Origin of the sequence: Empedobacter stercoris, from assembly GCF_020281205.1 — a bacterium.
GTDB lineage: Bacteria > Bacteroidota > Bacteroidia > Flavobacteriales > Weeksellaceae > Empedobacter > Empedobacter stercoris.
Genome location: NZ_JACXZC010000012.1, coordinates 1 through 57,671, shown reverse-complemented (window position 1 = coordinate 57,671; position 57,671 = coordinate 1). Strand labels below are relative to the sequence as shown.

The window sequence follows — 57,671 nt, the reverse complement described above, 5'->3', positions numbered from 1 at the left end:
CTTCGAAGGATCGATGGAAGCATTAGGTTCTGCAATCAATGAAGTTTCTGCATCTGGAGCCAATCAAGCTTCTTTCTTAGTAGATTATATGAATAGAATGGCTGGTGTAGCCAGTCAAGCAAAAATATCTGCCTCAGATAATATCGGTTATGCTGCAACATTTGATGAAATAGGACAATCTGCCGAAGTTTCTTCAACAGCAATGAATAAAGTCTTGTTGGATATGTTTCATGATCCGACAGAATATGCAAAGATTGCAAAAATGTCACTGCAAGATTTCAATAAATTATTGAATACTGATTCTAATGAAGCAATGATTAAATTCTTAGAAGGATTAAATGGTTCAGAAGCTGGATTGCAAGCCATGACACAAAAAATGGATGAATTAGATGCTGGAGGAACACGTGGAGTTGCTGCCTTATCTGCATTAGCTTCTAATTTGGATATTCTAAAAGTACGTCAATTAACTTCTAATATAGCAATGCAAGAAGCGACATCTTTAACAGATGAGTTCACTATAAAAAATAACAATCTTGCAGCAGTATTAGATAAAATAAAAAATAAAGTTCAAAACTGGTTTACTTCTGACACCTTAGTTTCTTGGTTAACAACTTGTGTAACTTGGTTTGCAAAATTTATTGGTGCTGTAGAAGATACAGATCATAAAACCACAGCCTGGCGTAATAATATTATTTTACTAACAAAATTATTATTAATTCTTACAGTAGGATTAGTATCATATAACGCTGCATTAAAATTATATGCAATTTGGACAGCAAGGGCACAATCTGGTACTGCATTATATAATTTACAATTAAAAATTCAAAATGCGTTAGCAGCAATCGCAATTATTAGAACGGAAGGTTTGGCAATAGCCAAAATGTTGTTAACAGGTAATATTAAAGCTGCAATTGTTCAATTAAGATTATTAAATGCAACATTAGGTTTATCTCCTATTGGTGCTGTTACAGCTTTAGTAATGGCATTAGCAACAGCTTATGTTTTATTAAAAAATAATACAGAAGAAGCTAATGATGTCATGAACGCTTCTGTAAGAATCCAAAATGATATTGCAGAATCAACATCAGAACAAAAAAATAGAATTCAAAATTTACTTTCAGTTTTAAAAGACGAAAATGCTTCTATAGAACAAAAACAGCGTGCATTAGAATTATTAAAGAAAATTACCAATGGTTATTTAGATACTTTAACCTTAGAAAATGCGACGACAAAAGAAGGAATTTCTTTAATAAAAAGTTATATCAAACATATTGATGATTTAGCAAAGGCAAAGGCTATTGTGGCTTATAAAGCTGAGTTATATACTACTCAACTAAAAAACAATACAAAAATCACAGCCTTAGAAACTGAAAAGAAAAATACAAAGGACACTGGTTCTGGTTACGGTTCTGATGGAAAATTCTTTGGATTTGATGTTGGACGAAATCAAAAAGTAATTCAATCAGAAATTGATGAAGCGAAGAAAAGTAATCAACAAGTTACTAATCAAATTAATGTATTGAATTCTGATCAAGAAAAACAAATTGAAACTGTACGAAAAAGGTTATCTAAATCATCAAGTTTATTAAAAAAACTCAATAAAAATTCTAAAGAATATAAACAAGAATTAGCAAAACAAAAAGCAGATAATGATATTCTAAATTCATTAATTGGAATAGATGATTCTGCAACAACAACTTCTACATCAACAGATTTCAATCATCCTAATGATAAAAAAGGTGATAAAGAAGTAGAAAAAGCTCGTAAAAAAAGAGAACGAGACGCTGAAAAAGCAAAAAATGATGCAGAAAAATCACGTGAAAAAGAAAAAGCAAATCGTGATAAATATTTCGAAGAATTAAAAAAAGATACTATAAAAAATCAAGAAGAAATCTTAAAAATTCAACGTGAATATGAAGATTTAGATTTGGCAAGTATTGAAGATAAATTTGAACGTGAGCGAGCAATTCTTAGCGTTGAAAATCAACGTAAAATGAATGATTTACGTAAACAATTAATCGATGAAGAAACTTTAAAAACATTAGATAATCAAAAAGCTTCTGCAACTAATAAAGGCGATACAGAATTGGTTAAAAGTATCGAAACTATGAAGCAGACGTATTTGATTAAAAATCAAGAAATCAATAATTTATTAACTCAACAACAATTAAAATATTCTGAAGAGTTGTTAAAAATTGGTAGAGAATATCAACTTTCTGAAATAGATCTTTTAATCAAATCTTCTAATGACAAAATAACAGAACAAAAGCGTTTACAAACAGCTGAATTGGCAACTATATCATCTGTAGAAGATGCCAAAGAAATTCTGAAACGTTCGCTGAACGACAAAGAATTAAAGAATATTAAAACGTGGCAAGATGCAAAAACAGCCTTAGATAAACAATATGAAGCTGAAACATTAGCGGCACAACAAAAATTCTTAGAAGAACAATTAAGTCAATTACAAGCCATTTCACAAGGTTCGACAGATGCTGGAATAGATTTTAATTTACTTACTCCAGAACAACAAGAAGTTATTTCGCAACAAGTTGAAGATTTAAAAAATAAAATCAATGAATTAATCATTGCAAAAAATCAACTGAAAGGCGAACAAACAGATAAAGAAAATCCGAACGGTGATAAAAGTGAAGGTTTACAAAAAGCTTCTGGAGGATCTACAGATATTTTTGGAATGAATGCCAATGATTGGCAAACGTTATTTGATAACCTTGACGAAGGTAAATTAAAATTTGAAGATGTCGCAAATGTAATTGGCTTAATGGTTAATATGTATTCGCAATATGCTCAAATGGTTGCTGCATCTGAAAATAAATCATTACAAAAATTTGAAGAAAACAACAACAAACGAAAAGATTCCTTACAAAAACAATTAGATCAAGGTTTTATTTCACAAGCAACTTATAATGCAGAAGTTCAGAAATTAGACGATGCATACAATAAGAGAAAAGCTGAAATAGAATATAAGCAAGCAAAACGCGAAAAACAAATGGCATTAGTTTCTGCGATAATGAATACAGCAGCAGCAGTAACAGAAGCTTTGCCAAACTGGGTTTTAGCTGGTATCGTTGGTGCTTTGGGAGCGATACAAGTCGGTATGATTTTAAAACAGCCATTACCATCAAAAGGTTTTGAAGATGGTTACATCAACATTCAAAGAGAACAAGATGGTAAGAATTTCAGAGCCAAAAAAGGAGGTGTAGCAAAGTCTGGTTTAGTATCAAAACCTACTCATTTCTTAGCTGGTGAACAAGGTCAGTTTTTCCCTGAGATGATAATTTCGGGACCACAATGGAAAGGATTTTCACCAGCTTTAAAAACTGCAGTTTTAAATGAAGTAAATGGAATCAAATCACCAGGATATGAAGGTGGAACTATGCCCGATATTGCGTCAATGCAAAATCCTGAAATCATTGCGTTATTGTCTGCAAATTTTGAATTGTTAAGTGATTTAAAAACAAACGGAATTCAAGCCCATTTAGTGAACGACATGCGTTTTCAACAAAAAATGAGCGATGGAAATAAAAAATACCAACAATTCATTTCAAAAACTAAAATGTAATGGCAGTTATAATTGACGGTGGCGAAGTAACATATTACATCAACATTACACCTTCTAATCTCAGTTTTCATCAAGCAAATAATGTACCTACAAGTAAAACTGTAAGTGTAGCAACTTCACAATCGGCATTAGAGCAAGATTTCTATAATTATAGAATTTCGTTAGAATGTTCAACCAATCAATATGGTTTTGATTTATTTGAAATTGATGGTGAAAAAACGATTGAAAACGGTGGAGGAAGCGGTTGGGCTGATAATGTAACGATTAAAATAAAAGATTTAACTAATGTTCCAAATGGATATTACACAGGTCTTTTTTATGTTTCAATTTCAAGACAAAAAGATGCTGAACCTTGGACAATTGTTCAAACTCAACAAATAAACTTATCGTTATCTGTAGCTTTACCAACTTCCTATAATTTCTCAATTAATAAGGAATCAGATGCTATTCATTACGTTCGACAAAACAATTCATCTACAAAAAGTACTGTAGCAATTGTAAGTGATACAGACTATGTGGTGAATGGACCAGCATACATAGAGGTAAATGGTGAAAAATTACCAAAAACATTTCCTGCAGGAAATAGACAGTTGGTATTTTCAGCAGCAGATTCCAATCAATTGGAATATGGATTAAATGTAGCTTCAATTTCGTTTCAGAAAGTAAATCTAAATTTAGCAACATTTGTACTAAATGTTCTTCAAACAAATACCAACGATTTAGAAATTAGTACTAATCACTTAGAATTTTCACATTTAGAATCTGAACAAAAAAGTGATTGGCAAAAGTTTGTCGTTTATACACCAAATCCAACGGCAATTTCAAAACCAGAATGGATAGAATTACAATTAGTCACAGAACAAAATAATGTAAAAACATATCAAGTAAGATCAATTTCAGATAGTACGATTTCTGTTGGTAATTATACCGGGCAAATCAAATTTAATGATACATCAAAAGAAGCAACGATTAATGTTGATTTTGAGTTGTACAGTTATTGGAATTCTAATTACAACAAAGACATTCATTTTTCATTAGATAACGAATCGTTAACATTTTCAGCCTATAAAAGAGATGAAAATAATTATATCAATATTATTCTTAAAGCTTCTATTTTCAATAACAAAGGAAAGGTAATTACGATTGAAGAATCTTTGAATTTCTATTTTAATAACAATAAAACGACATTTGATTTAGGGCAATATATCCATGATTATTTTCTATTATATGAGGATCAGATTTCTGATTTAGAAGTTACAAAATCAAGATTTCAGAAAAAACGTATGTATGATTTTGCACGTGTTGATTTAAAAATTACGGAGAAAAATTACACTACAAAAGAAGATGTTTTTTGGTACGACATTCCAACGCAAATTTTTATGAAAGGACATCGACCAAAAACATTGACAAATCAAAATATAGGTTTTTTAGGAAATCACATCAACAAAACTTTACGTGCAACAAAAAATGGAAAAACGGTATTAAATTATTTGTATCACAAAACAGATGCAATTAAAATTTATATCAATTCAGTTGTTCAAAGTCTACCAATTCCAATTATTCAGAATGCAAAGCTTTCTATTTTTAGTTTGTATGTTGATTTTCATACTCTCAATTGTGAAGTTGGTGACATGGTCGAATTTCAATTAGGTAATCAAGTGGTTCGATACCAAATTTTTCCTGAACAAAATCAATCTAATTTTATTGCTTTCATTGATTATTGGGGATTATTGAAAATTTTTGAAGCAACAGGCGAATATACTTTTCCAATTGCTATGGATTACACAACTTATTCTCCAGCAAAAGGAAAATTAAAAAATGTTGCTGTAACACGTTCCAATACTCTAACGGTAAATACAGGATTAATTACACATGATGACATCGAGGTGATAAATGAAATATTAGCATCGCCAAAATGTTGGTTTATTCAAGGTGAAGAAATCACCGAAATAATTCCAAAAACAGAAAAATTAGAGTTGTACGATAGCGAAAACGAATTGTTTGGCTATGATATAGAATTTCATATTAATCCAGAAAGTTATGATAAGAGTTACAGAAGTTGAGGGTGATTTTTTTATTGATTTAACGAAACGTAAAATTCAATTTACAGAAGAAAACAACTGGTTTACGTCTAATCTTGTTTCAGCTTACACATTACCAGAAAAATTACCTTATGATATTCATCCGTTTTTTTTGAAATATAAATCAAACAATGCAGAAGAATATCAAGTTAGATATGATGTAATTGTAAATTTGAACAATGATATATTCCCAGCACGATTCGAAATATTGTCGTTGGATAATAATTTCTTTTCGTTTTCTATTTTCTATGGTCAAGAAAATTTTCCTAACTGGGATAAAAAACTCAGCGATTTAAAATTTGATACAATTACAGTTGATAACATTAGAAATCATGCAACAGAAATCAATGCTAAATTTTATCCAGAAGCAAAATATTATTTTCCATTGATTCATTCGGACCAATACAAATCATCTGATATTAATTTTGCTAACTTTTCAGGATCAACCAATTTAAGATTAGACGGTTCATGGGTAGAAAATGAAATTGACGATGTAAATAATATTGTATATAACCGAACGATTATTCGCCCTTACTTATATTGGCTTTTTGTTTTAGAAGAAATTATAAAACAAGCTGGCTATCGATTAGAAGGTGATATTTACAACCTCGAAAAACTTCAAAAATTAATTTTAATCACAGGGAAAAAATTCGAGTTAAAAGATCGTCCAGAAACAATTGATTGGAATGTAGGGATTGAAAGTTACATTCGTGAAGGTTTTCGACATCGGTTGGGAAAAGGTTGGCAATACGGAAGATGGGATGCAGAACAAGAAATCAATTTTTTTGGGCAATTTAGATTAAATGGTATAATTCATAATTGGGGCAGAAAACATCATCATACAAGTGCATTTATTTATTTAGACGATCAATTGATTTGGTCAAAATCTGGTCGTAATAGTTACAATGTAGATTTTGTTTTTAAGACAAAAAAAGAAGGTTCTAAACTAAGAATATTAGCGTATGATTATCAACGCGATTCGGAGAAAACAGAAATAAAAATCACACCTATTGAGATATACGATGAAAATGGTGAAGTAATCAATTATTCAGTAGATTCAAATGTTATTGATTTAAAAAATGCGTTGCCAGATACAACGCAAGGTGCTTTTATTACAACGACAATAAATTGGTTCAATGTAGATTTTACTGTTAGAAATGACGGTGTAGTCACAATGAATTTAAAAGAGAAATATTTACGCTCAAAAAAAGATCCTGACGATTGGACATTTACCGAAGTTGATGAAATTGAACGAACAACCAATTTGGGGGATACTTTCTTAATTAAATTCAAAAATTCAGATGATGAAACATATCCATTACTCCAGACATTTGTTACACAAGATGGATATTACACCGAAAATTTCATTGTTAATGATAATACGACAACAATTGATATAGATGTAACTCCATTACCATTAATTATGCGTAATAATCAAATGTCAAGTTTTATTTACAAAGATGATGATAGTAATATTTATGCTGCAATTAGAAGTAATGATCCTACTAATAATCAAACATTAGAAATGATTGATTTTCTAACGCCAGCAATTACAGAAGAATTTTATAAAACCTGGTTAAGATTCAGAATTCAAACAGTGGAATACAATTGGGATTTTCAGACAAGAACACGATATCTTAATCCATTCGATATTAAGCGTGAAAAATATTGTTATGGAAATTATCATTTCATCAAAAAAATTCAACGTGATATCGAAAATGGTGTAGAAGAAATCAATGTTGAATCATTAATCCTGAGATAAAAAAGTGGGCTTATTGCCCACTTCCTACTGAATATAAATTTGATAATTTATGTATATGATCATCATTTTCCATATTCGTCATATGTACATAAATTTGAGTTGTTGAAATTTCTTTATGACCTAATAAAAGCATCAATCGCATTACATTACCATTTGTTCGCATATAATTTGTCGCAAAAGTATGTCGCCCTATATGAAAAGAAATTCTTTTATTAAATTCTAATATTTTAGCAGCTTCTTTCAAATACTTCAACCAACTTTGATAAGCAATTTTTCTATCCCAATTAATAGATCGTGCTAAATCTTCGGCTTCAACAGTCAATGGTATTCGCAATGGATTCTCTGTTTTTTCTTGAAAAATAACAATATATTTTTTATAGATTTTATTCAAATTAAATTCGTTCAATTCGGACCATCTCAAGCCTGTAAAGCAACTGAATAAAAATAAACCTAAACTTTGTTGTGCTGGATAAGGAAGCTTATTTTTATAATATTCGTTCAATAAAAATCTAACTTCCGAAATACTTAAATCACTTCGAGTACTTTTCAAACGTTTAGTTTTTACATCTTCTAAATCGATATTTATTTTAATACCTTTTTTAGTAGCTTTCTTTAAATACTTTTTAATTCCACGAATATTCCTTGAAATAGTATTGGTATGATTTCCTAAAGATTTACAATAGCGCGTATAATCTTCAAAGAAAACATCATTTACATCTTTGAAATAAATAACTTTTCTCCAACGTTTTAATTTTTGCAGAACATTGTAATAATAGGTATGTGTGGATTTTTTCAGCATATCTTTTTCCCGCTGAATTTGTACATCCATAAAAATAAGAAAATCAAAATTTGCATTAAAGTTAACATATTCTTCAACAAATTTTTTAGCTGTCAAAGTTTCATTATGTCCTGCATATTTATTTTTAATCTGCAATACTTTTTCCTCAATTTGATCTAATGCCTTATTTATTCCAGCATCTTCCGATGTACGAGAATTAAGCCGCTGTTTTTTCTTATTCCATTTAGTAGGATTTATAAGAATGTTAGCAATAGAAATTGTTTCTGATTTTCCAGAATGTGTGACGAATAAGTTCAATTTAACTTTTCCATCAGTCTTTCTGATGTGATTGTGAAGTTTAAAACGATAATTCATTGGACGGATTTTTTTTCGTGCCAAATCCGTTCCAATAGAATCAAATCGTTCTTGTATTTTTATGTTTCGTTCCATTTTATTTATATGTTAATCAACTGGCAATTAACAACATATAAAAATATTGAAACTCATTTGTAGACCCACAGGGATTCGAACCCCAACTAGCGGCACCAAAAACCGATGTGCTACCGTTACACCATGGGTCTGTCCATGATTATTATATAAAATTGAAAAAATTGTAGACCCACAGGGATTCGAACCCCAACTAGCGGCACCAAAAACCGATGTGCTACCGTTACACCATGGGTCTGACTACATTTTATTTCAATTTTCGCAACTTTTATTAGATAAAAAAATCTCAACAATTTTTTTATTGAGATTTAAGACATTTTGTAGACCCACAGGGATTCGAACCCCAACTAGCGGCACCAAAAACCGATGTGCTACCGTTACACCATGGGTCTATGTCTTAATTGCTGTGCAAATATAGAAAGGTTTTTTAATTCTCCAAAACTAATTTTACATGTTTTTAGCTAAAACAGACGATTGTTTTGATAATCCATTGAAAATGAATTTTAAAAAAATGTTATTTTTTTTTCTTTTTTGAAAATTATTGAAAACATTCATTTTTTAGATTCTATTTTCGAATAAATAAGTACTTAAAATTGCTTTCTTTTACATTTTTTCTTCAACAAATTCAATCGAGTTTTCTCCTAACCAATCAATTCTAACCAACGATTCAACCCTAATTCCTTGATCTATTAATCGATTTCGCCCTTCTTGAAAAGATTTTTCGATGATAAATCCCATTCCCAAAAGATTTGCTCCAGATTGTTTGATTAAATCTTTTACACCTAATGCTGCATTTCCATTTGCTAAAAAATCATCAATAAAAACGACATTATCATTTTCGTTCAGAAACTGATTGCTTACACAAACATCGTATGTTCTGTCTTTTGTAAACGAATATACTTGCGATGCATAAAAATCAGTCATCGTTTTTGGCTTTGCCTTCTTTACGAAAACAACAGGTAAATTTAGCTCTAACCCTAGCATAATAGCAGGTGCAATTCCACTTGCTTCAATTGTAATAATTTTATTAATATTTAAATCCGAAAAACGTTTTACAAATTCGTCTGCAATGTTTTTCATTAAAATAGGATCCATCTGATGATTAATAAAACTATCTACTTTTAAAATTCCACCATCGAAACTCTTTCCATCTTTTAATATTCTCTCTTTTAAAAGTTCCATTTTAATATTAGTTTTTATAGTTTACTAAAAAGTCAGCACTATGGCTGACTTTATATAATAATTCGTTTATTCCCACTCAATAGTTGCTGGTGGTTTTGAACTGATGTCGTAAGCTACACGGTTAATTCCTTTCACCTCGTTGATGATTCTATTCGAAACGATTTCTAAGAATTCGTAAGGTAATTTTGACCATGTTGCTGTCATAAAATCGATTGTATTAGCTGAACGAACAACTGCTGTATATTCGTACGTACGCTCATCTCCCATTACACCAACCGATTTCACAGGCAATAATACAACGAAAGCTTGAGAAACTTCGTCGTATAAATTATGTGCATAAAGCTCATCAATAAAAATTTGATCAGCTTCTTGTAAAATACGTACTTTCTCTTCATCTACTTCACCTAAAACACGGATACCTAAACCTGGTCCTGGGAAAGGATGACGGTAAACTAATTCGCGAGGAATACCTAATTCTACTCCAACTTTACGCACCTCATCTTTAAATAATTCACGTAATGGTTCTAATAATTGAAGTTTCATATCTTCTGGTAAACCACCTACATTGTGGTGTGATTTAATCGTTGCAGAAGGACCTTTTACAGATTGTGATTCGATTACATCAGGATAGATAGTTCCTTGCGCTAAGAAAGAAGCATCATCAAATTTCTTCGATTCTTCATCAAAAACGGCAATAAAATCGTGTCCAATCGATTTACGTTTTGCTTCTGGTTCTTCAATTCCTTTCAAGTTAGATAAAAAGCGATCCGCAGCATCTACCATTTTGATGTTCATGTTGAAGTGTTTTCCGTAATTTTCCATTACTTTTTTCCCTTCATCTTTACGTAATAAACCTGTATCAACAAAAATACAAGTTAATTGATCACCAATTGCACGATGAATTAAAACCGCAGCTACAGAAGAATCTACTCCTCCCGAAAGACCTAAAATCACTTTTTTATCACCAACTACTTCTTTTATACGAGCAATTTCTGTTTCGATAAAATCTTTCAAAACCCAATTCTTTTCAGCCTGACAAATATTGAAAACAAAGTTTTCTAACATTGTTGAACCATATTCTGAATGTGTAACTTCTGGGTGAAATTGTACCGCAAAAATCTGACGTTCTTCATTAGCAATTGCTGCTATATCGATGTTTGATTTTCCTGAAACTGTAAATCCAATTGGCGCATTTATGACTTCGTCAAAGTGGCTCATCCAAACTGTAGATTGTTCTGGAACTCCTGTAAATAAGCTGTTTTGAGCTAAAACAGTTAATTCAGACTTTCCATATTCTCCTTTTTCTCCTTTTTTAACTTCACCTCCTAATAAGTGAGAAATCAATTGCATTCCATAGCAAATTCCTAATACAGGAACGCCTAATTCGAATAATTCTTTTTCTACCAAAGCAGCTTCATCTCCAAAAACTGAAGAAGGACCTCCTGATAAAATAATTCCTTTTGGATTGTGTTTTTTGATTTCTTCGATTGAAGTGTTGTAGGGAATAATTTCTGTGTAAACTCCAAATTCTCGAATTCGGCGCGCGATTAATTGATTGTATTGCGAGCCAAAATCTAAAATAATAATTCCTTGCGTCATTGTGTTTGTCTTTGTGCAAAATTAAGCGAATTTCGGTTGAATCCCAATTTTATTCGATTCATTTTTTCTGCTTTTCGATAGATTTTGAAAGTTTAATTTTAACTTAATATGATCCTAACTTTAAAATCAATTTATCGAAATATTTTTGTTGAGAGAAATAATTCATCATGAAAAAAATTATATTTACTGCCTTAACAACCTTTATGTTCGCAAATATGGTAAATGCGCAAAAAATAATCGCTCATCGTGGTTATTGGGATACTGAAAACAATGCAAAAAATTCAATTCAATCTTTAAAATCTGCACAAGAAATTAATGTTTACGGTTCTGAATTTGACGTGTTGATTAGTGCCGATGATGTTTTGATGGTAAATCACGATGATCATTACCAAGGCTATACAATTGAGACGACAAACTCTACTGTTTTAAAAACGTTGAAATTGGCTAACAGCGAAAATATGCCAACTTTGGAAGAATATATTGAACAAGGAAAAAAGAATAAAAATGTTAAATTAATTTTCGAATTAAAACCTCATTCATCCAAAGAAAATGAAAATCGTGCTGTAAAAAAAGCAGTTGAATTGATCAAAAAACATCAAATTGAAGACCAAATTGAAATCATTTCTTTTAGTCAAAATATTTGTGATGAATTTAAACGTTTAGCGCCTGAACATCATGTTTCTTACCTAAATGGTGATTTAACTCCTAAAGAAATAAAAGAAAAAGGTTGGAATGGAATTGATTACAATTACAAGGTTTTTCAGAAAAATCCGAATTGGGTAAAAGAAGCACAAGCATTGGGATTATTGGTGAATGTTTGGACAGTTAACCAACCCAAAGTCATGCAAGAAATGATTGATTTGAAAGTAGATTATATCACTACTGACAAACCGTTGATTTTAAAAGAGCTTTTGACGAAATAATTTAAATTCTTTAAAATCACTAAGAATTAGAAAAAATTTCTGCTGTTAAAATTTATTGGAAACAAAAAAGAGAAGTTAATTAACTTCTCTTTTTTATTATTCTCCTAAAACTTTTTCTAAATCAGCACTTCCTTGTATATTTCGCATCTGACGCTCGATATGACTGGCGCGTCTACTAATAAAAGACGAAGGCGGATTGACATTATATTTTCGTGGTAATGGCAAAGCTGCTGCAATACGAGCTGCTTCGTTCTTCGTTAAATCTTTCGCAGGTTTATTAAAATAATATTCTGATGCAGCTTCAACTCCAAAAACGCCTATTCCCATTTCAGAAGTATTCAAATACATTTCTAAAATACGTTGTTTACCCCAAATTTTTTCAATCATAAATGTAAAATACACTTCCAATCCTTTTCTCAACCAAGAACGACCTTGCCACAAGAAAACATTCTTTGCAACTTGTTGAGAAATCGTAGAACCTCCACGAAGTTTTTTGCCTTCTTTGTTTTTTTCGATTGCTTTTTGTATTCCGTCTATATCAAATCCATTGTGAACAGGAAATTTTTGATCTTCAGAACCAATTACTGCTAATTTAATATTACGTCCCATTTCGTTGTACGAAATATAATCGCGCTTAAATTTTCCTTGTTCTATTCCTTGTTGAACTTGTGTGATGGTAAAAGGAGGGTTAATCCATTTTAAAACAACGATGTAAACAAGATGTATTACAAAAAGATAAAGTATAACTTTACGTATAAATTTGAACATGTTTTTACCTTAAATTACAAAAGCAAAGTTATAGGATTTATTGAATTTTGGAAAAATTTTTCTATCGAATTCGTCTGTCATCTTTTTTAACTTTACTCACTTTGTAAATCGATTTATTAATGAGAATAATGCTATCTTCATTAAAGAATTTAAGCCTTTACTAAAACTTTATAAAATAACAAAAAGCAAACAAACATTTACCTTTTGTTTTATTGTGAATGTTAAGTTGAATTAATGCTTAATAATTTTCCTCTAAATATTTGATAACATCACTATCTGTAACATTATTCATAGGTGGTTTACTCCATCCGTTATACGGTTCTTTTATTGAATCATCAATAAAATATGGAAGTAAATATTTTATATTTGTATTAGGATTATAAACAACTAAAGCTCTATCTCCAATGGCAAATACATTAATATCTCTCGGCGCTTTACCTTCAAAAGATTTACCATTATATGAATAAATATAATTAACGAACTCCATAGATCTACTTTTTGAAAAACCAGAAATTATACCAACGGTGTATAATCTTTTTTCTTTAATATCTTTTAAAGCGTTTTTATTATTAAAATAAATAATAGCAGATAAAAAAAACATAATTAAAAAAATTCCAACCCATTTTAGTATTTCATTTTTAGTGTTTCCATTCTCATTTTTAGGTAAAAAATTATTCATTATTTATATTTATCTATTTCATTACTTGTTTGACTTGATATAATAGCTCCTCCTATATCTCCTGCTGTAGAACTGCTTGTTATTTTTTGTATTGAACTTCCTCCGACAGTGCCAAGAGGTCCAGATACAGCTGCTTTAACTCCTGAAGTAATAAATGAATTAAAAACTGATTCATTTGTTAGCTGATTATTATTTAAGTTCCCCATAGTTGTATTAACTTGCTCACTTACCATTCCAGACCCTATAACAGATTTCAGAGAATTTCCTGGAACTGCTGCGCCAGCAAGAGCAGCTATACCGTTGATTTCACCAGTCGTAACTCCTTGCACTGCCATATCAATAGTAGTTTTCATTAAAATCTGACCAGAAGCAGATGCCATTACACTTTTTAAAGCTGTATTACCATATAAAGTAATCAATTCTATTTCTGAAGCAACAGCCAAAGAGCCGTATTCAACAACGACAGCAGAAGCCATTGGTAGTGCTAATAATCCCATATAGCCTAACGCTACATTATCCATTTGTTTTGATAATTTACTATTATGTAGGTTATTATAATAAGTTCTACCATTTTCGGTACTCATCATGTTTTGATAACTTCTTAAAGCTGTATTGGTAAAACTATATTTATTATATCTAGCACTATTTTGTAAGAACCATAAACCTGATAAATCTATTCCTCCACTTCTTCCATATACTGTAACACCAGCGACAACTCCATCTAATTGGTCTGTTTCTGGAGAATGAACAGTACCGTTTTCATTGTTTTTAATAGATTGCATCCCATCAGGATCAATAAAAAAAACAGGATTATTCATTGTATAGTTGTAAGGAGAATTCGTAAAATACTTTGGAGCCAGCGGGTCTATGTTAAACCAACGACCAATAGCAGGGTCATAATTTCTTGCTTCAAAATCATAAAGATTAAGCCCTAATTCCTCTTGAAACTCTTGCCCATTGTATTTGTATTTATAACAATTCATCATCATAAATATAAAAAAATACTAAATACAAAAAAAGCTCAATCGAAATTGAGCTTTAAAAATATTTTTTTGAGTTTGATTAATTCACCTTGCTCATTGTACGAACTCTAATTTCTTGTAAAACGTCTTCTACAGACATGCCAACATATGCACCTTCTTCTACAATTGGGTATAATTGGTCATAAGACATAATACGTGTATTGTCGATACGTAAATTAACATGAGAACGGTTAAAATCTCTGTGCGATTTAACACCTGTTGCAGAAATTAATTCAGATAAAATATGCATTGTTTTCTTGTGGAAATTATACATACGCGTTGCTTTATCTTCTACATCTAATCCCTTCATCAATTCACGATCTTGTGTTGCCACACCAACAGGACAAGTATTTGTGTTACATTGTAACGCTTGAATACAACCTACAGCCATCATCATGGCACGAGCAGAATAAACCAAATCAGCACCAATCGCCATAGCGCGTGCAATATGGAAAGAAGAAATTATTTTTCCTGAAGCGACCACACGAATATCTTTTTTAAGACCATAACCACGTAATGTATCAACCGCAAAAGCTAAACCATCTAATAATGGCATACCCAAAGAGTTAGAAAACTCTACAGGCGCAGCTCCTGTTCCTCCTTCTCCACCATCAATTGCGATATAATCTGGTTTAATACCTGTTTTGATCATTGCTTCACAAATCTCGATAAATTCACGTTTGATTCCAATGCATAATTTGAAACCAACTGGTTTTCCTCCAGATAAATCTCTCAATTGTTTGATGAAATGTAACATCCCTTCAGCATCAGAGAAAGCCGAGTGAGATGGAGGTGAATCTACAGTTGTATAAGGTTCTACAGCACGAATTGCTGCAATTTCTGGTGTATTTTTATTTGCTGGTAAAATTCCTCCGTGCCCTGGTTTAGCACCTTGAGAAATTTTCAATTCAATCATTTTTACATTTGGTAAACTTGCGCGCTCTACATATTTATCAGGGTCAAATCCTCCATCTTTTGCACGACATCCAAAATATCCTGTACCAATTTGCCAAATTAAATCTCCACCTGGTTGTAAGTGATAAGGAGAAATTCCTCCTTCACCTGTATTGTGAGCAAAGTTTCCTAATTTTGCACCTTTGTTCATTGCTAACACAGCATTTTCACTTAATGATCCGAAAGACATGGCAGAAATATTCAATAAACTTGCTAAATAAGGCTGCTTACATTCACTTCCTCCAACTTTAACACGTGGATCATCTGCATGTTTAATTTTACCTGCATACATCGAATGGTTTAACCATTCATATCCTGGTTCGTAAACATCTAATTGCGTTCCGAAAGGCACCGTATCAATTACATTTTTTGCACGACGATAAACCATACTACGCATCAAACGGTCGATCGGTTTTCCTTCTGTATCCGTTTCTACAAAATATTGCATGATTTCTGGACGAATACTTTCCAATAAATAACGGCCATGTCCTACAATAGGAAAGTTTCTTCTAATAGCATGTTTTGTTTGCGTAATATCGGCAATTCCTAAAGCAATTAAAGGAAAAATAATTATTAAAGACCAAAGAATTCCTGGCCAAAAATAAGAGATTACTCCAATTGCAACAAGAGTAATGATAGATCCTACTACGAAAAGTTGTCTTACTTTCATAAGTAAAAATTTAAATGATTTTGATTAAAAATTTGCTGTCAAATATATCTAAAAAAACTCGGTTTTATCGCTTAAATTCTGAAATAATTTGTTTTAAAATATTGATTTCAAACGTTAGAGAAAATTGCTTATTTCAAATAAGCTAACAATTATCGAATGTCGTGAAATAAAATGAAATATTATTCAATTTTTATTAAAAGATATTCAATCTTTCTATGAAAAGTTAAACGAATTATTCTTTGTATACTCGTGTTAAATCTAATAATTTGATTGGTCCCATTGAAAAATTCTTCACTTTTTTATTTAAAAACAACGTTGTCTGATCATAGAATAATGGTAGAATTGGCGCATTTTGCATCATCAATGCATCCATTTTTTGATATTTTTTTGCACGTTCCTCTGGATTATTGATTAAAAAAGCTTCTTCATACAATTTGTCGAATTCTACATTTTTGTAATGTGAATAATTTGGTCCTTCTGGTGCGAAATTTTTCGAATAATATAAGGACAAAAAGTTTTCAGCATCTGGATAATCTGCACCCCAATTTGCTCTAAAAAGTGTAAATTTCCCTGTCGATTTTCCATCGCGCATAGTAGGTCCAGGTACTACATTTACTTTTATTGGTAAACCAAGTTTAGCCATTTCAGCCGCAATATATTCACAAACATCTACGTATTCTTGCACAGTTGTCAACTCTATAGGCTCTATCTTGCCTATTGTTTTTTTATAACCATTGATTAATTCACGCGCTTTTTCAGGATTATATACATAACCGCTTTCAGCAGAATATCCAGGTAAACCTTTTGGTATGAAACCTCCATCAGCTTCAAAGGCTTGACCTTTCATCATGTATTTGATGATTTTATCTTTGTTCACTCCATAATTTAAGGCTTGACGCAATTTCAAATCAACTGCATTTGGTGCATCAAGATAAAAACACAAATAAACTGTACTTAAATAAGGAACTTTTTGAATTGTTAATAGATGCGCATATTTTGGATTCAAATCACCTATTGGATTCAGAATTTCATCTTTATAAGACGGATCCAAATCTGCCATCATATCTAAATTACCTTTGATTAATTCTAAAAATTCAGAATTTTTCTCTGGTAAAAAAGATAAATTAACCGCTTCTAAATATGGTAAACGTTGCCCTTTTTCATCAAATTCAAAATAAATTGGATTTTTTCTAAATACCATTTTCACGTTATCTTCCCAAATTTTAAACTGAAAAGGACCTGTACCGATAGGATGTTTGATGAAATCTTCGTTTCCATTTCTAAACATTTCTTTTGGAACAACAGAAGCATACTTCATCGATATTAAACCAAGAAAAGCAGGATACGCTTCTTTCAATTTAATCTCGAAAACTGTATCATTAATTGCTTTATACGAATCAATATTATTCATTATCCAACCACCAGAACCTCCAACTTTAGGATCTTTTAATCGATTAAAACTATATTCGAAGTCTGAAGCTGTCACAATTCTTGTAGAATCTTTACCAAACACTTCGTGCTTGTGGAAGTAAACATCGTTACGTAAATGAAAAACATAAGATTTACCATCTTCTGAAATCGACCAAGATTTCGCAATATCTGGTTGAATTTCCAATTGGTTATCAATCTTTACCAAACTATTGTATATCAAGTTACATGCCCAGTTATTGGCTTGTGTGCGTGCATTAATCGGATCTAAAGAAGAAATATTATCGTAACGATTAAGCTTAAATACTTTGTTTTCATCGATTTCTATTTTCTTGGAACACGAAAATACTGAAACGAATAACATAATGTAGATAAAGTATTTAGTCATCATAAAAAGGTGATTTTTTTATGTTTCAAAACTATGGATAATTTCTTAAATTTGCAGCTATGAATAATCAAACTAAAACAGTTGCATTTCATACATTGGGATGTAAGCTTAATTTTTCTGAAACTTCAACGATCGCGAGAAACTTGAAAGATAATGGTTATCAGAAAGTTGAGTTTACAGATTCTGCGAATGTGTACGTGATAAACACATGTTCGGTAACCGCAAATGCAGACAAAGAGTGCAGAACGATTGTGAAAAATGCAATGAAAGCAAATCCAGAAGGTTTTGTTGTCATTGTAGGTTGTTATGCGCAATTGAAACCGCAAGAAATTGCGGAAATGGAAGGTGTTGATTTGGTTTTAGGAGCTGCAGAAAAATTCAATATTGCTGAATATTTAGACGATATCAATAAAAAAGAAGAAACGATTGTACATTCTTGTGAAATTGAAGAGGCCGATTTTTACGTTGGTTCATACTCAATTGGTGACCGTACACGTGCATTCTTGAAAGTACAAGATGGTTGCGATTATAAATGTACCTATTGTACGATTCCTTTGGCACGTGGAATTTCACGTTCAGATACTGTAGAAAATGTGATCAAAAATGCGAATGAAATTGCACAAAAAGGAATCAAAGAAATTGTATTGACTGGTGTAAATATTGGTGATTATGGGAAAGGTGAATTCGGAAATAAAAAACACGAACATACTTTCTTAGAATTGGTGCAAGAATTGGATCAAGTTGAAGCAATTGAACGTATTAGAATTTCATCTATTGAACCAAATTTATTGAAAAATGAAACAATTGATTTTGTATCTAAAAGCAATCGATTTGTTCCACATTTTCATATCCCATTGCAATCAGGTAATGATGAAATTTTGAAAAAAATGAAACGTCGTTATTTATCAAATCTTTATTTAGATCGTGTAACGAAGATTCGAGAAGTAATGCCAAATGCTTGTATTGGCGTAGATGTGATTGTTGGTTTTCCTGGTGAAACTGAAGAATTATTTATGGATACCTATAATTTCTTGAACGAATTACCTATTAGCTATTTACATGTATTTACTTATTCTGAAAGAGATAATACAGAAGCTATCGAATATGATGGTGTTGTAGATCAAGGAGAGCGTAAACGTCGCAATAAAATGTTGCGTATACTATCGGAGAAAAAACGCCAAGCTTTTTACCAATCTCAATTAGGATCAACTCAAAAAGTGCTTTGGGAACATGACAACAAAGATGGAAAAATGTTCGGATTTACAGAAAATTATGTAAAAGTTCAGACGGATTTTAATCTTGAATTAGTCAATCAAACACAACTTGTAGATTTAGTAAGAATCAATCACAATGGTATTGTTGAAGTAAAAATTAACGAGTTAGAATTAGCCTAATAAATTTTGTAAATATTAGTTAAAAAGAAGTTCAATTGTTTTGAGCTTCTTTTTTTTAATTTAACTTTACATTTAGGAATAATAATTGTAGTTTTAATAAAAAATTAAGGTCATGAAAATTATACATTTTACTTTTATAATTTTGTTGTCTTTATTTGTAACGAGCTGTGGTACAGTTCAGGTAAGTACAGATTATGATAGATCAGCAAATTTCGCAACGTATAAAACTTATTCTTTCCATCAAAAAGGCTTGGATAAGCTGAAGGTGAACGATTTAGATAAAAACAGATTAATTGCCGCAATTGATGCACAAATGGCAGCAAAAGGTTTTACAAAAGTAAATACTGATGCCGATTTGGTAGTTAATTTATTAACAAGTTCAAAAGAACAAATTTCTGTAAACAATAACAATTGGGGGTATGGTCCTTACGGATACTACGCCGGTTATTATGGAAATAGTGTTTCATCTTATCAAGCAGGCACAATTGTTCTTGACATTGTAGATGACAAAAGAAATGTATTGGTATGGCAAGGTGTAGGATCTGATCTGAACTTGAGTAATATTAGTGCAAAAGCGGAAAGAATACCGAAAGCTATTGAAGAAATATTAGCTAAATTTCCACCACAACCAAAACAATAATTTTAAACTATTTTATCATATTAGCTCTTCCAGAGAAGAGCTTTTTTTGTGGAATGAAAATTGTATTAAAAAAAACTTTAATTTTGTTAAAAAATATACAATAACTTATGAAAAATTTAAAAACCAATCTATTAAGCTTAATCTTATTAAGTTTATCTACTTTGTCTTTTGCTCAAATGGAATATGGAGTAAAAGGTGGTGTAGGACTTAGTAATACAACTATTGTTCATGGAGTTTCTAAAGAGAGAGTTGGATTTTTAGCTGGAGGTGTAGCGAAATATCAATTAACAACACGAAATGAAAACCACTATTTACAAGCCGAAGTTTTATATACTACTCAAGGAGAATATTCATTATATAAAGAAGGGGGCGATAAATATAAAGCGTTCTTGAACTATATCAATATTCCAATTATGTATAAATACTATTTTGATGATCAAGGAAAAGATTTCTTTGTTGAAGGAGGACCACAATTAGGTTTCAAAGTATCAGAAAAATTTGATGTAGGAGAACCAGAAAGTGAAAATAATATCCCAAAATCGTTTGATTTGGCTTTTAATATTGGGGGTGGTTATTCTATTGATAGAAAATATGAAATCAATTTACGCTATCAGTATGGATTAATTGACACCTATGACTATACTCGTTGGGACAATGGAACGAATCGTTCTTCTTTCTTAACATTAGGACTTACTTATTTTTTTAAATAAAATTTAAAAAGTCGCTCATATTCAACTATAGAGCGACTTTTTTTTGTGTTAATCTGAATGAATTATTTTTTGATAAATTTAATTGATTCTTTTGATGTATCTGTTTCAACTTTGATGATATAAATTCCTTTCGTTAAGAAATTCAAATCAACTTTATTATTCATTACTTTATCTGAACTCCACACTTTTTGCCCAGCTAAATTGTACACTTCTACAGCATTTACTTTTGCTTTTGTATTAATCGATAGTTCATCAATCACTGGATTAGGAGAAATAGTGGTAGTATTTTTCTCTAACACATTTTCGTTTGTAGCTAATTTTTTTTTTCAATTTAATGACAAAACCTTTCAAATCCATTCTTCCCAATTGATTCCAATTCCTCCAATATATTAACCATTAGGTGACATACCAGTTGGTAAAACAAACGTAAATCCTTTATCTTCTAAACCAACTTCTTTTACATAATCGTCTACTTTTATCATCCCTTTATCCTTGAACCAAATAAAACCTTCACCATCTGTTTTTGTAGCATACCATGGTTTGGCATATCCAATTGCAGTATTCCCATCATCAGAAATAGCTACAATAGAAGTGCTAAATTCTGGATCTGGATGAACAATTTTTGTATAAGCATTTGTAGTTACATTAAAGATATAAGCTTCTGGATCATTGAAACCTGCAATAATATTTCCGTCTGCAGAAACAGACAACGCTTCACCGACAAGATTTCCTTCTGCATCAGTAATATGTGTTTGAACACCATTTTTCCAATATACACCTTTTCTCCATCCATTTTCATTATCTTGCCAACCAACTACAACAGATCCATCTGCATTCACCGAATTTGCTCTTGCACTTCTACCTGCAACTGTTGTATCAAATTCTTTTATTCCGTTTTTCTTATCCCATACAATAGGAATTGCCAATGCAGCTGTTTTAAATTTTAATCCTACAACGGTTTCACCAGTACTTGACATACCCTAAGATGAAGTATCTTTTCCTCCCAAAAATTCCCATTTTTCCTCAGAAGGATAATAAATAGCCATTTCATCATTCCCTGTTTCAGGATTTGTCATAGTTCCTGAAATCAAAGTTCCATCAGCAGAAATAGTTGTATTTCCAGAAATGTAATCTTCTGTACCTCCGATTTCTCCAATAATTTTTGGTCCCTCCTCTTTTGTCCACTTAAAATGTACGACACCAGCCGCATTTCCTACAGCTTCACCATTATTTGATATATCTGTAACCTGTGCCACGTACCCACATCATAAACCTGTGCGTTCGAATTTAAAAGCATTAATAAAGTAAATGCTGATAAGTAAATTTTCTTCATAATTATTAAAGTGTTAATTCAATACTTTAAAATTAAACTATTTTATCAACAGATGGATAGAAGGAAAAGCAAATAGATTTATTTTCCTAAAAATTAAAGAATAATTTATTGATTAACAATTAATTATTTAAAAAATTTACTCTGTTTAAAAAGAAGAAATTCTTGAAATTCATTTATTAAAAAACAGAATACAATAATATTAATTAGAAAATATCATAAATCAAAAAAGCCATTCTTTCGAATGGCTTTCAATTTATGGATTGTTAGAATGTTCTTGTATTACAATTCTAAAGCTCTTTTAGCATCACCTCCCATTAATACATTTAATGGATCTTCTACCGCTTCTTTAACTGCAACTAAGAATCCAACAGATTCGCGTCCGTCAATAATACGGTGGTCATAAGATAAAGCAACATACATCATTGGAGCAATAACAATTTGTCCGTTTTTAACAACTGGACGCTCAACAATATTGTGCATTCCTAAGATACCAGATTGAGGTGGGTTGATAATTGGAGTAGACATCATTGATCCAAATACACCACCATTTGTGATTGTAAATGTACCTCCTGTCATTTCATCAACTGAAATTTTTCCGTCACGTACTTTGATTGCTAAATCTTTGATAGATTGCTCAACACCACGGAAAGTTAAGTTTTCTGCATTACGAACTACTGGTACCATCAAACCTTTTGGTCCTGATACTGCAACAGAAACGTCTGCAAAATCAAATTTAACTTGGTAGTCACCGTCGATCATAGAGTTTACATCTGGGTACATCTCTAATGCGCGAGTAACTGCTTTTGTAAAGAATGACATAAATCCTAAACCAACACCATGTTTCGCTTTGAATTCGTCTTTATATTGATTACGTAAAGCAAAAATTGCTGACATATCAACTTCGTTGAATGTTGTTAACATTGCAGTTTCATTTTTAACAGAAACTAAACGTTGTGCAATTTTACGACGTAATGATGATAATTTTTTCTCTGATTGAGCACGTGTTCCTTGAGTAGAAGTCCCCATTGCTGGAGTAAAACGAACTGCGTCATCTTGAGTGATACGACCGTCACGTCCTGATCCTTTTACTTGAGAAGCGTCAATACCTTTCTCATCTAAAACTTTTTTAGCAGCTGGAGATGGAGTTCCAGTAGCATATGTTGTAGCTGGAGCAGCAGGTGCTGGTGTTGCAACTGGAGCTGGAGCAGCTTTCACTTCTTCTTTTACTTCAGCTTTAGGAGCTTCAGCGCTTCCTCCTGCTGGTTTAGCAGCTGATGTATCAATAAGACAAACAACTTGTCCTACTTCTACAACATCACCTTCTTCAGCTTTCAAAGTGATAATTCCACTTTCTTCTGCTGGTAATTCTAATGTTGCTTTATCTGAATCAACCTCTGCAATTGCTTGGTCTTTTTCTACGTAATCACCGTCTTTTACTAACCACGTAGCGATTTCTACTTCTGTTATTGATTCCCCTGGTGATGGGACTTTCATTTCTAACATATCTATTAGCTTTATTTTTTAATTGAATACTTTATTAATTACCTCTTCGTAAATTGCAGCCCAACGTTTGCTTGAACCTGGTGCTGTTGCTGCACTTTCTGCTGGTGAAACTACGTCGAATGGATATTTTCTTAATTTACGTAAGATATACATCCAAGCTCCCATGTTTTCTGGCTCTTCTTGTGCCCAAACCAATTTAGCATCACCAAATTTAGAGATGATAGTATCTACTTTTTCTTCGTTTAATGGATATAATTGTTCTAAACGAATAATTGCAGTTTCTTTATCTCCTAATTCTTGGCGTTTTTTGTCTAAGTCATAGTAGATTTTACCTGAACAGAAAACTACTTTTTTCACTTTCTTAGCATCTACTGTTACATCTTCGATGATTTCTTGGAAACCTCCATTTGTGAAATCTGCTAATGATGATACAGCTGACGGATGACGTAATAAAGATTTTGGAGACATGACAACCAATGGTTTACGGTAATCAGTAACGACTTGTCTTCTTAATGCATGGAAGAAGTTCGCTGGAGTTGTGATGTTTGCAACAAACATATTGTTACCAGCACACATTTGTAAGAAACGCTCTAAACGTGCTGAAGAGTGCTCTGCTCCTTGTCCTTCATATCCATGAGGCAATAACATCACTAAACCGTTTTGTAATTTCCATTTATCTTCAGCTGCAGAAATGTATTGATCGATTACAATTTGTGCTCCATTCACGAAATCTCCAAACTGAGCTTCCCAAATTGTTAATGCTTTTGGATTAGCCATTGCATATCCATAATCAAAACCTAAAACTGCATACTCAGATAATAATGAATTATAGATTCTTAATTGACCTTGCTCATCATTAATATGGTTTAATAAAATAATTTCTTCTTCTGTGTCTTCAGTTTTCACAACTGCATGACGGTGAGAGAATGTTCCACGCTCTACATCTTCTCCAGAAACACGTACATTACGTCCGTCTGTTAAGATAGAACCGAAAGCTAAAGCTTCTCCTAATCCCCAGTCAATTTTATCTTCTTCAATCATTTTTCCACGTCCTTCAATTAAACGAGAAACTTTTTTGATTAATTTTTTACCTTCTGGAACTGTAGAAACAGCTTTTGCAATTTCTTTTAATTTTGCTTCATCGTAAGCAGTATTTGCTTGTTCAAAAACTTTTGCATCATCAGCAATTTCAAATCCTTCCCACTCTTCTGGCATAAAAGGGAAGATATGGTTACGTTCGATTTCTTTAGAAGCTTCGAAGTTTTTTTCTAATAACGCTTTAAATTCAGCTTCTTTTTGTTTTACAATTTCTTCTCCAATTACACCCTCTTTTAATAATTGTTCCTTGTAAATTTCACGAGGATTTGGGTGTTTAGAGATTACATTATATAATTTAGGTTGAGTGAATTTTGGTTCATCCCCTTCGTTATGTCCATATTTACGGTATCCTAATAAATCGATGAATACATCAGATCCGAATTCTGCACGATAATCTGCTGCAAAACGGAAAGCATGAACTACCGCCTCTACATCATCAGAATTTACATGCATTACAGGAGACAATGTTACTTTCGCAACATCTGTACAATAAGTAGATGTACGGGCATCTAAATAATTTGTTGTAAATCCGATTTGGTTATTTACAACAACGTGTACTGTACCACCTGTTTTATATCCGTCTAATCCTGCCATTTGAACAACTTCGTAAACGATTCCTTGTCCAGCTACAGCAGCATCACCATGAATTAAGATTGGAATAATTTTAGAATAATCATCTTTATAATCTTCCTCAGCTTTTGCACGTGTAATCCCCTCAACAACTGCATCTACAGTCTCTAAGTGAGATGGATTTGGTGCTAAATTGATTTTGATTTCTTTTCCATTCAATGCTTTGATTTGATTAGATGATCCCATGTGATATTTAACATCACCAGCCATCAAATCTGTATCAAACGCTTTTCCTTCGAATTCTGAGAAGATTTGAGAATATGATTTTCCAAAAATGTTAGCCAAAACATTCAAACGTCCACGGTGAGCCATCCCTACGATAACCTCTTGTACACCGTGATCTGCAGAACGATTAATCAATGTATCCAAAGCAGGAATCAATGATTCATTTCCTTCTACTGAGAAACGCTTTTGTCCAACATATTTAGTGTGCATAAAGTTCTCAAAAGCAGTAGCTTCATTCAACTTTTCTAATACACGCTCTTTCTCCTCTTTCGATAATTTTGGTTGATTCAAGTTTTGGTTTAACCAATTCTGAATCCAATTAATTCTTTGAGGTTCTCTAACATACATATACTCGATTCCGATAGATTCGCAGTACATGTTTTCTAAGTGTCCAATGATTTCACGTAAAGTGATTGGCCCACCGATTCCCAAAATTTCACCAGCGTTGAATGTTAACCCTAAATCAGCATCAGTCAAACCGAAGTTTTTGATATCTAATGAAGGTTCAAAAGTTCTACGCGCTCTAACAGGGTTAGTTTTTGTAAACAAATGTCCACGAGTACGATAAGCATCAATTAAGTTGATCACTTTAAACTCCTTTTGTACATTGTCTGGAACTTGAGAAACAACGGCAGGATTCACCCTTGCTTGCGTTGTTTGATTACCTTTGTTAGGTGCTGGTGCAAATAATGGCTCTCCATCATATGTTGCATTTGCAAAGTCATACCCTTGGAAAAAAGCTTTCCAACTTGGTTCAATACTATCCGGATATTGGACGTATTGATCATATAAGTCGCCTATAAACTCTAAATGAGCGGCATTTAAAAACGAAAAACGATCCATAAATTTTACTCTCTATGAGATTTAGCTACAAAAATAAACTATTTAAGGCTTTAAAAAAAATTACTTTCATCATATTTATCTTATTGCGCCATAAAAATATATTATAATCAAATAATGATTACATTTGATATAAATTTAAGAAAGATTTTACATTTAGATGAGAAATTTTCTAACAAAAAAAATAAACAAACGTTGGATTGGCTTCTTTATAATAATTGTTATTTTTTCCATTACCATTTGGTCAAGTAACAAAATTGTAGAAGAATTAAAACTTGAAGAACATAATCGTGTAGAAAATTATGCCCGATCGTTAGAGTTAATTAGCTCATCAGAATTTTTAGATTCTAAAACGCAAGATTTTTTATTTAAATTAATAAAAGACAACAAATCTATTCCGGTTGCACTTGTAGATGAAAAAGGAATTATTGTAGATACTAAAAACATTGATGAATCAATTGTAAAAGATTCTGTAAAATTAGAGAGGTATGTACAAAAAATGAAATCAATTAACCAAACTATTGAAATCGAATTAATTGGTTCTAAAAATTTTGTTTACTTTAAAAACTCCAAACTTTTAAGTCAATTACAATACTATCCACTTATCATTATTTTATTGATTTTAATCTTTTTTGGTTTTTCGTATTGGTATTTCAAAACTATTCGCGAAACCGAAAAAAGTTATTTATGGGCTGGAATGGCAAAGGAAACTGCGCATCAAATTGGAACACCACTTTCTTCTCTGATGGGTTGGGTCGAACTTTTAAAATTAGAAGATATTGATCAGATATCCGTTGTGGAAATTGAAAAAGATGTTGATCGTCTAAAACATATTGCTGAACGTTTTTCTAAAATAGGTTCGACTTCTGAGTTGAAACCAATCGATTTAATCTCGACCTCTAAACAAACGGTTGATTATATTTCGCAACGTATATCAAAAGGTATTGAAATTAATTTCAGAACAGATGTGAAAGAGTTTAAGATCAACCTCAATACTTCCTTATACAGTTGGGTAATCGAAAATTTGATGAAAAATGCAGCTGATGCCATGCAAAATAAAGGCGTATTGGATATTACCATTACGACAACCAATAAATTTGTGGAAATTACTATTGCTGATACTGGATCTGGCATTCCAACAAAATTACAAAGAAAGATTTTCGAGCCTGGATTTACAACCAAAAAACGTGGATGGGGATTGGGTTTATCGTTAGCAAAACGAATTATAGAAGATTATCACAAAGGAAAAATATTTGTTGCCAAATCCTCTAAAGAAACTGGAACTGAATTTAAGATTTTGTTGAGGAAATAACTTCAAAGATTAAAGCTATAGAAGTTAGAAAACTTTTTCTCTAATTTCTATAGCTTTATACTAAAAATATCAAGCTTTCACTCCTATATAAATCTCAATTTCGGCATCAGCAGGGTTTTGTGCTTTTTCGGTGTATAATTCGTAGTCGTATATATACGTACGATTTAGATTTGCGTCATCATTCCAGATATCATTCCAAGTTTTCGCTACAGCTTCATGCAATTCTCCTTTGGCGATATATTTCTTAAACGTTTGAGGTTGAAATTCTCTTCCAACCATTCCTTCTGGAATTTCATCTAAAGAAGAAACTTCACAACCAATAATTGTTGTATATTTTCCTTTAAAATCACTTTCGTAATCTGTATAAATGGAATAAATATTAGCATTGATTTTATTAGGAATCTTTTCGATAATACTATCCGTAAAAAATTGATGCCATAATTTACCTAAATCTTCAATCGCTTGGTGATTATTATTTGAAGTCTGAACTGAAATTCCAATAATTTTCAATGTATTCATTTTGTTATCGTTTAAAATCCTAAAATCATTTTTGCAATCGAAAAATAAATTAACAGCCCAAAGATATCATTACTTGTTGTAATAAACGGACCTGTTGCAATTGCTGGATCTACGCCATATTTATGCAACGTAATAGGAATAAATGTCCCAATTAAACTTGCTAAAATCATAACAATTACTAAGGCCAATACTATTGTAGAAGAAATTTCATAGCTCGTGCTCATTAAAAAATGTGTTGCGACTAATAATACAAGCGCTAACAAAGTACTATTTAACAAGGCTAATAACATTTCTTTTCCGAGTCTTTTCCAAATAGGACCAGAAATATTACTATTAGCCAACCCTTGAACAATAATTGCGGAAGATTGCACGCCAACATTTCCTGCCATGGCAGCAACAAGTGGTGTAAAAAAGAATAGTTGAGGATACAAATCCATTGCATCGCTAAAACTTTGAGATACATTTACTGCAATAAAACTACCTACCAAAGCCAATAAAAGCCAAGGTAAACGAGCTCGTGTTAACTTCAAAATACTATCGTCCGAATCTACATTTTGCGTAATCCCTGCTGCCAATTGATAATTTTCTTCAGCTTCTTCACGAATTACATCAATCACATCATCTACCGTAATCACTCCAACCAAACGCATCAATTCATCTACAACGGGAACTTCGTACAAATCATATTTCTCAATCACTTTGGCAACTTCCAAGTCAGTTGTATAGGTTTTTATATATTGTATTTTTTCGTTGTAAACATCGGCTACTTTAGAATTTGCAGAAGTTGTTAACAAACGTTTTAAACTCAATGTCCCAAGTAATTTATCATCTTCATCGACCACATAAATCGAAAAAACTTCTTCAAAATCCTCTGCTTGTTTACGCATTTGTTTAACAGCTGTAATCACCGACCAATCTTTATTCACTTTGATCAACTCTTTACCCATCAAACCACCGGCAGTGTCTTCGTCATATCGTAATAAATCAACAATTTCTCGGGCGTGTTCTTGGTCTTCTAACTGCGCAATTACCTCATCTTTCCTTTCGTCCGAAAGCTCGTTAATCACATCAACAGCATCATCGGTATCCATCTCGTTAATCACATCTTCTGCAATTTCTTTTGCAGTAAGTGTTTTCAGAAATTTACGTCGATCATCCTCTTCTAATTCAAGAAGAATATCAGCAGAAATTTCGTTATCGAGCAAATCAATTACAAAAGACTGTTCCTTGGTCGAAAGTTCATCAAACAACTCGGCAATATCGGCGGGGTGCAAATCTTGCAACATCTTCTTTACCTCTTTTGCATTTTGTTGATTGATTCTTTCTGTTAAAAGTTCAATAAAATCTTTTGTAATTTTCACCTCCATAATCTATTTCATTCTTTTCGTTAATTCAATAAAATCTTCGACAGATAATTGTTCTGCGCGCATACTCATAAATTCGTGATCGTTTAAATCTTCAGGAATTCCTATAGCTTTCAACGAATTACGAAGCGTTTTTCTTCTTTGTCCAAAACCAGCTTTCACTACTTGAAAAAATCGTTTTTGTTCAACTCCTTCTATTTCTGTTCTGTAACGCTTCATTATAATAACACCTGATTTCACTTTTGGTGGTGGTGTAAAAACGTGTTCTGGCACAGTAAACAAATAATCGCAATGGTAGTACGCTTGCGCTAACACAGAAAGTATACCATAATCTTTTGTACCTTTTTTAGAGGCAATACGTTCGGCAACTTCTTTCTGAAACATTCCACAAACTTCGGGAACTGTGTGACGCTCTTCTAACGCTTTAAAAATAATTTGCGAAGAGATATTATACGGAAAATTTCCTAAAATAGCAATTTGTTCATCAAATTTTGATGAGAAATCCATTTTCAAAAAATCCTCAGAATGAATTTTAAATCCTGGATAAAATGGTTGATAATATTCTTTTAAATACTCAACAGATTCATTATCAATCTCTACAACCTCTATATTTTTCTTTGCTTGTAAAATATATTTTGTCAACACTCCCATTCCTGGTCCAATCTCCAACACACGATCATATCCTTGCCAAGTCAATCCTTCAGCAATATCTCGTGCTATATTTTCGTCATTCAAAAAATGCTGACCTAAATGTTTTTTAGCTTTTACTTTCAAAAATTCTAAATTTTAAGTTTTCTTTAACCAACTTACCGTAGAATATATACGGAATATCTTTCTTGCGAAATAAGTTTTTTTTATCTTAGCCCCAAAATTAACCCAAATGTCAAAAACGAACGATAAATTTGAGAAAAAAAGACTGCGCTCTTCTAACATTACTGTTGTGATTAGTATTTCGCTTGTTTTATTTCTATTAGGTATTTTCGGCTTAATTGTCATTAATGCACAAAGTTACGCAGAACATCTAAAAAGAGAGTTAAAAATCGAGGCATATTTTAAAGATGTCGAAGATCCGAAATTAAAAGATAAGGAACTCGATTTACAAAAATCTTATATCGATTCGTTAAAAATTAAATACCCTTTTGTTGAAGCTACACAATATATTAGCAAAGAAGAGGCTGCAAAAATTGCCAAAAAAGATTTAGGTACAGATGGTAGTGATTTCTTCGAAGAAAGTATTTTCCCTGCTTCGGTTCAAATTACGTTGAACCCTGCAATGATAGAATATGTCGAACAAATTGACTCGATCAACAAAGTTTTAGCAAAAAATCAAATCATAGATGAAGTAAAGAGTGATAAAGAAGCAATGGTAACGATTTATCATAGTATCAACAACATTACGTTTTGGATTATGATATTTGCTGTTATCTTCTTGATAATTGTAGTTGTATTAATCAACAATTCTATCCGCCTGAAAATTTATGCGAAACGTTTTAGCATTAAAACAATGCAATTAGTAGGTGCTCGTAGACGTTTTATTGTAAAACCGTTCTTAATAGAAGCAGCTATTTTAGGTTTCTTAGCAGCATTTATTGCCGTTATTGGTTTAGGTTTCTTGTGGTATATTTTAGCAACAAAAGTAGGTTTGGTTATTTGGAACCCTAACTTTACACTATTAATCCTTATTCTTATTGGAATTGGTGTTGTAATTGCGGTATTTAGTACATTGTTTGCTGCATGGCGTTATTTAAGATTAAAAACTGATCAACTTTATTAATGAAATCAAATTCTATCGATACAACAAAAAAATCAGCAGTTACAAATACTGCTGGTTTTACTTTTTTATTCGGAAAAAGAAATTACATTTTCATGGCAATTGGTGTTGCACTAATTGGTCTTGGCTTTTTATTAATGACAGGACACGATGCCAACACAAGACCTGATGGAACTTGGGATGCTAATTATTGGAACGACGAAATCTATTCTTTCCGAAGAATTAGATTAGCTCCATTTTTAGTTGTTGCAGGTTTTATCGTTGAAATTTATGCCATTTTAATCAATCCGAATAAAGAAAAATAATGAATACTTTACAAGCAATTATCATTGCTATTATAGAAGGTCTTACCGAATATTTACCAATTTCTTCTACAGCGCACATGGGATTTACCGCTGCGTTGATGGGAATGCCAGAAAGCGAATTCTTAAAAATGTTTCAAGTTTCAATACAATTTGGAGCTATTTTATCAATCGTTGTGTTGTATTGGAAAAAATTCTTTGACTTCAAAAATTTTAATTTCAACTTTTACATCAAATTAGCATTAGCTGTAGTTCCTGCGTTAATTTTAGGAAAATTATTTGATGATAAAATTGAAGCTGTTTTAGGAAATCAGATCGCAATTTCTGGTATGTTAGTTTTTGGAGGTATCATCTTATTATTTGTAGATAAATGGTTCAAAAACCCTAAAATTGATGATGAAAAAGAAATTACCATAAAGAAAGCAATCATTATTGGTTTTTGGCAATGTTTAGCCATGATGCCAGGAACTTCTCGTTCTGCCGCTTCAATTATTGGTGGTATGACGCAAGGTTTAACACGCAAAGCTGCTGCCGAATTCTCTTTCTTTTTAGCTGTACCTACGATGTTGGCTGTTACCGTCTATTCGATCTTCGTAAAAACATGGGGCGAAAATACCGCTAACCCAATGAAAGGTTACGAAATGATTTTACAAGATCAACATCATATTACTTTATTTATCATTGGAAATGTGGTTGCATTTATCGTTGCCTTGATCGCTGTAAAAACATTTATTGCTGTTTTAACAAAATATGGTTTCAAGTTTTGGGGTTGGTACAGAATAATTATCGGAATTATTTTATTGATTTATTTCTGGAACACTACTCCATCTCAAGTAGAAAAAGACAATGCCGCTTCAGTAGATACTACAATGATTCAGCACAACTAAAATGAACGTAGAAAAAATACAAGAAGGTCACGTTTTTTTGATTGACAAACCACTTGATTGGACTTCTTTTGATGTAGTCAATAAAATTCGTTGGAACATCAGAAAAGCTTATAATTTAAAGAAAATAAAAGTTGGTCATGCTGGAACTTTAGACCCTAAAGCCACTGGTCTTTTATTGGTTTGTACAGGTAAATGGACAAAACGAATTGACGAATTTCAGGCACAAGAAAAAACGTATACAGGAACAATCAAATTAGGCGTAACTACTCCAACTTATGATTTAGAATCAGAAGAAAACGAAATTTTTCCTACAGAACATATCACAGAAGAAATTATTCACGAAACAACGAAACAGTTTATAGGAGAAATTGAACAATTTCCACCAATGCATTCGGCAATTAAAGTGGACGGAAAACGTTTGTACGAATTGGCACGTGATGGTCAAGAAATCGAACGAAAAGCACGTAAAGTTAATATTCTCGATTTCAAAATAACAAAAATAAATTTACCTTTTGTTGATTTTGAAGTGAATTGCAGCAAGGGAACGTATATACGTTCGTTGGCTTATGATTTTGGAAAAGCTTTAAATTCGGGAGGATATTTAACTGCATTAAGACGAACGAAAATTGGAGAGTTTGATGTAATCAATTGCGAAAATTTAGCTTTAGAAAGAAGTTATTTTGAAGAAGAAGATCAAACAGAAAAAGAATTATAATATATACAAAAGCTTGAATAAATGTTCAAGCTTTTCTTTTTATAATGTAGTCAAAACTTTATTGATTTCTTCACTTACTTGTTTTGGTTTTTGCATCACCATAATATGCGTTCCTCCATCTATTTGTATAGCATCTTTGATGTATTCAATCGGAAAAACGATATCTTTTGTTCCATGAATGTGCGTTACATTTTTTTCGTGATAAGCAGCAGAGTGTTCCCAATTAACAATCTTATGAATCGACCATTTTAAATAATCCGCATTTTTAAACTCAAAAATATCATCTATATTATCTTTTTCACGATCTGTATAATACAACTTTCTCATCATCATATAAGAAAATGTTCGATCTGAAGTTAAAAAACTCATTGGAATTATTTTATGCGCATTAATCAACGCAGAAAATCGAAATAATTTAGGAATCTCTGTTCTATTCTTAACTGTAGAAATTAAAAATGTATGAGCGGGATCAATAAAACGATTCATTTCTTGTACAATTATTCCTCCAAAAGATAATCCCATCAAAAGAAATTCTTCTGTGGGATTTATTTTATCTAATAATCGTTCAGCATAATGGGCCAAAGTTTCGTCTTTCTCTGGGTCTAACCAAGGAATATAAACTTGCTCAAAATCTTGTTCCAAGCGCAGATTTCTAAATGCATTTGCATTTGCGCCTAATCCACTTACTTGATAAATTTTCATATCTTATTATAATATATCTTTCTTTTTTGAGTAATCTGTAGGGCGTACACCAATCACTTTTTGAAAAGTATTACTAAACGTTGGTAAACTATTGTACCCTACCATAGTTGATATTTCGCTAATAGAATATGTATTGTCAATCAATAATTGTAAAGCACGTAACATTCTTAGAATGGTAAAATACTGCACAAATGTCATATTCAAATCTTTTTGAAATAAACGTGACAATGAACGTTCTGAAAAACCAAATTCTGCTGTAATTTTTTTCATTGTAATCGAAGAATCCATATTATCATCTAAGAATTGTACAATTTTTTTCAAACGTTCATCATGTGGAAGTGGTAAAGCTAATCGTAAACTGCTTTTACTTACTTTAGGTAAAATTTCTTTAAATGCTTGTGCGATTACATATTCACTTCTGTTTTCAGGTACTATATCACCCTTCCATTGATTAGAGAACAATAAAAGTTCTAAGAGTAAACCATCAGTTGGGTAAATTCCTACTTTTTTATAAAACGAATTATCGCTTTCATTTATAGGAAAATATAAATTTCTCATGATCACATCTGGTGTATTTGGGTGTATACTGTGCTCAACATGAGGCGGTATCCACATATAGTGTCTTGCAGGTAAATAAAAAGTATCTTTTCCTATTTTGACATACACTATTCCTCCCTCACAATAAAGAAATTGTGCTTTATTGTGTTTGTGTTCTACAACGTATGCCTCCGAAATTTCCTTGTGGTAACAGAAAATTGAGGTTGGTAGTTTATCAATTTCGGTTAGGTAGTATCGTGTTTCGAATTTATTATCTAAGTGTATATTCATAGTTTTTTAATCTGTGAACTAATATAATAATTTATTTGATATAATGTATCAAGTACACAAATAAAAGTGTCTGAAATGAATAATTATTTGACTATTATTGATATTGACTTTTTATTAAATTATATAATATTTGTAATTCCCTCTACTGAGAAGGGTACAATTATTGAAAAGTATTAGAAAATAAGTTGCATTATGTTGGAAAGAATAAAATTAACTGACTTACAATCAAAGGTAATGACAGCAGAGGAGTCTGCCAAATTTTTTGAAGATGGAATGACTGTAGGTTCAAGTGGTTTTACAAGAGGAGGTGATACAAAAGTTGTATTAAAAGCTGTTGCGGAGCGTGCCAAATCTGAAAATTTAAAAATCACTTTAGTTACTGGTGCATCATTAGGCCATGGAACGGACGCTGCTTTGGTAGAAAGTGGAGCGTTAAAAAAACGTTTACCATTCCAAGTTGACACTGTAATGCGTAAAAATATTAATGCAGGAAATGTATTATTTATAGATCAACACTTAGGAGAATCAGCTGAACATATTTTAGATGGTCAATTTAAGATTGATTTAGGTGTTTTAGAAGTTGCCGAAATTTTAGAAGATGGTTCTTTAGTTCCTACAACTTCTATCGGTAATAATGCAGAAATTGCAGAAAATGCTGATAAATTAATCATCGAGATTAATACAGCTATCCCTACAAATATCAGAGGTATTCACGACATCTATAGTGTAGAAGAATATGGAAAACGTACCCCAATTAACATCACTTCTTGTGATTCTAAAATTGGACGTGAAACAATAAAAGTAGATCCTTCTAAAATTGTTGGAATTGTATTCCACGACATTCAAGATGCTCCTGGAGATATTCAACCAGCTGACGAAGCGACTGCGGCAATTGCACAAAATATTGTGAAATTCTTTGAAAATGAAGTTAAAGAAGGACGCTTAACAAAATCTTTGATGCCATTACAATGTGGTATTGGAAAAGTTGCAAATGCTGTATTAGGTGGATTAGAGCATTCCGACTTCGAAGATTTAGTTATGTATTCAGAAGTTTTACAAGATTCTACATTTGATTTAATCGATTCTGGAAAAATGAAGTTTGCTTCAGCATCTTCAATGACAGTTTCTCAAGAATGTTACGATCGTGTAATTGGAAATATTGACAACTACAAAGGAAAAATCCTTTTACGTCCACAATCTATTTCTAACTCTTGCGAAGTGATTCGTCGTTTAGGAATTATCGGGATCAATACATCTTTAGAGTGTGATATTTACGGTAACGTAAACTCTACTCACGTTTCTGGTACTCACATGATGAACGGAATCGGTGGTTCTGGAGATTTTGCTCGTAATGCATTTATCTCAATCTTTGTTACTGCTTCTACTGCAAAAGGTGGAAATATTTCTTCTATTGTTCCGATGGTTTCACATACAGACCATACAGAACACGATGTTGATATTATTGTAACAGAACAAGGTTTAGCTGATTTAAGAGGTTTAGCTCCTCGCGAAAGAGCAATCGAAATCATCAACAACTGTGTTCACCCAGATTATAAAGCTGAATTATTATCTTATTTCGAAAGAGCTTGTGCAGAAAGAGGTGGTCAAACACCACATATCTTAGAAGAAGCGTTCTCTTGGCACACAAGATTGAAACAAACAGGTTCTATGAAAAAAGAAGAATTATTAGTATTAAATCATTAGAAATAATAAGACTATACTTATTCAAAAGCATAATTCGGAAATTTCGGATTGTGCTTTTTTTGTGAAATAATTCCAATTAATCTCTTATTTGTATATTTGAAAGTATAATTAAAAATATGAAATTAATTTTCCCTTTTATTTTTATAATATTAATTTTTAGTTGTAAAACAAATAATATACACTATAACAGAGACAAAATACTTAAGAAATACTCTAAAGAATACAGTATATTTATTAACAATGAAATAACTGATTTCGAAAAAAATTATTTAGATAGAGACAATATTGAAAATATTACAATTAATAAAAAATCTAAAAAATTAAATATTACACTAAAGAAAATCAATGAATTATTTAAATTAAGTGATATTAATATCGACAATCGAAGAGGTTGGGATAAAAAGAAAATTGATTTAATTATTATTGATGGTAGATCTATTTCCGACAGTCTCAAAAATTTTATAAAAATTGATCCTAACGCAATAAAATCTATAAATATTGTTCCTCAAAATAAAATGAATAACCGGGCATTTGGAAAACAATTTAATGGTGATTTATTAATTATAACAACAAAATAACTTAGATGAAAAAAATACTTTTTATAACACTTATTTTGACAACATTTATTGCTTGTCAATCCAATCAAAACGAAAATCAAAATTTAGAACAATTAAATAAAAAATCAGCACGCGAAGTTGTCTTAACAACAGAAACTAAAGGTGATTCTGTTTTACATATTACCAAACAAAAAATTTGGGCTAATGATATGATAATTGCCGAAAAAGTAGATACATTGATTACACATAAACAATATACCCCTACAGATTCGACAAAAATCCCTATTTACGTAACCATACAATAAATAATGATGAATAAAAGAGAAAAAAGAGCGAGTAAAGTAGTAACATTGGTATTAATTTCTTCGGTTCTTAGTTCATGTATGAATCGTGAAGAACCTGCAGTAACCAATAATGCGCAAAAAGTTTATATGCGAGCAGATTCTACTGCGCCATATAGTGATGTTTCCTCTAATTACGCAGCCCAATCTGGCGGTTCGCATCATGGTGGAATGGGAAGTTCTCTGCTTTGGTTTATGGCATTCCGTAGTTTAGCTGGTGGTGGAATGGGTTATGCAAGCCCAGGTTTACATCAACAATCAAATGTCGGAACAAACACTGCAAAAGCGAAAGCATACAAAAGTCAAACTGTTCGTGGTGGATTTGGGAAATCTGCATCCTCTCGTTCAGCTTCATCTTAAACTAATTTTATGCAATTAAAAAAAATAAAAGCTGACGAAAACTGGCAAGAAAGGTTAGAAAATATCGGCTTTGGATTTCATACAGACGACAATAAACAAACTTATTGGGTCGAAGATTATTATTATTCGATAACAGAAAAAGAAGCGGATCAACTTTTTGAAGCGACAAACGAATTATGGGAAATGTGCTTAAATGCGGTAGAACATGTCATTCAGAATAATCGGTTAGACGAATTTAAAATTCCAAAATTTATTCAACCTTATTTAATTGATACTTGGGAAAATGATGTACCAAGTATTTATGGTCGTTTCGATTTTGCCTATAAAAATGGTCAACTTAAATTATTAGAATTCAATGCAGATACACCAACTTCATTGTTCGAATGCGGTGTGGTACAATGGCTTTGGATGGAAAATTATTTTGGAGAAACAAAAGATCAATTCAATTCTGTTCACGATAAATTAATTGAAACGTGGAAAATGTTGAAACCTTATTTAAAAGGTGAAACCTTACATTTTTCTTGTGTAAGAGAATCGTTAGAAGATTTGACAAATATCGAATATATAAGAGATTGCGCGATACAAGCCGGAATTAATACTAAATTAATTTATGTTGACGAAATCGGTTGGAATAATGTCAATTTTGTTGATTTAGAAGAAGAACCAATTACAGATATTTTCAAACTTTATCCTTGGGAATGGATGATGAACGAGCTGTTTGCGTATAACATCAAAAATGATGAAATAAATGCCAACTGGATAGAACCAGCTTGGAAAATGATTCTTTCAAACAAAGCAATTTTACCAATTTTATGGGAATTATACCCCAATCACCCTTTGTTGCTAGAAGCATATTTTGGCTCTCCAAAAGAAATGGAAGATTATGTCAAAAAACCATTGCTATCGCGTGAAGGTGCAAACATAGAAGTTGTAAAAAATGGTCATATTGCTGAACAAACTTCGGGCGAATATGGCGAAGAAGGTTTTGTCTACCAAGCTTTAACAGATTTGCATCACGAAGAAACAGGTTATACCATTATCGGAAGTTGGGTAATCGGACAAGAATCATGTGGAATTACAGTTCGAGAAAGTAATCAGTTTATTACAACTGACAAAAGTCGATTTGTGCCACATATCATTGAGTAGAGATATAAAAAAAAATATACAAAAAGTCTAATTCCACTTCGAATTAGACTTTTTAGTTTAAACAAAATCAAATAATTACCGCTAAAATTACAAATAATTTAAAAATTGATAGGTTTCATCATTTATTATTTATAAATTAAAAAAAGATTTAGCTAAAATGTTTTATAAATTAAACGTTTAAGGAATAAAACCTTAGATAATTTTTAGCAAATTAAAATTAGCAAATTAAAAACTAAAATGTGAAATTATGGATTTTTTAGATGATTTGTTTAATTCGTCAACTCTACCACCAGAACGAGTTTCTCGTATGCTCGAAGAAGATCTGTTTTGGCAAATTATAGAAAATTCGTTGATCGATGCCAATAATCTGCAAGACCAAGAATTAGCTTTGATGCAAGAATTAGATGTTCTAACTGCCGAAGATATTATTGGTTTTCAACTTCGATTAGATTTTTTTGCTTACACATTGCATTTACCAGAGGTTTGGTGTGCGTCTTGTATTATGAATGACGGTACAAATCCTGAACATTTTTATTATTTCAAAAATTGGATTATTTCTCAAGGAAAAGAATTGTTTGAAAAAGCGATTTTAAATCCAGATTATTTGGCAGATTTTTTTGAAGAAGGTTTCAATGAAGATGATTTGTTCGAATTCGAAACTTTTCACTTAATTGCAAATAATGTTTTCTATTGTAAATTCGAAAATGATTTTTTTGATTTTATTGATCAAGAATGTATGAAATTCTTTACTGAAGAATTTCCAAAACCAGACTTTGATTGGGATGACGAGAATTTAACCAATCTTCAAGTTATTTGCCCAAGATTATTCAAGGTTTTTATCGAAGATTATTCTCCTGATGACGACGAAACAGAGGATGATTTTGATGATGAAGATGAGTTTTTGTAAATTTTATGAAGTATTCTATTGAATTTTTGAAACAAGCTCACAAAGCGTCTATATTCAATAAATCAAAAATATTGAATACTAATAGTTGCGCATGTTTTTGTTGTAAAGAAATTTTATCTACTACTGAAATCAAAGAATTTATTGAAGAAATAGATGGAAAAAGATGAAACTGCAATTTGTCCAAGTTGTGGAATTGATTCTATTATTGACGATATTTTTCCTATTAATGATCCAATTTTCTTAGAGGAAATGAGTAAATATTGGTTTGAATAAAAGTTATAAAAAAAAAGGAACTCAAATTGAGTTCCTTTTATATTTAGAAAGAATTTTTCTTATCCTAAAACTTCAGCAACTTTAGCTCCGATATCAGCAGGAGAAGACACCACATGAATTCCACATTCTGTCATAATCGCCATTTTAGCTTGCGCTGTATCATCAGCTCCACCTACGATAGCTCCGGCATGTCCCATTGTACGTCCTTTTGGTGCAGTTTGTCCTGCAATAAATCCTACAACTGGTTTTGTACCATTCGCTTTAATCCAACGAGCAGCTTCAGCTTCTAATTGACCACCAATTTCACCAATCATTACGATACACTCCGTTTCTGGGTCATTCATAAATAATTCAACGGCTTCTTTAGTAGTTGTTCCAATAATTGGATCTCCGCCAATTCCGATTGCTGTAGAAATTCCGTAACCAGCTTTTACAACTTGGTCAGCAGCTTCGTACGTTAAAGTTCCTGATTTAGAAACGATACCAACTTTACCTGGTTTGAAAATAAATCCTGGCATAATACCAACTTTCGCTTCACCTGATGTAATAACACCTGGACAGTTCGGTCCAATTAATGTTACATCTCTTTGGTCAACGTACGCTTGTACTTTTACCATATCTTCTACAGGAATACCTTCTGTAATACAGATAATTACTTTGATACCTGCTTCTGCAGCTTCCATAACAGCATCAGCTGCGAATGCTGGTGGAACGAAAATAATAGAAACGTCAGCTCCAGCTTCAACAACAGCATCTTTCACTGTATTAAAAATTGGTAAACCTAAATGTGTTTGCCCACCTTTACCTGGAGTTACACCTCCTACTACGTTTGTTCCATATTCAATCATTTGCTCAGCATGAAAAGTTCCTTCTTTTCCTGTGAACCCTTGAACGATTATTTTTGAATCTTTGTTTACTAATACAGACATTGTGATTTTTAATTTACACAAATATAAAAGGAGTTTTGGATTTTAAAAAATATTCGATGTAAAAAATACACTATCTAATTATCGAAACAAGACAAAAATCTATAAGATATTTATCATAAAAAAGCCGAGCAGGTGCTCGGCTTGAAAAATATAATCATAAAAAAATTATTTTTTTCTATAATCGCGTACCATTATCTCTGTGGCTGCTATTTTTTTATACAATCCTCTTGCTTCTTCTGCCGGAGTTCCGAAATAAGTTTTCCCTCCTTCCAAAGATTTACTTACACCTGCTTGTGCTAATAAGACTGCTTTTGTACCTATAGTTACACCACTCGTAATCCCAACTTGTCCCCAAATAGAAACTTCGTCTTCTACATTTACGCATCCTGCAATTCCTACCTGAGAAGCAATCAAACATTTTTTACCAATAATCGTATCGTGACCAATCTGAATTAGATTATCCATAATTGTTCCTTCACCAATAATTGTTGAGGCAGATACTCCTCTATCTATTGTACAGTTTGCACCAATTTCGACATGATTTTCAATAATTACATTTCCGACAGATTTTAAACGATCATAACCCGTTTCACGATTTTTGTAATAAAAAGCATCTGCACCCAAAACAGTTCCTGAACGAATAATAACATTATCTCCGATAATCGCATGATCGTTAATTGAAACATTAGAATGAATCACACAATTTTTACCAATTTTAACATGGTTTCCAATGAAAGCACCTGGTTGAATAATTGTCCCCTCCCCTATTTCTGCTGAATCAGAAATTTGCTTATTTGATGGTTGAAATGGTAAAAAATATTGGCCAATCTTTACAAAATCACGAAATGGATCATCAGAAATCAGCAGAGCTTTTCCTTCTGGACAATCAACTTCTTTATTAATTAAAACAATTGTTGCATTAGATTGTAATGCTTTATCGTAATATTTAGGATGGTCAACAAATACAATATCTCCCTCTTCTACACGGTGAATTTCATTGATTCCTTCAACTGGAAAATTTTCGTTTCCAATAAATTTCGCATCTATAATAGATGCAATATCTTTTAATTTATGTGTTTGTGGAAATTTCATCTTTCTCTACTTTTAAAAGTCTACAAATATAAAAATAAAAAAGCTGTCAAAAAATGACAGCTTTAATGATTTATGAATTAAATCAAATTATTTTTTCTTGAAAACCATTGTTTTAACATCATTCGCAAACAAAACTAATTTTCCGTTTTGAATTTCATATTTGTTTACATTGTTAAAACGCTCTCCAAACGCATCAGCATCTACACCTTGACAAGCCATACGTGTTGTCGCAATATTTTTCACTGTAAGTGAATTTCCAACAGCTAAATAAGCACCTGATAAATTATTACATCCATCATTTCCAGAAACTTTATTATTTTGGAACGTTAAAGTTGGTTTCTGATTTGGAAAACGATCATCCAAAGATTTTGCACTTCTATCTCTACCAATAAATTCTTCTAATTCCCAAGAACCTGCTAAATTCCCTGGACGAACAAAAGTCATTACAACGATATCGTCTTGAATTAATAATAATTTATTATCTGAAATTGAATATTTTAATTTTCCGTTTAATTTTGAACTGAAATTTGAATCTTCTACATTCTCACATGCTTTCATCGTAGACATCATATTTCCGAAAGTAATTTCATTTCCTGAAATTTTAACCCCTCCGTTTAATGTGTTACATCCGTCAGAAGCATTTAACATATTAGTTGAAACAAAATTAAGATAAGGAACACCCATTGGATATGCTTCTACCAATGTTGCTGCTTTCATAGAATTAACATGACTTAATTCCCATTTACCTAAAATAGAAGTTGTGTTAGTCGTTTCTGTATTTCCACCCATATTATTTATCGTAGAACAAGATGTTAAAAATCCTGTTGCTAAAATTGCTGCAAAAGATATTTTTAAGATTGTTGATTTCATAAAATTTAATTTCAAGTTTCCTCGTATTACACGAATACCATACCAAAATTGAAATATGTTAAAAATCTTTTCTACAATGCTTTTGAGAAAGATGAATTGATATCAATAAAAAGTTATAATTTTGAAAAATAAATCTGGTTTCATCCCTCAAAAATAATTCAATTTGATTTCTCAAAGAACAATAGATATAATCTTCGAAACAGCTCGTGTAGAAGAAGTTGTTGGTGATTTTGTTACTCTGAAACGTGCAGGTTCCAGTTTAAAAGGACTTTCGCCTTTTGGCAATGAAAAAACTCCTTCTTTTGTCGTATCACCTGCTAAACAAATTTGGAAAGATTTTTCATCAGGTAGAGGAGGAAATGTTGTCACTTTTTTAATGGAAGTTGAACAGTTTACCTATCCTGAAGCTTTGCGATGGTTGGCAAAACGTTATAACATCGAAATTGAAGAAGATGGAGAATATAATTTTGAGCAACAGCAAGAAGAAAAAGAACGAGAAAGTTTATATATTTTGACTGATTTTGCAAAGAAATTCTTTGTGAATCAATTACATAATTCCGAAGAAGGAAATTTAATTGGTCTTAGCTATTTCCGCGAACGCGGTTTTACAAAAGAAACGATTGATAAATTTGAACTCGGTTATTCACCAAAACAATGGGATGCATTAGCAGAACATGCTTTAAAAAACGGATATTCAAAAGAATTAATTGAGGAAGCTGGTTTAGCTACGTTTAAAGAAGATCATAAAAAATATGATAAATTTCGCGAACGTGTCATGTTTCCTATTTACAGTTTTTCTGGAAGAACATTAGGTTTTGGAGGGCGTATTCTACGTAATGATGCCAAAGCTGCAAAGTATTTAAATTCTCCCGAAAATAAAATTTACCACAAAAGTAAAACACTTTATGGTTTATTTCAGGCAAAACAACATATTACAAAAGCCGATCAATGTTTTTTAGTTGAAGGTTATACTGATGTACTTTCTTTATATCAAGCAGGGATACAAAACGTAGTGGCAAGTTCTGGAACAGCGCTAACAAATGAACAAATTCGTTTGATAAAACGTTTAACAGAAAATATCGTCGTGATGTATGATGGTGATAATGCTGGTATTAAAGCTTCTTTCCGAGGAATAGATATGATTCTGGAACAAGAAATGAACGTAAAAATTCTATTGTTACCAGAAGGTGAAGACCCGGATTCTTTTGCTAAGAAACATTCGACAACAGAAATTGAAGCTTATATAAAATCAAATGCAACAGACTTTATTCGTTTCAAAGCAAATGTTTTATTAGAAGATGCGAAAAATGATCCAATCAAAAAAGCTGAATTAATTCGTGAAATTGTCAAATCAATTTCATTGATTCCAAATATTATTAAACAAGAAGTTTATATTGCGGAAACTTCTAAAATAATGGAAATTCGTGAAGAAGTTTTGTTCAAAGAATTGGCTCAATTACAAAATTCTAATGACAAATCGACCTCTTCTTCTCATATCACCGATCAGTCGAGAACAAAAAAACCAGCCATTTCAATCGTTCCTTCAACAAAAGAAGTTATCAATGCACAGCAAACTGTAGAGAATGAAATTATTAAGCTTATCATGCAATTTGGTGATTTGGAAGTTGATTTAAAGAACGAAAACAACGAACTATATAAAACAACGGTTAACCAAGAAATCATTACCCAATTTGAAGAAAACAATTTGAGTTTGAGTAATCCACTTTTTCAATCGATTTTGGATGATGTAAAAATTGGTTTAGAAAATGATGAACTACGAACAGGAACTTATTTTTCTCGATTAAGCAATCCCGAAATTGTAAATCTTGCCTCTGAAATGATGATGGAAAAACATAGTTTAAGTGAAAATTGGACGATAAAACAAGGTATCAATATCAAAAAGAAAGAAGAGTTTGTACACAAAGATTTGTTCGATGTCTTATTACGTTTCAAGATTATTTACATCGATAATGTGATAAAAGAGTTAATGCAACAAACCAAAAACACTGATTTATCAATTGAAGAAACGAACCAAATTCTTCAACAGATTATGCATTTTACTGGTTTGAAAAATATCTTAAATCAACATCTTAATCGTGTAATTTAATTCACGCGTTTGTTAAATATTCCGTATTAACCTAATAATCTATAAATTAACGATTAATCAAAGTCTTTTCTTAAAAATTTTAATAAGTGTCATTTTTTTTAACTTAACGTTAACAACTATTGGTAATACAGCTGATAATAATGAATTAGAAGTGTTTTATTAATTGAAAATCAATAAAAAATACTATGCATGTCTAATTAAATTCAATAATTCTTATTTTAGATACTGATTCAGAAAAAACTAAAGAATGACAAAGAATTTTTTAACATTATTAGTAATGCTGATGATTATTCCGTTTGCACAAGCAAAGGAAGAATCAAATTTTTCAACAGTAAGTCCTTTACCATTGCCGGTATCAGTTTATACAAAAAATTTAAAATCTACTTTCCTTAATAAAGTAGCAGATTTAAATAAAATAGACAACACAACTGTTACAGAAATAGTGGAGAAAGCTGGAAATAAAGTAAGCGGAATAGTTTCTTGGTATGCAGACAAATTTCACGGCAAAAAAACTTCGAGTGGCGAATTATACAATAAAAATAACTTCACAGCTGCTCATAAAACATTACCTTTCGGTACAAAAGTAAAAGTAACAAATACAAATAATGGTAAATCTGTAGTTGTAAAGATAAACGACAGGGGACCGCATACAAAATCAAGATTATTAGATTTGAGTAAAGCAGCGTTTACATCTATAGGTTCAACGAGTGCAGGAATTCTGAACGTACAAATGGAAGTTCTAGATTAAACCGATTTTTAGATATTAAAACAAAAAAAAGGATTGAATGTATTCAATCCTTTTTTTTGTTAATCATCGTAATGTTTATGATGATTTTTCTTTTTGTAATATTTATTATGCTTTTTTTGTTGTCCTGGTGCATAATATTTCGCAGACTTATCTCCATGTATCTTTTTATGTTGTCCAGGTGGTAGATTTCTATGGTTATCATACCTTGCATCATATTTGGGATACTTTTTATACTTTTTCTTTTTATGATGTGTGTGCTCAATACCATAAATTGTAGTAGAACCATCACAAGAAGTTAGAAATAAAACCGCAAGTGCAAAGATTGCAACTAAATTAATTTTCTTTAAAACTGTTAATTTCATCATCACTTTCATATATAATGTGAAGAGTAAGACAAGAACCTTACCAAAAATATAATTTAATAAAATTTAATTGTCTTTAATGGAATAGTATTTGAGAATCAATTCATAAACCATTAAAATATGAAAGAAAAAATTCAATACCGTTATAAAACGACTAACGAAGCTTTAACGGAGTTAACTGAAAACGGTTTTACAATTGATTATAATATCGAAAAAGGACAATTAAAGCAGAATCCTGAACATTTTGATATTGTATGTATTTACCGTTACGAAGGAATGTCAGATCCTGATGATGAATCTTCTGTTTATGGAATAATTAATAATCAGAGTGGTGATAAGGGGGTATACGTTGTAGGAAATTTATCTATGGGTGATGATGTAGATCAATTTATTGTGAATTTAGAAATTAAACGTAGAACAATTAAATAATAATCATTATTAACAAAATAAAAAAGCTCGATACATATGTATCGAGCTTTTTAGATTTTATAACATCTTTCAGATTAGAAAGGATATTCATAAATTTTTGATTCGTGGAAATAAGGGTGACCTTTTGCTTCTAAGTTTAATTTAGAAACTGCATTCATTACTACGAATGTAAATAATCCTCCAATTCCAACTAACGATCCTATTTCCATTAATCCGAAATTGTGGAACGGTCCAACTGCTGCTGGCATAATTTGGTTGTAGAAATCCCAATAGTGTCCAATAATGATTACAAATCCCATCACGAAAACGATTTGGTAACGACGTTTCATGCTTGATGAAATTAAAATCAAGAATGGAGCTACTAAGTTGATTACTAACATCCAGTAGTATAATGGATATTGCGCCATACGTTGTTGGAAATATTGAACTTCCTCAGGAATGTTTGCATACCATTGTAACATAAACTGACAGAACCATAAGTAAGACCATAATAATGAGAAACCGAACATATATTTTGTTAAATCATGTAAGTGGTTATCATTGAATAATGGTAAAGCATTCTTTCTTTTTAAGTAGATTGAAATAATTGCCATAATAGAAACCGCAGAAACTAAGTATGAAACCATTCCGTACCACATAAATAAAGAAGAGAACCAGTGTGGATCTAAAGACATCACGAAATCCCATGCAAAAGCTGCAGAACAAAGTGCAAAAATCACTAAATAAATAACTGATTTTTTGTACAATTGAGCGTAAACTTTTAGGTCTCCGTTTGTTTCATCTAATTTGCGAGTTGCATTTTTAATAACTGGTAACATTAAAGATAATACTACCAAGTAAATAATACAACGAACTAACCAGAAGTTAGGACTTAACCAAAGCTGTGCTTTGTTCGCCATAAAGATGTCATACTTAGCATTGTCTGGATCTATTAAATCAGCATCCATCCAGTGGAATAAATGATTCATGTGAAAATAAGATCCTAAAACAATGATTGCTAAAAGAGCAGAACCTACTGGTAAGAAAGAAGCTACAGCTTCCATTACACGAGATACTACCATCGACCAACCTGCATTTGCTACGAATTGAATACATAAGAAAAACAATGCTGAAGCTGCGATACCAAAAGCTAAATAAGCAGGTACATAGAAAGCAGCCCAAGGTCTATTTTTCAATAAATTCTCTAAATGGTGCATATGTGCATCATGATCTGTGTTCATCGATGCAAATGAATCTGAAATATACTCACCAAAAAATTGAGTTGGGTGAGCTTCAATCAAACCGTTAATATATTCAGTTGAATTAGCAACATCTTGTTGATGTAAGAAAAATCCTATCCCGTAAAGCACAACACCTATCACTGTTAGAATAAGTGATGCATTTTTTAATCTTGGGGAAAATGTATATTGCATAATAATTAACTTATTTTATTATTTATTAGTTGCTGTTTCTTCAGTTGCAGGTGTTGCTTCTGCAGCAGGAGCAACAGTAGTACCACCTTTTAAACTCATTACATATTCAGCAACTCTCCAACGGTCTGCAGGAGTCAATTGAGATGCGTAAGAACCCATCGCATTTTTTCCATACATAATAACATGATAAACAGAACCTACTGTAATCTCTCTTTCTCCGTAAGTCGGAACTCCAGAATAAGCTTTAGATTTTACGATTGATCCTTGTCCATCACCTGCGTCACCGTGACAAACTGCACAGTTTTGACCATATAACACTTTTCCTCTTTCTAAATCTGCAGTTTTAGCTGTAGCATCTAATGGAGAAACCGTTATACTTTTTGATTGTGCATAACCAGCGTTATTGTTTTTTAAAGTCCATGGTAAAATATCACCGTCAGTTCTTTCAACAGCACCTTCTACAGATTCTAATGCAGACATATTGTGATTTTTATTCATTACAGGAACTTCAGAGTTCTCTTTATCTTCAGGGTAACCGTAAGTTGCCTTTTCATAAGGATCATAAGCTGTCGAATAATACATATCCGGCATATATACGATACTCGCGTCACGTTTTTTATCAGAACAAGAAGTGATAATAATACTTCCTAATCCTATAAGTAATGCTATCTTTTTCATTATGCTTCTTGTACTAAATTGTTAACACTTGGTTCTACGACTACGTCACCTTTTACGGTTACTTCTTCAGCACCAGTTTCTACAAATACATTTTTGATTTTCTCAACATCAGCAGTTCTGATTTCAATCAAGAATTTATCATCTGTTGTACGTGGATCTGGGTTTTTAGCTTTCGCACCTGGGTACATTTTGTTACGCGCTAAATATGTTAATGACATAAAGTGCGCTGCACAGAAAACTGTCAACTCGAACATAATAGGAACGAACGCTGGCATATTTTCTCCCCAAGAGAAAGATGGTTTACCACCGATATCTTGAGCCCAATCATGGTTCATAATAAACCATGTCATCAATGATGCTAATGTTGTTCCAAATGCACCGTAGAAGAAAGCAAGGTCAGAAATACGAGTTTTCTTTAAACCTAACGCTTTATCTAAACCGTGTACAGGGAAAGGTGTATATACTTCATCTATCGTAATGCCTTGTTTACGTATAGATTTTACTGCTTTTAATAAATCATCATCGTCTCCGTAAAGACCATAAACGATTTTAGTGTTCGTGATGCTCATCTTCAGTATGATGTTTTTTATAGCTTTCGCCTGATGATTTCAAAATAGTTTTTAATTCAGATTGTGAAATAACTGGGAATGTACGTGCGTACAATAAGTATAACACAGAAAAGAATCCCATAGTACCTAAGAAGATACCTACGTCTACCCATGAAGGCATAAACATTGTCCAGCTTGATGGTAAATAGTCACGAGATAAGTTGATAACGATAATATCAAAACGCTCGAACCACATACCAATGTTAACTACGATAGAGATAACAAATGTCCAGAAGAAGTTTCTTCTAATTGAACGAATCCATAATAAACCTGGTACTAAAACGTTACAAATAATTAACGCCCAGAATGCCCACCAATAAGGTCCTGTTGCTGCTCCTGGAGAGAAATATGTAAAGTCTTCGTAACGAGATCCTGAATACCAAGCGATCCATAACTCAGTTAAATAAGCTACTGCAACCATACCACCTGTTACAACGATTACAATATTCATGTACTCGATATGTTTACGTGTGATATAATCTTCATAGTGTAAAACTTTACGCATTACACTTAATAATGTTTGTACCATCGCGAAACCAGAGAAAATAGCTCCAGCAACGAAATAAGGAGGGTATACTGTTGAGTGCCATCCTTTGATCACCGACGTAGCGAAGTCAAAAGATACAATCGTGTGTACCGAGAATACTAACGGTGTACATAAACCAGCTAATACCAAAGATAACTCTTCGAAACGTTGCCAATGTTTTGCTCCACCACCCCATCCGAATGATAAGATTCCGTAGATTTTCTTAGCGAATGGTTTTGTTGCACGGTCACGTATCATTGCAAAGTCAGGAATTAATCCCATCAACCAGAAAACAGTTGATACAGAGAAATACGTAGAAATCGCGAATACGTCCCATAACAATGGTGAGTTAAAGTTAGGCCATAATGATCCAAATTGGTTAGGAATTGGGAAAACCCAATACATTAACCATGGACGACCCATGTGGATTACAGGGAATAACGCTGCCTGTACAACGGCGAAGATCGTCATGGCTTCCGCAGAACGGTTAACCGACATTCTCCATTTTTGACGGAATAATAATAAAACGGCTGAGATTAACGTACCAGCGTGACCAATACCTACCCACCATACAAAGTTGGTGATATCCCATCCCCAGTTAATCGTTCTATTCAATCCCCAAACACCAATACCAGTTCCAACTGTATAAGCAATTGCACCAACACCAAAGATGAATGCTACCATTGCAATACCGAAACATAGCCACCACAATTTACTTGCAGGCGTCTCTATTGGACGTGCAATGTCTACTGTGATATCGTGGTAGGTTTTATGTCCTAAAATAAGGGGCTCTCTTACCTGTGATTCGTAATGTGACATATTTGTTTACCTTATTAATTCTTTATTAATTTAATTAAGCTTGTTCTTTTCTGTTTCTAACTTTTACTTGATAGATAACATTTGGTTTTGTACCAATTTCTTCTAATAATACGTAAGAACGTTTATCTTTCGATACTTGTCTTACTTCTGATTTATCATCATTGATATCTCCAAATTTCATCGCTCCTGTTCCACAAGCAGCAGCACAAGCAGCAGCAGCCATAAACTCTTCGTCTTTAACTACTCTGTTTTCTTTCTTAGCTTTTAAGATTGCAGCTTGCGTTTGTTGGATACAGAATGAACATTTCTCAATTACACCTCGTGTTCTTACAACAACATCTGGATTAAGTACCATACGACCTAAATCATTGTTCATGTGGAAGTCGAATTTATCGTTATTCGCCCAGTTAAACCAGTTGAAACGACGTACTTTATAAGGACAGTTATTCGCACAGTAACGAGTACCAACACAACGGTTATAAGCCATCATATTTTGACCTTGACGACCATGAGATGTTGCTCCTACTGGACACACAGTCTCACAAGGAGCGTGGTTACAGTGTTGACACATTAATGGTTGGAAAATCACATCTGGATTTTCTGCCTCTGGCTTAATTAATCGTGTATATTGTTGTGGTTCGTTATCTGGATCAGATTCTAACGCAACTTTCTGAGTTAATTTTCCGTTTGGATCATTGTATGTTACATCAGAGTAGTAACGGTCAATTCTTAACCAGTACATATCTCTTGACATACGCATTTCCTCTTTACCGACAGTTGGTACGTTGTTTTCTGCTTGACAAGCAATTACACACGCTCCACATCCTGTACAAGCATTCATATCAATTGTTAAATTGAAGTGAGGTCCTGTTGAACGATCAAAACTTGCCCATAAGTCAACTTCACCTACAGGAGAATCTCCTCTCCAAGTTGGCATTTTAGCAACTGGATTCCATTCTTGACGGTCTGTATTGATAAAATCAGCTAAAGAAACTTCCCTTGCGATTTCGTAACGCCCCATCAATGTTGGTTGTTGCTGCATATTAGCGAACTCATGTTTATCTGTACGAGAAGATTTTTCAATCTTAACGTTAGAAACTCCAACTGTTCCGTTATATAATGTATAAGCATTAACCCCTACATTATTTGAAACTTTACCAGCTTTTGTGCGACCGTAACCGAAAGCTAAACCTACAGTTCCGATAGCTTGACCTGGCTGAATGAATACTGGAACGTTTTCTAAAACAACTCCATTAACAGTTAAGTTTACATACTCACCGTCAAATTGCATTCTTCCATTTGTAACGTTGTAGTTATCTTGAATTTTGATTCCTAATTTCTCCGCATCATTTGGATTAACTGTTAAATAGTTATCCCAAGAGTTACGTGTAATTGGATCTGGTAATTCTTGTAACCAAGGATTATTAGCCTGAGTACCATCTCCTAATCCAGCTTTAGAATAGAATTGGATTTCCCATTCTGTTGCTTTACCTGCAGCTAATTTAGCAGAAGCAGCAGAAGCAGCACCTGTGTTAGCAGTAAAAGCCGTAGTTTCAGCCGCTTCATTATAACCATTGTATAATGCTTTGTTGAAATCTATACCTAATTTTGGTAAAATAGCTGAATCCCAATTTTGTTTTACGTATAAGTAAAATGGAGATACTTTTTGTCTTGTTGCAGAAACTGCCATCACCATAATTGGATCATTTGGATCTTCTACTTCAGTCACTTCAGTTACTCCTGTCATCCAAGCAATTAATGAATCTTGGAATTGACGAGAATCAAAAATACGTGGAATTGTTGGTTGTTGTAATGAGTATACACCTGTTATTGGGCTAAAATCATTCCAAGACTCTAAACCGTGAGTAACTGGAGCGATAACGTCCATTACTGATGCAGTTTCGTCTAATTTTTCAACTAAACCAACTTTAAGTCCAATGTTTTTGAAAGCTTCTTCAATTTCTTTTGCGTTTTTCGCGTTGTAAATTGGATTCGTTTGGAAGTTTAATAAAACTCCAACTTGCCCAGCTTTAGCGTCTGCAATGAATTGATTGAATACAGTATCGTTAGACTCTTTTAATAATACAGCTTTATCTGAAACTGCAGCTGATCCTAAAACTTGGTTAATTGCGAATGCAATAGTATACGCTTCTTTAGAACCGTCAGCCATTACAACTGCTTTAGAACCTTTTGCTTTTAACTCAGCAACAATTGCTTTTGCTTCTTTAGATGAAGCAGCTCCACCTGTTAATCCTTGATAAACTTCTGCTAACACTTTTTCAGTATCAGTTGGTTTTAAAGGATAACGTGTATCAGCATTTGCTCCTGTTAAAGATAAAATAGACTCTACTTGGATGTGACGCATCATGTTTACTCCTGGTTTACGAGCTACACCATAATCACCTTCCATTCCACCACCATTGTAATCACCTAAGAAATCTGCGTTGAAAGAAACAACTAATTCAGCATTCTTAAGATCATAGAATGGTAATTCTCTTTTTCCGTATACTTCTTGTGCAGCATCTAATGCATTCGAATAAGAAATTGCATCATATATTACATGTTGAGTTGTTGGATATTTTGTTGCGAATTCTGCAATCAACTTTTTAGTTGTTGGAGAAGGTAAAGACGAAGTTAAAATAACTACTTTCTTTCCTCCTACAGATGTTAATGCTTTAGAAACAGTAGCATCTAAATCTTTCCAAGATGTTGCTTTGAAATTCTCACCACCGTTAATTAAAGGTGATTTTATTTTATCAGAATCGTATAATGATAATACAGATGCTTGAACACGAGCATTTGTAGAACCAAAATATTTCGCTCCTTTATTTGCATCAATTCTAATTGGACGACCTTCTCTTGTACGTACTAATACGTTCGCATAATCGTATCCATCAAAAACTGTAGACGCATAATATGTAGGTACACCAGGCATAATATTTTCTGGTTTCACTACGTAAGGAACAGATTTTACGATTGGAGCTTCACAGGCTGCTAATGTAACAGCAGCTGTACTGAACCCTAAAATCTTCAAAAAGTCACGTCGTGAAGTTTGACTATTCTCCATGGCGTTGTCATTCCCTAAGAAATTGTCTACGGGAATTTCTTCTGCAAATTCATTGGTAGTTAACTTTTCATTTAATGTATTGTCAGTTAACTCCTCAAAACTTTTCCAGTAATTTTTCTTCGAAGCCATTTATACTCCTCTCTTTTTTATATTAATAATGACATTTACCACACTCTAAACCTCCGATAGCATCAACTGTAATCTTAGTTGCGTCACCGTACTGTTTTTTCAACTTTTCGTGTAGTTCTGCGTAATATTCTTTGTTATACTCGTTGTCCATATCTACCTCAGTAGTTCTGTGACATTCGATACACCATCCCATTGTGAAATCATTCGCCATTTTCACTTCGTTCATCTCATCAACACGTCCGTGACAAGCGAAACAAGTTTGGTCTCCTGATCCAATGTTTAATTCTTTTGCATTTGGAATTGTTCCATCCTTAATTGCTTTCTTAATCGCTTTCTCTCCAGCTACAACGTGTTGTGCGTGGCTAAAGAATACGAAATCTGGCATATTGTGGATACGTACCCATTCAATTGGTTTTTGTGGACCATCGTATTTGTTCGTTTCTGGATTCCATCCTATCGCTTTATACATTTTTTGGATTTCTCCTGTGTAGAAATTTTTAACAGCGTCTTCATCTGCGAATTTACCAGAAGTGATTAATTCTTCTTCGAAATAATCTCCTTTGTATTCTTTGATTGTTTTGTGACAGTTCATACATACGTTTGGTGAAGGAATTCCAGACACTTTACCGTATTTCGCTGAACTATGACAATACTGACAATCAATCCCTTGCACACCTGCGTGAACTTTATGAGAGAAGTAGATCGGTTGTTCTGGCTCGTAACCTTTGTCAACACCTACACCCATTAACCCCCAATACACATTGTACAATGCAAAGAATGCTAATACAGCAATTACTACACCACCAACTTTTTGGTATTTTTGGAAGAAGTCAGCAAAAGAAAAAGCAGCTTGCTCATCTTTAGAATTTAAATCTTCTGTAGCTGTTGCTTTAACCAATGCATTAACGCGAACTAAAATCCACAATAACAATGCAGCTAAAACTACAAAACCTACAGCGATAATCCCTGTACTTGCTCCTCCACCTTGTGCAGCTTCAGCAGCTTTTTTATCAGCAGCCTCCTTCTTTTTCAAAGCTTTAGCTTCCTCAAAAGCTTTCACTCCTCCATCAGGATCTGCTGTATATGCTAGAATATTATCAATATCACCATCTGATAAGTTAGGGAAAGCTAACATCTCAGTGTTATTGTAATCAGCATAAATTTTGTTTGCATACGCATCTCCAGATTCGCGCAAAGCTTTGTTGTCCTTAATCCAAGCGTGTAACCACTCTTTTCCAAGTCCAGCTTGCTCCTGCACGCGCTTCTCAACATCACGTAATTCCGGCCCAATAAATTCACCATCAATCTGGTGACATGTAGTACAGTTGGCCTCGAATAACTCGTAACCTTTACCTGCATCTTGGGCATTTGCTAAGGAGAACGTCGATAGTATTATCGCGCAGCTCCATAAACGTATTCTTTTTAGAAATCTTGCCTTCATTTACTTAAATAATCTCAGTTCGTTGTTTCTTTTAACTCGTTTTTATTTGAACACTTAACTATCAGCAAAAATAGCTTCAATACTTAATAAAATCATAAAGTTTACATACTGAACTTTGTCATTGAGCTTAATTTAAAACGTTTCTAAATTAATTGTTAAAAAAATTATGCTGAAAATAATCTCTATATGATTTGAGATTAGAGCTTTTCATTTGATGAAAAATCTATTTAACATAATTTTTGTAAAATAATTTTAATATTTTTTATTAAGAAAAGACAATAAAACGAATCTAACCCATCTTTTTGAAGTGAAAAAAAGGTTAATTTGGAATAATATTCGTAGTAAGAAAATAAAAGTCTATAAAATTTAATAACTTAATTGTAAAAAGTATATTTGCACATATTAATTCATCCTATGAAAAAATTTATCTTTTTATTTCTTATCAGTTTTTCTAGTTGTGGTTTTGCACAAAATAAAATTGATACTGTTCAGATTATTAATAATGGTACATTGAACATGGAAATTGATAGTAGAATAAATACTGTATTAAAAGCGAAAGAAGACGCAGTCTGTGCGCATAATGCACCTATCAAAAAAAACACAGAGAAAAAACCTATTGTACATTCCAACGATCCATGTGCTGGAACACCACAAATAAATGGTTTCAAAATTCAGATATATTATTCAAAAGATAGAAAAGACGCAGACAAAGTAAGAAATGAGTTTGCCCGTTCTTTTCCTGAGTTGTCATCTCAGACGGCATACTTCTCTCCAGACTATCGTGTTTTAGTTGGTGATTATTTTACAAGAGCCTCTGCTTCGAGAGATATTCGTCGTTTAAAATCAAAATACAACAGTGCTTTTTCGATTCCATTCAAAGTATTGTGTAGAAAAGCAAAATAAGCGTTAGAATTATTAGTTCTAATCATCATTTTCTTAAAAAAATGAGAGATGTATCCTTATCATAACAAAATAAACAACGAATAAATAATGGTGAATTGGTTTCGTATAAATTTGTAGAAAAATATAAAAACATTTCCCCATGTTTGGTTTTGTATTTCAAAACAGAACCTTATACAAGACCGATTCGTGAACACCGTTTTTCTGAATATAAAGTCTTATTAAAAATAGAGGACAAATAATTTATTTTACAATTTTAAAATTATTCGAAAATATAAAAAGCGTTATCAAATTTCTTGGTAACGCTTTTTCAACTTTTAATTGTAATAATTAGTAATCGATTCATGTTTTTGAATTTAATTATTCAGAGTTCGATTTCTACCTTCTATTTCTAATTGGGTAAGTATCGAAGCTAAAGTTGTTTGCACAAATCCTAAATTACCTGCAACTAACACACCTTTTTCTCCTGTCGATATTTTTTCGATTCCATAAACACTTGACTCATCTTCTGGATTCGAATTTCCTTCGTAACGATAGATATAAATAATTCTAAAATCGTGTGGATGATCAATCAAATCGTTTTCTAATAAATTAAAATCTTCTTGATATCCTTTTTCTGCTAACTCCTTTAGCGCTACGCTTGAAGTTTCGTAATTAAATTGTCTTCTCTCGAACATATAAATAGTTTTATTTGGTTAATACTTATAAATCTAATCAATTACTTTACAGAAAGTTGTTAAACATAAGTTAAGTATATTTAGTATGAAATAATTTAACATTGTTAATGATTTATTGTATTGGAAATAAGTTCTTACTTTTGACAAAAAGATAAAATGATTTTAGAAAAATTAAATCAAAACGAGGCGAATTTTGCTGATGTTATTGCTTATATCGAAGAAAATTATAATTACACTGCTTCTGCTTTTGTGAATGGAAATCAAGAAAATGCGATAGACCAAAATCAAGGTAGTGCGAAAGTATTTGCTTTTGCAAATTTAAATAACCTTTCTAAAGAAGATACTTTGAAATTATTTGCTGAACATTATGAAGCTGTTTTAGCAACTCCTGAAGGAACTGATCATAATAATATTCGTCAATTTATAAAAAATGGTTGGGAAGGTTTAAAATTTAAAAACGAAGTTTTAACAAAAAAATAATGTAACGTCCTGAAAAAATGATACAGGATTAGACCAATAAAATTTTATTTTAAACAGTACATATATTCGTATTTG

General features: G+C 32.1%; 52 protein-coding genes and 3 tRNA genes (1 of these 55 running past the window's edge). 23 read left to right on the top strand and 32 right to left on the bottom strand.

Features of this window, described 5'->3' with window-relative positions:
- The 3 genes in view from IF125_RS07450 to IF125_RS07440 are tightly spaced (each overlapping or abutting the next) and all read left to right on the top strand, a layout consistent with a single transcriptional unit that may run on beyond the window.
- On the top strand, positions 1-3,580 hold the 3' portion of the coding sequence (locus tag IF125_RS07450) for a phage tail tape measure protein (protein ID WP_225542037.1). It extends 842 nt beyond the left edge of the window; 3,580 of the gene's 4,422 nt are visible here — the last part of the coding sequence; its start codon lies beyond the left edge, outside the window; its stop codon occupies positions 3,578-3,580.
- Positions 3,580-5,643, top strand: a complete 2,064-nt coding sequence (locus tag IF125_RS07445; protein WP_225542036.1) for a hypothetical protein — start codon at positions 3,580-3,582, stop codon at positions 5,641-5,643. Before IF125_RS07450 ends, IF125_RS07445 begins: the two co-directional genes overlap by 1 nt.
- Positions 5,621-7,423: a hypothetical protein gene (locus tag IF125_RS07440; protein ID WP_225542035.1), complete on the top strand. Its 1,803-nt coding sequence runs from the start codon at positions 5,621-5,623 to the stop codon at positions 7,421-7,423. Before IF125_RS07445 ends, IF125_RS07440 begins: the two co-directional genes overlap by 23 nt.
- 10 nt (positions 7,424-7,433) lie before the next feature.
- Here the strand turns inward: IF125_RS07440 and IF125_RS07435 are convergent, their stop codons facing one another.
- From IF125_RS07435 to guaA, 6 genes are all read right to left on the bottom strand, one after another.
- Positions 7,434-8,651 carry a site-specific integrase gene (locus IF125_RS07435; RefSeq protein WP_225542034.1) on the bottom strand — a complete coding sequence of 406 codons (1,218 nt, stop codon included), beginning with the start codon at positions 8,649-8,651 and terminating at the stop codon, positions 7,434-7,436.
- 60 nt (positions 8,652-8,711) lie between these two features.
- Positions 8,712-8,782, bottom strand: a tRNA-Gln gene (locus IF125_RS07430).
- A 33-nt stretch (positions 8,783-8,815) separates the two neighbouring features.
- A tRNA-Gln gene (locus IF125_RS07425) sits at positions 8,816-8,886 on the bottom strand.
- 83 nt (positions 8,887-8,969) lie between these two features.
- Positions 8,970-9,040: transfer RNA gene (locus IF125_RS07420), tRNA-Gln, on the bottom strand.
- Positions 9,041-9,251: 211 nt separating this feature from the next.
- Positions 9,252-9,830 (bottom strand): xanthine phosphoribosyltransferase, encoded by a 579-nt coding sequence (xpt, locus tag IF125_RS07415; RefSeq protein WP_225542033.1) that lies wholly within the window; start codon positions 9,828-9,830, stop codon positions 9,252-9,254.
- A gap of 66 nt (positions 9,831-9,896) precedes the next feature.
- On the bottom strand, positions 9,897-11,429 hold the full coding sequence (gene guaA, locus IF125_RS07410) for a glutamine-hydrolyzing GMP synthase (RefSeq protein ID WP_188319790.1): 1,533 nt from the start codon (positions 11,427-11,429) through the stop codon (positions 9,897-9,899).
- A gap of 167 nt (positions 11,430-11,596) precedes the next feature.
- Here guaA and IF125_RS07405 point away from each other — a divergent pair, with 167 nt between their 5' ends.
- Entirely contained in the window at positions 11,597-12,352 is a 756-nt protein-coding gene (locus IF125_RS07405) for a glycerophosphodiester phosphodiesterase family protein (RefSeq protein WP_225542032.1), read from the top strand.
- Between the two features lie 96 nt (positions 12,353-12,448).
- Here the strand turns inward: IF125_RS07405 and mtgA are convergent, their stop codons facing one another.
- The 5 genes from mtgA to IF125_RS07380 all read right to left on the bottom strand — a co-directional run bounded on the left by mtgA (position 12,449) and on the right by IF125_RS07380 (position 18,264).
- Entirely contained in the window at positions 12,449-13,120 is a 672-nt protein-coding gene (mtgA, locus tag IF125_RS07400; RefSeq protein WP_225542031.1) for a monofunctional biosynthetic peptidoglycan transglycosylase, read from the bottom strand.
- A 238-nt stretch (positions 13,121-13,358) separates the two neighbouring features.
- A complete protein-coding gene (locus tag IF125_RS07395) occupies positions 13,359-13,799 on the bottom strand; it encodes a hypothetical protein (RefSeq protein ID WP_225542030.1) in 441 nt (146 codons plus the stop codon).
- Positions 13,799-14,782: an RHS repeat-associated core domain-containing protein gene (locus IF125_RS07390; RefSeq protein ID WP_225542029.1), complete on the bottom strand. Its 984-nt coding sequence runs from the start codon at positions 14,780-14,782 to the stop codon at positions 13,799-13,801. The genes IF125_RS07395 and IF125_RS07390 overlap by 1 nt, the downstream gene beginning before the upstream one ends.
- Positions 14,783-14,861: 79 nt before the next feature.
- Positions 14,862-16,445: an FMN-binding glutamate synthase family protein gene (locus tag IF125_RS07385; RefSeq protein WP_225542028.1), complete on the bottom strand. Its 1,584-nt coding sequence runs from the start codon at positions 16,443-16,445 to the stop codon at positions 14,862-14,864.
- A gap of 232 nt (positions 16,446-16,677) precedes the next feature.
- Positions 16,678-18,264, bottom strand: a complete 1,587-nt coding sequence (locus IF125_RS07380) for an ABC transporter substrate-binding protein (protein WP_225542027.1) — start codon at positions 18,262-18,264, stop codon at positions 16,678-16,680.
- A 56-nt stretch (positions 18,265-18,320) separates the two neighbouring features.
- Here IF125_RS07380 and mtaB point away from each other — a divergent pair, with 56 nt between their 5' ends.
- The 3 genes from mtaB (at position 18,321) to IF125_RS07365 (ending at position 21,005) form a co-directional block, all read left to right on the top strand.
- Positions 18,321-19,655: a tRNA (N(6)-L-threonylcarbamoyladenosine(37)-C(2))-methylthiotransferase MtaB gene (gene mtaB, locus IF125_RS07375; protein WP_225539335.1), complete on the top strand. Its 1,335-nt coding sequence runs from the start codon at positions 18,321-18,323 to the stop codon at positions 19,653-19,655.
- A 112-nt stretch (positions 19,656-19,767) separates the two neighbouring features.
- A complete protein-coding gene (locus tag IF125_RS07370; protein WP_171622654.1) occupies positions 19,768-20,295 on the top strand; it encodes a DUF4136 domain-containing protein in 528 nt (175 codons plus the stop codon).
- A gap of 107 nt (positions 20,296-20,402) precedes the next feature.
- The gene (locus IF125_RS07365; RefSeq protein ID WP_171622653.1) at positions 20,403-21,005 is read left to right on the top strand and encodes a porin family protein; all 603 of its coding nucleotides are present in this window, start codon (positions 20,403-20,405) and stop codon (positions 21,003-21,005) included.
- 62 nt (positions 21,006-21,067) lie between these two features.
- On the opposite strand, the gene IF125_RS07360 is transcribed toward IF125_RS07365, so the two are convergent.
- From IF125_RS07360 to IF125_RS07340, 5 genes are all read right to left on the bottom strand, one after another.
- Entirely contained in the window at positions 21,068-21,304 is a 237-nt protein-coding gene (locus IF125_RS07360) for a T9SS type A sorting domain-containing protein (RefSeq protein ID WP_225542026.1), read from the bottom strand.
- A 90-nt stretch (positions 21,305-21,394) separates the two neighbouring features.
- The gene (locus IF125_RS07355; RefSeq protein WP_225542025.1) at positions 21,395-21,982 is read right to left on the bottom strand and encodes a hypothetical protein; all 588 of its coding nucleotides are present in this window, start codon (positions 21,980-21,982) and stop codon (positions 21,395-21,397) included.
- A 3-nt stretch (positions 21,983-21,985) separates the two neighbouring features.
- Positions 21,986-22,261 carry a hypothetical protein gene (locus IF125_RS07350; protein WP_225542024.1) on the bottom strand — a complete coding sequence of 92 codons (276 nt, stop codon included), beginning with the start codon at positions 22,259-22,261 and terminating at the stop codon, positions 21,986-21,988.
- A 356-nt stretch (positions 22,262-22,617) separates the two neighbouring features.
- Positions 22,618-23,841 (bottom strand): 2-oxoglutarate dehydrogenase complex dihydrolipoyllysine-residue succinyltransferase, encoded by a 1,224-nt coding sequence (odhB, locus tag IF125_RS07345; RefSeq protein ID WP_188319783.1) that lies wholly within the window; start codon positions 23,839-23,841, stop codon positions 22,618-22,620.
- Positions 23,842-23,859: 18 nt separating this feature from the next.
- Positions 23,860-26,637: a 2-oxoglutarate dehydrogenase E1 component gene (locus IF125_RS07340; protein WP_171622649.1), complete on the bottom strand. Its 2,778-nt coding sequence runs from the start codon at positions 26,635-26,637 to the stop codon at positions 23,860-23,862.
- Between the two features lie 157 nt (positions 26,638-26,794).
- On the opposite strand from IF125_RS07340, the gene IF125_RS07335 reads away from it, so the two are divergent.
- Positions 26,795-27,946: a sensor histidine kinase gene (locus tag IF125_RS07335; protein ID WP_188319782.1), complete on the top strand. Its 1,152-nt coding sequence runs from the start codon at positions 26,795-26,797 to the stop codon at positions 27,944-27,946.
- Between the two features lie 69 nt (positions 27,947-28,015).
- Here the strand turns inward: IF125_RS07335 and IF125_RS07330 are convergent, their stop codons facing one another.
- From IF125_RS07330 to rsmA, 3 genes are read right to left on the bottom strand one after another with little or no spacing between them, the layout of a single operon-like run.
- Complete coding sequence (locus IF125_RS07330; RefSeq protein WP_171622692.1) at positions 28,016-28,456, bottom strand: GyrI-like domain-containing protein; 441 nt, start codon at positions 28,454-28,456, stop codon at positions 28,016-28,018.
- A 20-nt stretch (positions 28,457-28,476) separates the two neighbouring features.
- Positions 28,477-29,832, bottom strand: coding sequence for a magnesium transporter (gene mgtE / locus IF125_RS07325; RefSeq protein WP_225542023.1), 1,356 nt, complete (start codon positions 29,830-29,832; stop codon positions 28,477-28,479).
- 3 nt (positions 29,833-29,835) lie between these two features.
- Entirely contained in the window at positions 29,836-30,603 is a 768-nt protein-coding gene (rsmA, locus tag IF125_RS07320) for a 16S rRNA (adenine(1518)-N(6)/adenine(1519)-N(6))-dimethyltransferase RsmA (protein WP_225542022.1), read from the bottom strand.
- Positions 30,604-30,709: 106 nt separating this feature from the next.
- Here rsmA and IF125_RS07315 point away from each other — a divergent pair, with 106 nt between their 5' ends.
- Genes IF125_RS07315 through truB form a run of 4 tightly spaced genes read left to right on the top strand, consistent with a single transcriptional unit; the run spans position 30,710 to position 33,504 of the window.
- A complete protein-coding gene (locus IF125_RS07315) occupies positions 30,710-31,603 on the top strand; it encodes a cell division protein FtsX (RefSeq protein WP_225542021.1) in 894 nt (297 codons plus the stop codon).
- Positions 31,603-31,905, top strand: coding sequence for a DUF3098 domain-containing protein (locus tag IF125_RS07310; RefSeq protein WP_225542020.1), 303 nt, complete (start codon positions 31,603-31,605; stop codon positions 31,903-31,905). Before IF125_RS07315 ends, IF125_RS07310 begins: the two co-directional genes overlap by 1 nt.
- Entirely contained in the window at positions 31,905-32,789 is an 885-nt protein-coding gene (locus IF125_RS07305; protein ID WP_225542019.1) for an undecaprenyl-diphosphate phosphatase, read from the top strand. Before IF125_RS07310 ends, IF125_RS07305 begins: the two co-directional genes overlap by 1 nt.
- Position 32,790: 1 nt before the next feature.
- Entirely contained in the window at positions 32,791-33,504 is a 714-nt protein-coding gene (gene truB / locus IF125_RS07300) for a tRNA pseudouridine(55) synthase TruB (protein ID WP_225542018.1), read from the top strand.
- 39 nt (positions 33,505-33,543) lie between these two features.
- Here the strand turns inward: truB and IF125_RS07295 are convergent, their stop codons facing one another.
- Together IF125_RS07295 and IF125_RS07290 are read right to left on the bottom strand one after the other, a co-directional pair.
- Entirely contained in the window at positions 33,544-34,206 is a 663-nt protein-coding gene (locus IF125_RS07295) for an alpha/beta fold hydrolase (RefSeq protein ID WP_171622641.1), read from the bottom strand.
- 6 nt (positions 34,207-34,212) lie between these two features.
- Positions 34,213-35,034 carry an AraC family transcriptional regulator gene (locus IF125_RS07290; RefSeq protein WP_225539341.1) on the bottom strand — a complete coding sequence of 274 codons (822 nt, stop codon included), beginning with the start codon at positions 35,032-35,034 and terminating at the stop codon, positions 34,213-34,215.
- 192 nt (positions 35,035-35,226) lie between these two features.
- Between IF125_RS07290 and IF125_RS07285 the strand changes: the two genes are divergently transcribed.
- The 6 genes from IF125_RS07285 (at position 35,227) to IF125_RS07260 (ending at position 40,049) form a co-directional block, all read left to right on the top strand.
- Complete coding sequence (locus IF125_RS07285; protein WP_171622639.1) at positions 35,227-36,738, top strand: succinate CoA transferase; 1,512 nt, start codon at positions 35,227-35,229, stop codon at positions 36,736-36,738.
- Between the two features lie 116 nt (positions 36,739-36,854).
- On the top strand, positions 36,855-37,316 hold the full coding sequence (locus IF125_RS07280; protein WP_225542017.1) for a hypothetical protein: 462 nt from the start codon (positions 36,855-36,857) through the stop codon (positions 37,314-37,316).
- A gap of 5 nt (positions 37,317-37,321) precedes the next feature.
- The gene (locus IF125_RS07275) at positions 37,322-37,600 is read left to right on the top strand and encodes a hypothetical protein (protein ID WP_225542016.1); all 279 of its coding nucleotides are present in this window, start codon (positions 37,322-37,324) and stop codon (positions 37,598-37,600) included.
- A gap of 6 nt (positions 37,601-37,606) precedes the next feature.
- Positions 37,607-37,996 (top strand): hypothetical protein, encoded by a 390-nt coding sequence (locus IF125_RS07270; protein ID WP_171622637.1) that lies wholly within the window; start codon positions 37,607-37,609, stop codon positions 37,994-37,996.
- 9 nt (positions 37,997-38,005) lie between these two features.
- Positions 38,006-39,142 (top strand): glutathionylspermidine synthase family protein, encoded by a 1,137-nt coding sequence (locus IF125_RS07265; RefSeq protein ID WP_225542015.1) that lies wholly within the window; start codon positions 38,006-38,008, stop codon positions 39,140-39,142.
- A 247-nt stretch (positions 39,143-39,389) separates the two neighbouring features.
- The gene (locus tag IF125_RS07260) at positions 39,390-40,049 is read left to right on the top strand and encodes a DUF4240 domain-containing protein (protein WP_225542014.1); all 660 of its coding nucleotides are present in this window, start codon (positions 39,390-39,392) and stop codon (positions 40,047-40,049) included.
- Between the two features lie 332 nt (positions 40,050-40,381).
- Here IF125_RS07260 and sucD read toward each other — a convergent pair whose 3' ends face one another.
- The 3 genes from sucD to IF125_RS07245 form a co-directional block, all read right to left on the bottom strand.
- Positions 40,382-41,251 (bottom strand): succinate--CoA ligase subunit alpha, encoded by an 870-nt coding sequence (sucD, locus tag IF125_RS07255; RefSeq protein ID WP_171622633.1) that lies wholly within the window; start codon positions 41,249-41,251, stop codon positions 40,382-40,384.
- A gap of 165 nt (positions 41,252-41,416) precedes the next feature.
- Positions 41,417-42,343: a UDP-3-O-(3-hydroxymyristoyl)glucosamine N-acyltransferase gene (locus IF125_RS07250; protein WP_171622632.1), complete on the bottom strand. Its 927-nt coding sequence runs from the start codon at positions 42,341-42,343 to the stop codon at positions 41,417-41,419.
- A gap of 87 nt (positions 42,344-42,430) precedes the next feature.
- Positions 42,431-43,213: an META domain-containing protein gene (locus IF125_RS07245; protein WP_225542013.1), complete on the bottom strand. Its 783-nt coding sequence runs from the start codon at positions 43,211-43,213 to the stop codon at positions 42,431-42,433.
- A gap of 163 nt (positions 43,214-43,376) precedes the next feature.
- Here IF125_RS07245 and dnaG point away from each other — a divergent pair, with 163 nt between their 5' ends.
- Together dnaG and IF125_RS07235 are read left to right on the top strand one after the other, a co-directional pair.
- Positions 43,377-45,320 carry a DNA primase gene (gene dnaG, locus IF125_RS07240; RefSeq protein ID WP_225542012.1) on the top strand — a complete coding sequence of 648 codons (1,944 nt, stop codon included), beginning with the start codon at positions 43,377-43,379 and terminating at the stop codon, positions 45,318-45,320.
- A 247-nt stretch (positions 45,321-45,567) separates the two neighbouring features.
- Positions 45,568-46,068 carry a septal ring lytic transglycosylase RlpA family protein gene (locus tag IF125_RS07235; RefSeq protein ID WP_225539346.1) on the top strand — a complete coding sequence of 167 codons (501 nt, stop codon included), beginning with the start codon at positions 45,568-45,570 and terminating at the stop codon, positions 46,066-46,068.
- A gap of 59 nt (positions 46,069-46,127) precedes the next feature.
- On the opposite strand, the gene IF125_RS07230 is transcribed toward IF125_RS07235, so the two are convergent.
- Positions 46,128-46,433, bottom strand: a complete 306-nt coding sequence (locus IF125_RS07230) for a hypothetical protein (protein ID WP_262903661.1) — start codon at positions 46,431-46,433, stop codon at positions 46,128-46,130.
- A gap of 117 nt (positions 46,434-46,550) precedes the next feature.
- Here IF125_RS07230 and IF125_RS07225 point away from each other — a divergent pair, with 117 nt between their 5' ends.
- Entirely contained in the window at positions 46,551-46,859 is a 309-nt protein-coding gene (locus IF125_RS07225; RefSeq protein ID WP_225542011.1) for a hypothetical protein, read from the top strand.
- A 74-nt stretch (positions 46,860-46,933) separates the two neighbouring features.
- On the opposite strand, the gene IF125_RS07220 is transcribed toward IF125_RS07225, so the two are convergent.
- The 6 genes from IF125_RS07220 to IF125_RS07195 are packed head-to-tail and all read right to left on the bottom strand — an operon-like array spanning position 46,934 to position 55,539.
- A complete protein-coding gene (locus IF125_RS07220; RefSeq protein ID WP_225542010.1) occupies positions 46,934-48,271 on the bottom strand; it encodes a hypothetical protein in 1,338 nt (445 codons plus the stop codon).
- 18 nt (positions 48,272-48,289) lie between these two features.
- Positions 48,290-48,949, bottom strand: coding sequence for a c-type cytochrome (locus IF125_RS07215; protein WP_225542009.1), 660 nt, complete (start codon positions 48,947-48,949; stop codon positions 48,290-48,292).
- The gene (locus tag IF125_RS07210) at positions 48,949-49,518 is read right to left on the bottom strand and encodes a DUF3341 domain-containing protein (RefSeq protein ID WP_221411950.1); all 570 of its coding nucleotides are present in this window, start codon (positions 49,516-49,518) and stop codon (positions 48,949-48,951) included. The genes IF125_RS07215 and IF125_RS07210 overlap by 1 nt, the downstream gene beginning before the upstream one ends.
- The gene (gene nrfD, locus IF125_RS07205; protein ID WP_171622626.1) at positions 49,499-50,902 is read right to left on the bottom strand and encodes an NrfD/PsrC family molybdoenzyme membrane anchor subunit; all 1,404 of its coding nucleotides are present in this window, start codon (positions 50,900-50,902) and stop codon (positions 49,499-49,501) included. The genes IF125_RS07210 and nrfD overlap by 20 nt, the downstream gene beginning before the upstream one ends.
- 34 nt (positions 50,903-50,936) lie before the next feature.
- Positions 50,937-54,098 carry a TAT-variant-translocated molybdopterin oxidoreductase gene (locus IF125_RS07200; RefSeq protein ID WP_225542008.1) on the bottom strand — a complete coding sequence of 1,054 codons (3,162 nt, stop codon included), beginning with the start codon at positions 54,096-54,098 and terminating at the stop codon, positions 50,937-50,939.
- Between the two features lie 22 nt (positions 54,099-54,120).
- Positions 54,121-55,539: a c-type cytochrome gene (locus tag IF125_RS07195; protein WP_225542007.1), complete on the bottom strand. Its 1,419-nt coding sequence runs from the start codon at positions 55,537-55,539 to the stop codon at positions 54,121-54,123.
- A gap of 414 nt (positions 55,540-55,953) precedes the next feature.
- On the opposite strand from IF125_RS07195, the gene IF125_RS07190 reads away from it, so the two are divergent.
- On the top strand, positions 55,954-56,442 hold the full coding sequence (locus tag IF125_RS07190; protein ID WP_225539350.1) for an SPOR domain-containing protein: 489 nt from the start codon (positions 55,954-55,956) through the stop codon (positions 56,440-56,442).
- A 353-nt stretch (positions 56,443-56,795) separates the two neighbouring features.
- Here the strand turns inward: IF125_RS07190 and IF125_RS07185 are convergent, their stop codons facing one another.
- Positions 56,796-57,116 (bottom strand): hypothetical protein, encoded by a 321-nt coding sequence (locus tag IF125_RS07185; protein ID WP_171622621.1) that lies wholly within the window; start codon positions 57,114-57,116, stop codon positions 56,796-56,798.
- A 156-nt stretch (positions 57,117-57,272) separates the two neighbouring features.
- Here IF125_RS07185 and IF125_RS07180 point away from each other — a divergent pair, with 156 nt between their 5' ends.
- Positions 57,273-57,596, top strand: a complete 324-nt coding sequence (locus IF125_RS07180) for a HopJ type III effector protein (protein WP_225539353.1) — start codon at positions 57,273-57,275, stop codon at positions 57,594-57,596.
- Positions 57,597-57,671 lie beyond the last annotated feature (75 nt).

Coding starts and splice junctions, on each gene's coding strand:
- IF125_RS07200 (WP_225542008.1), bottom strand. CDS start 54,098: ATGGCTTCGAAGAAAAATTACTGGAAAAGTTTTGAGGAGTTAACTGAC.
- sucD (WP_171622633.1), bottom strand. CDS start 41,251: ATGTCTGTATTAGTAAACAAAGATTCAAAAATAATCGTTCAAGGGTTC.
- IF125_RS07385 (WP_225542028.1), bottom strand. CDS start 16,445: ATGAAAGTAAGACAACTTTTCGTAGTAGGATCTATCATTACTCTTGTT.
- IF125_RS07380 (WP_225542027.1), bottom strand. CDS start 18,264: ATGATGACTAAATACTTTATCTACATTATGTTATTCGTTTCAGTATTT.
- IF125_RS07405 (WP_225542032.1), top strand. CDS start 11,597: ATGAAAAAAATTATATTTACTGCCTTAACAACCTTTATGTTCGCAAAT.
- xpt (WP_225542033.1), bottom strand. CDS start 9,830: ATGGAACTTTTAAAAGAGAGAATATTAAAAGATGGAAAGAGTTTCGAT.
- IF125_RS07285 (WP_171622639.1), top strand. CDS start 35,227: ATGTTGGAAAGAATAAAATTAACTGACTTACAATCAAAGGTAATGACA.
- IF125_RS07390 (WP_225542029.1), bottom strand. CDS start 14,782: ATGAATTGTTATAAATACAAATACAATGGGCAAGAGTTTCAAGAGGAA.
- IF125_RS07395 (WP_225542030.1), bottom strand. CDS start 13,799: ATGAATAATTTTTTACCTAAAAATGAGAATGGAAACACTAAAAATGAA.
- odhB (WP_188319783.1), bottom strand. CDS start 23,841: ATGTTAGAAATGAAAGTCCCATCACCAGGGGAATCAATAACAGAAGTA.
- IF125_RS07280 (WP_225542017.1), top strand. CDS start 36,855: ATGAAATTAATTTTCCCTTTTATTTTTATAATATTAATTTTTAGTTGT.
- IF125_RS07355 (WP_225542025.1), bottom strand. CDS start 21,982: ATGTCAAGTACTGGTGAAACCGTTGTAGGATTAAAATTTAAAACAGCT.
- IF125_RS07315 (WP_225542021.1), top strand. CDS start 30,710: ATGTCAAAAACGAACGATAAATTTGAGAAAAAAAGACTGCGCTCTTCT.
- IF125_RS07275 (WP_225542016.1), top strand. CDS start 37,322: ATGAAAAAAATACTTTTTATAACACTTATTTTGACAACATTTATTGCT.
- mgtE (WP_225542023.1), bottom strand. CDS start 29,832: ATGGAGGTGAAAATTACAAAAGATTTTATTGAACTTTTAACAGAAAGA.
- IF125_RS07340 (WP_171622649.1), bottom strand. CDS start 26,637: ATGGATCGTTTTTCGTTTTTAAATGCCGCTCATTTAGAGTTTATAGGC.
- IF125_RS07265 (WP_225542015.1), top strand. CDS start 38,006: ATGCAATTAAAAAAAATAAAAGCTGACGAAAACTGGCAAGAAAGGTTA.
- guaA (WP_188319790.1), bottom strand. CDS start 11,429: ATGACGCAAGGAATTATTATTTTAGATTTTGGCTCGCAATACAATCAA.
- IF125_RS07195 (WP_225542007.1), bottom strand. CDS start 55,539: ATGAAGGCAAGATTTCTAAAAAGAATACGTTTATGGAGCTGCGCGATA.
- IF125_RS07435 (WP_225542034.1), bottom strand. CDS start 8,651: ATGGAACGAAACATAAAAATACAAGAACGATTTGATTCTATTGGAACG.
- IF125_RS07260 (WP_225542014.1), top strand. CDS start 39,390: ATGGATTTTTTAGATGATTTGTTTAATTCGTCAACTCTACCACCAGAA.
- IF125_RS07220 (WP_225542010.1), bottom strand. CDS start 48,271: ATGCAATATACATTTTCCCCAAGATTAAAAAATGCATCACTTATTCTA.
- mtgA (WP_225542031.1), bottom strand. CDS start 13,120: ATGTTCAAATTTATACGTAAAGTTATACTTTATCTTTTTGTAATACAT.
- IF125_RS07235 (WP_225539346.1), top strand. CDS start 45,568: ATGACAAAGAATTTTTTAACATTATTAGTAATGCTGATGATTATTCCG.
- IF125_RS07180 (WP_225539353.1), top strand. CDS start 57,273: ATGATTTTAGAAAAATTAAATCAAAACGAGGCGAATTTTGCTGATGTT.
- IF125_RS07365 (WP_171622653.1), top strand. CDS start 20,403: ATGAAAAATTTAAAAACCAATCTATTAAGCTTAATCTTATTAAGTTTA.
- IF125_RS07440 (WP_225542035.1), top strand. CDS start 5,621: ATGATAAGAGTTACAGAAGTTGAGGGTGATTTTTTTATTGATTTAACG.
- nrfD (WP_171622626.1), bottom strand. CDS start 50,902: ATGTCACATTACGAATCACAGGTAAGAGAGCCCCTTATTTTAGGACAT.
- IF125_RS07190 (WP_225539350.1), top strand. CDS start 55,954: ATGAAAAAATTTATCTTTTTATTTCTTATCAGTTTTTCTAGTTGTGGT.
- truB (WP_225542018.1), top strand. CDS start 32,791: ATGAACGTAGAAAAAATACAAGAAGGTCACGTTTTTTTGATTGACAAA.
- IF125_RS07290 (WP_225539341.1), bottom strand. CDS start 35,034: ATGAATATACACTTAGATAATAAATTCGAAACACGATACTACCTAACC.
- IF125_RS07245 (WP_225542013.1), bottom strand. CDS start 43,213: ATGAAATCAACAATCTTAAAAATATCTTTTGCAGCAATTTTAGCAACA.
- IF125_RS07305 (WP_225542019.1), top strand. CDS start 31,905: ATGAATACTTTACAAGCAATTATCATTGCTATTATAGAAGGTCTTACC.
- IF125_RS07230 (WP_262903661.1), bottom strand. CDS start 46,433: ATGATGAAATTAACAGTTTTAAAGAAAATTAATTTAGTTGCAATCTTT.
- IF125_RS07225 (WP_225542011.1), top strand. CDS start 46,551: ATGAAAGAAAAAATTCAATACCGTTATAAAACGACTAACGAAGCTTTA.
- IF125_RS07335 (WP_188319782.1), top strand. CDS start 26,795: ATGAGAAATTTTCTAACAAAAAAAATAAACAAACGTTGGATTGGCTTC.
- IF125_RS07210 (WP_221411950.1), bottom strand. CDS start 49,518: ATGAGCATCACGAACACTAAAATCGTTTATGGTCTTTACGGAGACGAT.
- IF125_RS07310 (WP_225542020.1), top strand. CDS start 31,603: ATGAAATCAAATTCTATCGATACAACAAAAAAATCAGCAGTTACAAAT.
- IF125_RS07370 (WP_171622654.1), top strand. CDS start 19,768: ATGAAAATTATACATTTTACTTTTATAATTTTGTTGTCTTTATTTGTA.
- IF125_RS07295 (WP_171622641.1), bottom strand. CDS start 34,206: ATGAAAATTTATCAAGTAAGTGGATTAGGCGCAAATGCAAATGCATTT.
- IF125_RS07250 (WP_171622632.1), bottom strand. CDS start 42,343: ATGAAATTTCCACAAACACATAAATTAAAAGATATTGCATCTATTATA.
- IF125_RS07445 (WP_225542036.1), top strand. CDS start 3,580: ATGGCAGTTATAATTGACGGTGGCGAAGTAACATATTACATCAACATT.
- IF125_RS07185 (WP_171622621.1), bottom strand. CDS start 57,116: ATGTTCGAGAGAAGACAATTTAATTACGAAACTTCAAGCGTAGCGCTA.
- mtaB (WP_225539335.1), top strand. CDS start 18,321: ATGAATAATCAAACTAAAACAGTTGCATTTCATACATTGGGATGTAAG.
- IF125_RS07270 (WP_171622637.1), top strand. CDS start 37,607: ATGAATAAAAGAGAAAAAAGAGCGAGTAAAGTAGTAACATTGGTATTA.
- IF125_RS07215 (WP_225542009.1), bottom strand. CDS start 48,949: ATGAAAAAGATAGCATTACTTATAGGATTAGGAAGTATTATTATCACT.